The sequence below is a fragment of the Mesorhizobium sp. M0011 genome, from assembly GCF_040324155.1.
GTDB lineage: Bacteria > Pseudomonadota > Alphaproteobacteria > Rhizobiales > Rhizobiaceae > Mesorhizobium.
Window position 1 is genome coordinate 57,274 of record NZ_JAMYVQ010000010.1, and the last position, 56,978, is coordinate 114,251.

General features: G+C 62.7%; 51 protein-coding genes and 1 pseudogene (2 of these 52 only partly in view). 20 read left to right on the forward strand and 32 right to left on the reverse strand.

What is annotated here, in order from left to right:
• The 4 genes from NKK51_RS13835 to leuA form a co-directional block, all read right to left on the reverse strand.
• A protein-coding gene (locus tag NKK51_RS13835; protein WP_352553357.1) for a hypothetical protein crosses the window boundary here: on the reverse strand, positions 1-66 show its start. The gene continues 552 nt to the left of window position 1, outside the view; the window shows 66 of its 618 coding nt (coding positions 1-66); the start codon lies at positions 64-66; its stop codon lies beyond the left edge, outside the window.
• Between the two features lie 115 nt (positions 67-181).
• A complete protein-coding gene (locus tag NKK51_RS13840; protein ID WP_352553358.1) occupies positions 182-985 on the reverse strand; it encodes an alpha/beta fold hydrolase in 804 nt (267 codons plus the stop codon).
• A 198-nt stretch (positions 986-1,183) separates the two neighbouring features.
• Positions 1,184-2,959: a tetratricopeptide repeat protein gene (locus tag NKK51_RS13845; protein WP_352553360.1), complete on the reverse strand. Its 1,776-nt coding sequence runs from the start codon at positions 2,957-2,959 to the stop codon at positions 1,184-1,186.
• Positions 2,960-3,143: 184 nt separating this feature from the next.
• Positions 3,144-4,898 carry a 2-isopropylmalate synthase gene (gene leuA / locus NKK51_RS13850; protein WP_502902462.1) on the reverse strand — a complete coding sequence of 585 codons (1,755 nt, stop codon included), beginning with the start codon at positions 4,896-4,898 and terminating at the stop codon, positions 3,144-3,146.
• 633 nt (positions 4,899-5,531) lie between these two features.
• Between leuA and NKK51_RS13855 the strand changes: the two genes are divergently transcribed.
• Both NKK51_RS13855 and NKK51_RS13860 read left to right on the forward strand, forming a co-directional pair.
• A complete protein-coding gene (locus tag NKK51_RS13855; protein ID WP_352553361.1) occupies positions 5,532-6,698 on the forward strand; it encodes an ATP-grasp domain-containing protein in 1,167 nt (388 codons plus the stop codon).
• A 4-nt stretch (positions 6,699-6,702) separates the two neighbouring features.
• Positions 6,703-7,479 (forward strand): esterase family protein, encoded by a 777-nt coding sequence (locus NKK51_RS13860; protein WP_352553363.1) that lies wholly within the window; start codon positions 6,703-6,705, stop codon positions 7,477-7,479.
• 23 nt (positions 7,480-7,502) lie between these two features.
• On the opposite strand, the pseudogene NKK51_RS13865 reads toward NKK51_RS13860, so the two are convergent.
• Positions 7,503-8,896: pseudogene (locus tag NKK51_RS13865) on the reverse strand (MFS transporter).
• On the opposite strand from NKK51_RS13865, the gene NKK51_RS13870 reads away from it, so the two are divergent.
• The 3 genes from NKK51_RS13870 to NKK51_RS13880 all read left to right on the forward strand — a co-directional run bounded on the left by NKK51_RS13870 (position 8,781) and on the right by NKK51_RS13880 (position 11,253).
• The gene (locus NKK51_RS13870) at positions 8,781-9,020 is read left to right on the forward strand and encodes a hypothetical protein (RefSeq protein ID WP_352553506.1); all 240 of its coding nucleotides are present in this window, start codon (positions 8,781-8,783) and stop codon (positions 9,018-9,020) included. The pseudogene NKK51_RS13865 and the gene NKK51_RS13870 overlap by 116 nt on opposite strands.
• A 131-nt stretch (positions 9,021-9,151) precedes the next feature.
• Complete coding sequence (locus NKK51_RS13875) at positions 9,152-10,045, forward strand: LysR family transcriptional regulator (RefSeq protein ID WP_352553365.1); 894 nt, start codon at positions 9,152-9,154, stop codon at positions 10,043-10,045.
• 128 nt (positions 10,046-10,173) lie between these two features.
• Positions 10,174-11,253 (forward strand): SIP domain-containing protein, encoded by a 1,080-nt coding sequence (locus tag NKK51_RS13880; protein WP_352553367.1) that lies wholly within the window; start codon positions 10,174-10,176, stop codon positions 11,251-11,253.
• 36 nt (positions 11,254-11,289) lie between these two features.
• Here the strand turns inward: NKK51_RS13880 and NKK51_RS13885 are convergent, their stop codons facing one another.
• The 5 genes from NKK51_RS13885 to NKK51_RS13905 all read right to left on the reverse strand — a co-directional run bounded on the left by NKK51_RS13885 (position 11,290) and on the right by NKK51_RS13905 (position 14,496).
• Positions 11,290-12,393, reverse strand: coding sequence for an AbrB family transcriptional regulator (locus NKK51_RS13885; protein ID WP_352553369.1), 1,104 nt, complete (start codon positions 12,391-12,393; stop codon positions 11,290-11,292).
• 53 nt (positions 12,394-12,446) lie between these two features.
• The gene (locus tag NKK51_RS13890; RefSeq protein WP_352553371.1) at positions 12,447-12,728 is read right to left on the reverse strand and encodes a type II toxin-antitoxin system Phd/YefM family antitoxin; all 282 of its coding nucleotides are present in this window, start codon (positions 12,726-12,728) and stop codon (positions 12,447-12,449) included.
• A gap of 28 nt (positions 12,729-12,756) precedes the next feature.
• Entirely contained in the window at positions 12,757-13,065 is a 309-nt protein-coding gene (locus NKK51_RS13895; protein ID WP_127290228.1) for a putative quinol monooxygenase, read from the reverse strand.
• A gap of 63 nt (positions 13,066-13,128) precedes the next feature.
• Positions 13,129-13,908 (reverse strand): SDR family NAD(P)-dependent oxidoreductase, encoded by a 780-nt coding sequence (locus tag NKK51_RS13900; RefSeq protein ID WP_352553373.1) that lies wholly within the window; start codon positions 13,906-13,908, stop codon positions 13,129-13,131.
• A 150-nt stretch (positions 13,909-14,058) separates the two neighbouring features.
• The gene (locus NKK51_RS13905; protein ID WP_352553374.1) at positions 14,059-14,496 is read right to left on the reverse strand and encodes a DsrE family protein; all 438 of its coding nucleotides are present in this window, start codon (positions 14,494-14,496) and stop codon (positions 14,059-14,061) included.
• Between the two features lie 102 nt (positions 14,497-14,598).
• Here NKK51_RS13905 and NKK51_RS13910 point away from each other — a divergent pair, with 102 nt between their 5' ends.
• The 3 genes from NKK51_RS13910 (at position 14,599) to NKK51_RS13920 (ending at position 16,398) form a co-directional block, all read left to right on the forward strand.
• Positions 14,599-15,702 (forward strand): hypothetical protein, encoded by a 1,104-nt coding sequence (locus NKK51_RS13910; RefSeq protein ID WP_352553376.1) that lies wholly within the window; start codon positions 14,599-14,601, stop codon positions 15,700-15,702.
• A gap of 67 nt (positions 15,703-15,769) precedes the next feature.
• Positions 15,770-16,015: an antitoxin gene (locus NKK51_RS13915; RefSeq protein ID WP_352553378.1), complete on the forward strand. Its 246-nt coding sequence runs from the start codon at positions 15,770-15,772 to the stop codon at positions 16,013-16,015.
• Positions 16,012-16,398 carry a type II toxin-antitoxin system VapC family toxin gene (locus NKK51_RS13920; RefSeq protein WP_352553380.1) on the forward strand — a complete coding sequence of 129 codons (387 nt, stop codon included), beginning with the start codon at positions 16,012-16,014 and terminating at the stop codon, positions 16,396-16,398. The genes NKK51_RS13915 and NKK51_RS13920 overlap by 4 nt, the downstream gene beginning before the upstream one ends.
• A gap of 6 nt (positions 16,399-16,404) precedes the next feature.
• Here the strand turns inward: NKK51_RS13920 and NKK51_RS13925 are convergent, their stop codons facing one another.
• Together NKK51_RS13925 and NKK51_RS13930 are read right to left on the reverse strand one after the other, a co-directional pair.
• Positions 16,405-17,352: a cation diffusion facilitator family transporter gene (locus NKK51_RS13925; RefSeq protein ID WP_023809882.1), complete on the reverse strand. Its 948-nt coding sequence runs from the start codon at positions 17,350-17,352 to the stop codon at positions 16,405-16,407.
• A 5-nt stretch (positions 17,353-17,357) separates the two neighbouring features.
• The gene (locus NKK51_RS13930) at positions 17,358-19,547 is read right to left on the reverse strand and encodes an anthranilate synthase (protein WP_352553382.1); all 2,190 of its coding nucleotides are present in this window, start codon (positions 19,545-19,547) and stop codon (positions 17,358-17,360) included.
• Positions 19,548-19,865: 318 nt separating this feature from the next.
• Here NKK51_RS13930 and NKK51_RS13935 point away from each other — a divergent pair, with 318 nt between their 5' ends.
• Positions 19,866-20,636, forward strand: a complete 771-nt coding sequence (locus NKK51_RS13935; protein WP_023809880.1) for an isocitrate lyase/PEP mutase family protein — start codon at positions 19,866-19,868, stop codon at positions 20,634-20,636.
• 273 nt (positions 20,637-20,909) lie between these two features.
• Here NKK51_RS13935 and NKK51_RS13940 read toward each other — a convergent pair whose 3' ends face one another.
• The 3 genes from NKK51_RS13940 to NKK51_RS13950 all read right to left on the reverse strand — a co-directional run bounded on the left by NKK51_RS13940 (position 20,910) and on the right by NKK51_RS13950 (position 25,761).
• On the reverse strand, positions 20,910-21,965 hold the full coding sequence (locus NKK51_RS13940) for a succinylglutamate desuccinylase/aspartoacylase family protein (protein WP_352553384.1): 1,056 nt from the start codon (positions 21,963-21,965) through the stop codon (positions 20,910-20,912).
• 87 nt (positions 21,966-22,052) lie between these two features.
• A complete protein-coding gene (locus NKK51_RS13945) occupies positions 22,053-23,225 on the reverse strand; it encodes an MFS transporter (RefSeq protein WP_352553386.1) in 1,173 nt (390 codons plus the stop codon).
• 169 nt (positions 23,226-23,394) lie between these two features.
• Entirely contained in the window at positions 23,395-25,761 is a 2,367-nt protein-coding gene (locus tag NKK51_RS13950; protein ID WP_352553388.1) for a membrane-bound PQQ-dependent dehydrogenase, glucose/quinate/shikimate family, read from the reverse strand.
• 149 nt (positions 25,762-25,910) lie between these two features.
• Here NKK51_RS13950 and NKK51_RS13955 point away from each other — a divergent pair, with 149 nt between their 5' ends.
• Positions 25,911-26,354: a MarR family winged helix-turn-helix transcriptional regulator gene (locus NKK51_RS13955; protein WP_352553390.1), complete on the forward strand. Its 444-nt coding sequence runs from the start codon at positions 25,911-25,913 to the stop codon at positions 26,352-26,354.
• Positions 26,355-26,374: 20 nt separating this feature from the next.
• On the opposite strand, the gene NKK51_RS13960 is transcribed toward NKK51_RS13955, so the two are convergent.
• Both NKK51_RS13960 and NKK51_RS13965 read right to left on the reverse strand, forming a co-directional pair.
• On the reverse strand, positions 26,375-27,751 hold the full coding sequence (locus NKK51_RS13960) for an FAD-containing oxidoreductase (protein WP_352553392.1): 1,377 nt from the start codon (positions 27,749-27,751) through the stop codon (positions 26,375-26,377).
• A complete protein-coding gene (locus NKK51_RS13965) occupies positions 27,748-28,209 on the reverse strand; it encodes a DUF4126 domain-containing protein (protein WP_352553394.1) in 462 nt (153 codons plus the stop codon). Before NKK51_RS13965 ends, NKK51_RS13960 begins: the two co-directional genes overlap by 4 nt.
• Before the next feature lie 141 nt (positions 28,210-28,350).
• Here NKK51_RS13965 and NKK51_RS13970 point away from each other — a divergent pair, with 141 nt between their 5' ends.
• Positions 28,351-28,908 (forward strand): sugar O-acetyltransferase, encoded by a 558-nt coding sequence (locus NKK51_RS13970; protein WP_128303722.1) that lies wholly within the window; start codon positions 28,351-28,353, stop codon positions 28,906-28,908.
• Between the two features lie 5 nt (positions 28,909-28,913).
• Here the strand turns inward: NKK51_RS13970 and NKK51_RS13975 are convergent, their stop codons facing one another.
• Complete coding sequence (locus tag NKK51_RS13975) at positions 28,914-29,909, reverse strand: GlxA family transcriptional regulator (protein WP_352553396.1); 996 nt, start codon at positions 29,907-29,909, stop codon at positions 28,914-28,916.
• 127 nt (positions 29,910-30,036) lie between these two features.
• On the opposite strand from NKK51_RS13975, the gene NKK51_RS13980 reads away from it, so the two are divergent.
• Positions 30,037-30,681 (forward strand): cysteine hydrolase family protein, encoded by a 645-nt coding sequence (locus NKK51_RS13980; RefSeq protein WP_352553398.1) that lies wholly within the window; start codon positions 30,037-30,039, stop codon positions 30,679-30,681.
• Positions 30,682-30,745: 64 nt separating this feature from the next.
• Here the strand turns inward: NKK51_RS13980 and NKK51_RS13985 are convergent, their stop codons facing one another.
• The 9 genes from NKK51_RS13985 to NKK51_RS14025 form a co-directional block, all read right to left on the reverse strand.
• A complete protein-coding gene (locus tag NKK51_RS13985) occupies positions 30,746-32,425 on the reverse strand; it encodes a formate--tetrahydrofolate ligase (RefSeq protein ID WP_023809872.1) in 1,680 nt (559 codons plus the stop codon).
• Between the two features lie 312 nt (positions 32,426-32,737).
• Positions 32,738-33,862 (reverse strand): DUF2333 family protein, encoded by a 1,125-nt coding sequence (locus NKK51_RS13990; RefSeq protein ID WP_352553400.1) that lies wholly within the window; start codon positions 33,860-33,862, stop codon positions 32,738-32,740.
• Between the two features lie 15 nt (positions 33,863-33,877).
• Positions 33,878-35,182 (reverse strand): DUF6638 family protein, encoded by a 1,305-nt coding sequence (locus NKK51_RS13995; RefSeq protein WP_352553402.1) that lies wholly within the window; start codon positions 35,180-35,182, stop codon positions 33,878-33,880.
• A 101-nt stretch (positions 35,183-35,283) separates the two neighbouring features.
• The gene (locus tag NKK51_RS14000; RefSeq protein ID WP_352553404.1) at positions 35,284-37,002 is read right to left on the reverse strand and encodes a P-loop ATPase, Sll1717 family; all 1,719 of its coding nucleotides are present in this window, start codon (positions 37,000-37,002) and stop codon (positions 35,284-35,286) included.
• 100 nt (positions 37,003-37,102) lie between these two features.
• Positions 37,103-39,013 (reverse strand): AAA family ATPase, encoded by a 1,911-nt coding sequence (locus NKK51_RS14005; RefSeq protein WP_352553405.1) that lies wholly within the window; start codon positions 39,011-39,013, stop codon positions 37,103-37,105.
• Positions 39,014-39,037: 24 nt separating this feature from the next.
• Positions 39,038-40,183 carry a hypothetical protein gene (locus NKK51_RS14010; RefSeq protein WP_352553407.1) on the reverse strand — a complete coding sequence of 382 codons (1,146 nt, stop codon included), beginning with the start codon at positions 40,181-40,183 and terminating at the stop codon, positions 39,038-39,040.
• Between the two features lie 31 nt (positions 40,184-40,214).
• Positions 40,215-41,303 (reverse strand): hypothetical protein, encoded by a 1,089-nt coding sequence (locus NKK51_RS14015; protein WP_127266549.1) that lies wholly within the window; start codon positions 41,301-41,303, stop codon positions 40,215-40,217.
• 311 nt (positions 41,304-41,614) lie between these two features.
• On the reverse strand, positions 41,615-42,004 hold the full coding sequence (locus NKK51_RS14020) for a c-type cytochrome (protein WP_023809867.1): 390 nt from the start codon (positions 42,002-42,004) through the stop codon (positions 41,615-41,617).
• 152 nt (positions 42,005-42,156) lie between these two features.
• Positions 42,157-42,975: a LysR family transcriptional regulator gene (locus NKK51_RS14025; protein WP_352553409.1), complete on the reverse strand. Its 819-nt coding sequence runs from the start codon at positions 42,973-42,975 to the stop codon at positions 42,157-42,159.
• 101 nt (positions 42,976-43,076) lie between these two features.
• On the opposite strand from NKK51_RS14025, the gene NKK51_RS14030 reads away from it, so the two are divergent.
• A complete protein-coding gene (locus NKK51_RS14030) occupies positions 43,077-43,973 on the forward strand; it encodes a DMT family transporter (protein ID WP_352553411.1) in 897 nt (298 codons plus the stop codon).
• Between the two features lie 70 nt (positions 43,974-44,043).
• On the opposite strand, the gene NKK51_RS14035 is transcribed toward NKK51_RS14030, so the two are convergent.
• Entirely contained in the window at positions 44,044-44,655 is a 612-nt protein-coding gene (locus NKK51_RS14035; RefSeq protein WP_352553413.1) for a thymidine kinase, read from the reverse strand.
• Between the two features lie 238 nt (positions 44,656-44,893).
• Between NKK51_RS14035 and NKK51_RS14040 the strand changes: the two genes are divergently transcribed.
• The 3 genes from NKK51_RS14040 (at position 44,894) to choV (ending at position 47,985) form a co-directional block, all read left to right on the forward strand.
• Positions 44,894-45,829, forward strand: coding sequence for a choline ABC transporter substrate-binding protein (locus tag NKK51_RS14040; RefSeq protein WP_352553415.1), 936 nt, complete (start codon positions 44,894-44,896; stop codon positions 45,827-45,829).
• 123 nt (positions 45,830-45,952) lie between these two features.
• Positions 45,953-46,807, forward strand: coding sequence for a choline ABC transporter permease subunit (choW, locus tag NKK51_RS14045; protein ID WP_352553417.1), 855 nt, complete (start codon positions 45,953-45,955; stop codon positions 46,805-46,807).
• Positions 46,804-47,985 carry a choline ABC transporter ATP-binding protein gene (gene choV, locus NKK51_RS14050; RefSeq protein ID WP_352553419.1) on the forward strand — a complete coding sequence of 394 codons (1,182 nt, stop codon included), beginning with the start codon at positions 46,804-46,806 and terminating at the stop codon, positions 47,983-47,985. Before choW ends, choV begins: the two co-directional genes overlap by 4 nt.
• A gap of 51 nt (positions 47,986-48,036) precedes the next feature.
• Here the strand turns inward: choV and NKK51_RS14055 are convergent, their stop codons facing one another.
• Positions 48,037-49,443, reverse strand: a complete 1,407-nt coding sequence (locus NKK51_RS14055; RefSeq protein WP_352553421.1) for an ATP-binding protein — start codon at positions 49,441-49,443, stop codon at positions 48,037-48,039.
• Complete coding sequence (locus NKK51_RS14060) at positions 49,440-50,156, reverse strand: response regulator (RefSeq protein WP_013529960.1); 717 nt, start codon at positions 50,154-50,156, stop codon at positions 49,440-49,442. Before NKK51_RS14060 ends, NKK51_RS14055 begins: the two co-directional genes overlap by 4 nt.
• Positions 50,157-50,408: 252 nt before the next feature.
• On the opposite strand from NKK51_RS14060, the gene NKK51_RS14065 reads away from it, so the two are divergent.
• The 4 genes from NKK51_RS14065 to clpS all read left to right on the forward strand — a co-directional run bounded on the left by NKK51_RS14065 (position 50,409) and on the right by clpS (position 52,111).
• A complete protein-coding gene (locus NKK51_RS14065; RefSeq protein WP_023809859.1) occupies positions 50,409-50,711 on the forward strand; it encodes a hypothetical protein in 303 nt (100 codons plus the stop codon).
• 39 nt (positions 50,712-50,750) lie between these two features.
• Positions 50,751-50,984, forward strand: a complete 234-nt coding sequence (locus tag NKK51_RS14070) for a hypothetical protein (protein WP_013529962.1) — start codon at positions 50,751-50,753, stop codon at positions 50,982-50,984.
• A gap of 215 nt (positions 50,985-51,199) precedes the next feature.
• The gene (locus tag NKK51_RS14075; protein ID WP_352553423.1) at positions 51,200-51,565 is read left to right on the forward strand and encodes a hypothetical protein; all 366 of its coding nucleotides are present in this window, start codon (positions 51,200-51,202) and stop codon (positions 51,563-51,565) included.
• A gap of 240 nt (positions 51,566-51,805) precedes the next feature.
• Positions 51,806-52,111, forward strand: coding sequence for an ATP-dependent Clp protease adapter ClpS (gene clpS / locus NKK51_RS14080; protein WP_023809857.1), 306 nt, complete (start codon positions 51,806-51,808; stop codon positions 52,109-52,111).
• A gap of 2 nt (positions 52,112-52,113) precedes the next feature.
• On the opposite strand, the gene NKK51_RS14085 is transcribed toward clpS, so the two are convergent.
• Both NKK51_RS14085 and NKK51_RS14090 read right to left on the reverse strand, forming a co-directional pair.
• Positions 52,114-54,192 carry a hypothetical protein gene (locus NKK51_RS14085; RefSeq protein WP_352553424.1) on the reverse strand — a complete coding sequence of 693 codons (2,079 nt, stop codon included), beginning with the start codon at positions 54,190-54,192 and terminating at the stop codon, positions 52,114-52,116.
• 57 nt (positions 54,193-54,249) lie between these two features.
• Positions 54,250-56,978, reverse strand: partial view of a DUF4159 domain-containing protein gene (locus NKK51_RS14090; RefSeq protein WP_352553426.1) — the 3' portion only. The gene runs 94 nt beyond the window's last position; the window shows 2,729 of its 2,823 coding nt (coding positions 95-2,823); its start codon lies off the right edge, out of view; it ends in the stop codon at positions 54,250-54,252.

Below are 56,978 nucleotides of genomic sequence, written 5' to 3' on the forward strand. Positions count from 1 at the left end.
CACATCACGGATGGCATCGGACAGTTTCCTCGACTGGTCGATGGTCTTCTCGCCTGCTTCCTTCATCGGCGTCTGCCTCGTGGGTTTGGTTAACACCGGGTTAACACAGCCGCCGGCAAAATGCACTGGCGAGATCGACGGCCCCCGGGGTGCCCAGGAAGGTTGTCGTGCGCGAAAAAGGTCAGCTGGCTGCTGCGGCGAATTTCTGGCGATGTGGCCTGGCGCGACGATTGGTGTTGCGGCGAATGATCTCGGCAACAAGGCCGGGGGCTTCCTCAGCCAGCATATGGCCGGCCTCCAGCACGTGGTGCACGTGAAAATGCGCCGGCAGGTCATCCGCCTGGGTAAAGGGCAGCACCGCATCGTTGGTTCCCCATGCCACCATCACTGGCATGTTCAGTCCATCGAGGCGATCGTGCGGGATGACGCCTTGCCGACCGTCCACGGTCATGGCGGCTGCGATCTCGACCAGCTTTTCGAGTTGGCCGGATCGCCTGCGCATTTCCCAAAGGGTGTCCACCATATGTTCGAGTGGCGGGGCTGAAGGTCCCGACATGACGGCGAGGCAGGAGCGGATCTCGGACCGATCCGAGGCTTCGGCATAGCGGCGCAATAGCGGTCCATTGATTTCGGGGCCAAGGCCGCCCGGCGCCAGAAGCGTCAGCGAGGCTATCTTTTCGGGCTCGGCCAGCGCCATCAGCGCCGCCACGGCACCGCCCATCGAGTGGCCCACGAGATGAACGCGCTTCAGGCGACGCTCAGAGAGATCGGCCAGAACCGCCTTGGCCGCCACCCTGGCCGGACCGGCGGCGGGAAAATCGAGCGACATCCCATACCCAGGCAGATCATAGGCCAGCGTATGCGTGGAAGGCGTCAGGGCGGAAATCACCTCGCGCCATACATCATGGCAGCCGCCGAAACCGTGCAGCAGGACGATGGCCTTCGAGCCAACACCCTCTTCGGCGGCAAAAAGTGATGCGGTCATGAAAGCTGATTTTTTTGTTATTGCAGAATGCGCGACACCAATGATGGCTGAATTGCTCCTAGTCCAACGTGATGACCAGTAAAATTTTTGCGATTTGTACGGTTGTGTACAGAACTTGGCCACCAATCGGCAATCGGCGATCGGAGCGCAGGAAATCCATCGGGACGCGGCGCAGCCAGTGCGCGGACGTCGATGGTGTCAGCTTGGGCTGCCGAGCCCGGCAGCGCGGAGTGCCTGGACCAGCCGGTCGGTCAGGTCGGCCGGATATTTCCGCTCGACGAAAGTCGCCCGCGGATCGGCGGCAAATTTGGGGAACTCGGTGGTCAGCTGTTTCAGCAGCGTGCTCACCAGGTGGTCCTGTCCGGCTGCCTTGGCGCCGACCAGCCGTGCCGCCAGATAGTGTGATTTCGTTGCCGTCGTTCTCAGTGCCATGCTGGCCGCGACTGCCTTGTTCATGTCGCCGAGCATGAGCTCACCGACGAACAGCCCATAATCCCACCATGTCGGGTGCCCGCTGAAGGTCTCCGCCGCATGATCGAGGATCGGCGTTCCCTCGGCATATCGCCCGGCAAAGATCAGCCCGTAGCCGTAAGCGGCGGCCATGCCGAGGTCGTAGGGGTTGAGTTCATAGGCCTTGCGCATCCAGCGGATCGCTTCGTCCGTATTGCCGAGGCGCGAACTGACATAGCCGTAGGAGCGATGGGCATAAGGGCTGGTCGGACCCATCTGCACGCCGCGATGGGCAAACTCGACGGCTGTCTCAATCGTCGCATTGGGCGGATAGGCGTAATGATCGGACACCGCCTCGAGATGCAGGGAAGCAAGTTCCGAATAGACGAGCGAGGACTTGGTTCCACCATTGGCCAGCCTCTCGAGGCAACGGTAGGCTGCCTCATGGGTCCTGGCGTTCTGGTCGAGATAATATTTGCCGTTGAGCAGCAGACATTGCGTCAGGCCGTTTGGCGTGCCGGTCTGCTCGATATAGTTGTAGATGGTGCCGGAGGCGGGGAGTGCCGAGCTCAGCATGTCGGCGATACGGTCTTCGACCGCGGCAGGTGCGCTGTCGGCGGGGGTGAGATTGCGCGATAGAAGCACCCGTCCGGACGCCATGCTTTGCAGTTCGATCGTGATGTCGCCCGAGTCCGGTCCCGGCAGGACGTCGAATATGAAGCTCGCAGCGTCGTCGGCCGGATCGCCGACGGTGTCGCGGCCGATGAAGTCGATCGTATCGAAGCCACTCAGGCCGGCGCGCAGCGATGCGGCGACACGGCTGGCGTCGGGGCCGTCAGCCTTGAGTCCGATATAGACTTGCGGAAGGGCGTCAGCCCTTGCCGATGCCGTGACGCTTGCGCTTGCGCCAGCGATCTCCGGCGTTGCCGAGATGTCGCCGCCTGCCAGCAAGGCAGTGCTGCCCTGGCGAAGGATCAGTACGCCCAGCATGGCGATGACCAAGGCGATCGCCATCCAGAAAAAGCGGAGATGGCGCGCCACCGAGGGGGCAGGCGAAATCGGTACGGAAGCCAGAGACATCGCGTCCAGCATGCCCGTGCCGGCTTCGTTGGACCGATCGGCGGATACGACGCCGTCCAGCCTGAGTTCGGGAACAGCCTCGGCAATATCCGGCAGGCGGATCGCGTTCAATTCATAGGCAGGAACATAGCCGCCGCGCGGAATGGCGATGCGGACCGGCTCGGCAACGCCCTCATTGGCAAAATAGTGCTGCAGAAGCTCGCGCAGCCTGCCTGCCTGCACCCGCACCACGGCATCGGTGGACGGATCGAAATCGCCGTCCTTGCCGAAAACATCCATGGCGATGGAGAAGCCCTTGAGCCTGTCGGCTTCGCCGGCCTGTTCACGTTCGACAAGATAACGCAGCAGCTTGCGCGCGCGTTCGGATCGTCCGAACGTTTGGCTGGCAAGCAGTCGCTCCAGTGTCTCGCGCACTGCGGGGGCGGCAGGCGTGGCATGCTGCAAGTGTCGATCCTCTCGAAGTCGGCACAGGTTGAGGCGCGATCATATAGGTCCCGCACCACCACACAAGTATACACCCCGTTATGCGATCACGTACCCACCGGATAATTCCGCGGTGGTTAATGGCCCGAAAGATCGGAACCGTTCACCAGGTTGGGAAGGTTCCGATCTTTGTTCCCGTCGGGCGTCAGCCGGCTTTTTTACCGACGATACGGTTCGCGGCAGACATCACCGCTTCCAGCGAGGCAGCGACGATGTTGGTGTTGATGCCGGCGCCGAACAGCTTGCCGCCGGGATATTCCATCTCGACATAGGAAATGGCCGAGGCGTTCGAGCCACGCTGCAACGAGTGCTCGGAATAGTCGAGCACCGCCATCTCGACGCCGAGATGGCGCGACAGCGCATCGACGAAGCCGTCGATCGGACCGGTGCCCGTGCCTGTAATCGTCACTTCCTTGCCGTTGTCGAGGATGACCGCCTCGACCACGCGCCGGCCCCTGATTTCGGTGCTGGGGTAGGTGTGGTGATCGAGGAATTTCAGCCGCGCGGCAGGCTGGTCGACATAGGTCTCGAGAAAGCGCTCGTAGATACGCCTGGCCGGCACTTCCTTGCCCTCGGCGTCGGTGATCGCCTGGATTTCCTGGCTAAATTCGATCTGCAGATTGCGCGGCAGGTTGAGGCCGTAATCGGCCTGCAGCACATAGGCGATGCCGCCCTTGCCGGACTGCGAGTTGATGCGGATGATGGCTTCGTAGCTGCGCCCGACATCAGCCGGATCGATCGGCAGATACGGCACTTCCCACAGGCTCGTATTGGCCTTCTTCAGCGCCTTCATGCCCTTGTTGATGGCATCCTGATGCGAGCCGGAAAAGGCGGTGTAGACGAGTTCGCCGACATAGGGGTGGCGCTCGGGGATCTTCAACTGGTTCGAATATTCGTAGACGTCCTTCATCCGGTTGATGTCGGAGCAGTCGATCAACGGATCGACACCTTGCGTGTACATGTTCAGCGCCAGCGTGACGATGTCGACATTGCCGGTGCGCTCGCCATTGCCAAACAGCGTGCCTTCGACACGGTCGGCGCCGGCCATCAGGCCGAGTTCGGTGGTGGCGATGCCGGTGCCGCGGTCATTGTGCGGATGCAGCGAGACCAGCAGGTTCTCCCGGTTGTCGAGGTTGCGGCACATCCACTCGATACGGTCGGCATAGATGTTGGGGGTCGACATCTCGACAGTCGAGGGCAAGTTGACGATCAGCTTGTTGTCCGCCGTCGGCCTGACGATCTCGGTGACGGCGTTGCAGATCTCCAGCGCCACTTCGAGTTCGGTGCCGGTAAAGCTCTCCGGCGAATACTCGAAACGAAAGCCTCCGCCGGCCTTGGCCGCCATGTCGGTGATCATCTTGGCGGCGTCGGTGGCGATCCGCTTGATGCCGCCGACGTCCTTTTCGAAGACGACGCGACGCTGCAGCTCGCTGGTCGAATTGTAGAAATGGACGATCGGGTTGGTGGCACCCTTCAGCGCCTCGAAGGTGCGGGTGATCAGCTCCGGCCGGCACTGCACCAGCACCTGCAGCGAGACATCGGCGGGCACGTTGCCTTCCTCGATGCACCAGCGGGCAAAGTCGAAATCGGTCTGCGATGCCGACGGGAAACCGATCTCGATCTCCTTGAAGCCCATGTCGAGCAGCAGGCCGAACATGCGTGCCTTGCGCTCATGGCCCATCGGATCGATCAGCGCCTGGTTGCCGTCGCGCAGGTCGACCGAGCACCAGATCGGCGCCTTGTCGATGACCTTCGAGGGCCATGTGCGGTCGGTGAGGCCGACGGTCGGATAGGGCTGATATTTGCGGGCTGCGTCGGACATGCCCTTGTTCTGGATGCTTCGTTCCGCATCCTTGCCGGCTACCGCGGCATCGGAACGGATCTCTTCTCGTGCGTTCATCGTCTTTTCTCCCGGCGGCTCATGGATCCACCCTCAGGTGGATTGATGGCGAGCGGCGCCTTACCAGAATTTCGTTCGCTTGATGTGATTGCCAAGGAGCATGCGCTTGCGCGGCGGTTCGACCGCCGGGCGCTCCTTCAGCGAACCCGGCGATCGCCGATAAGGCCGAGAAGAAGCAGGGTCGAAGCCAGCGCGCGCACGGTCTCGCCGGAAAAACCGGTCGGACGGGAAGCGTTGGTGGCGCGCGTGTTCATGGCTGATCTCATATAGGAGCGGCTTGTGGGAGGCAAGTGGGGCCGCATTGCGGGTAATGCTGATGACAGTGAGTTCGGCAGTGTTGGCAGCTTTTGTGCCGGCAGCTTTCCACGATAGGAATTTTTTCTTGACTCGGTGACCTCAGCTATGGTACATATTCGTCCATGGTGCTGATCTGCGCCGGTGACCCGCCGCACAGGCGGGTTTTTCGTTTGATGCTCCGTCAGCCAACGCGCCGAAGGCTGCGAGGGAACCCGAGTTCGGTGCCTTGGCATTGCTGGCCGGATCTTGCTGGATATTGTCCCCACCGCACGTGCCCTTCCCCAGGCGCTGCAAATGCGCCAGACTGGGCATCGACGGGTTGCGATGGGGTTGTCCATGAATTTCGTGTTCTTCTCGCCGCATTTTCCCGCCAACGGCGCGGATTTCTGCGACCGTTTGAAGAAGGCCGGAGCCAGGGTGCTCGGCATCGGCGACGCACCCTATGACGCACTCGACGCCAAGCTGAAGGCGGCGCTTTCGGAATATTACCGTGTCGCCGACATGGAAGACTACGATCCGGTGTTCCGGGCGATGGGGCATTTCATCCACAAATGGGGCCGCATCGACCGTTTCGAATCGCTCAATGAACATTGGCTGGAGCTGGAAGCCAACATCCGCTCCGACTTCAACATCTACGGCACCAAGCTCGATTTCGTGAAGAATCTGAAGCGCAAGAGCCGCATGCGAGCCTTCTTCCGCAAGAGTGGCGTCGACACCATCGCGCAGCGCAAATGCTCCGACCGTGCCGGGGCCATGACTTTCATCCGGCGCGTCGGCTATCCGGTGGTGGTCAAGCCCGACAGCGGTTCCGGCGCATCGAACACCTTCAAGATCTCCAACGCCAAGGAGCTCGACCAGTTCTTCCGGGACAAGCCCGAGGACGTGACCTTCGTCATGGAGCAGTTCATCGAGGGACTGGTGGTGACTTATGACGGGCTGGTCAACCGCGACGGCGAGGTGGTGCTGGCGGCCAGCCATCGCTATGACCAGAGCATCATGGAGGTGGTCAACAAGGACCGCCACATGAGCTACACCTGCTTTCCCAAGGTTAGACCGGCGATCGAGGAGGCCGGCCGCAAGATACTGAAGGCGTTCGACGTGCGCGAACGCTTCTTCCACATTGAGCTGTTCGAGACCAAGGACGACCGGGTCATCGCGCTGGAGGTCAACATGCGTCCGCCCGGCGCCTGGATGACCGATGCGATCAACTATACGTTCGACGTCGACGTCTATGCGGCATGGGCCGATATGGTGGTCAGAGATGCCGCCGGCGGCCCTTACGAGGGCAAATACTTCACCGCCTATGCCAGTCGCAAGCGACGCCTCCACTATTTGCACAGCCATGAGGACGTGCTAGCCGCGCACCGCGACAAGATCGTCCACCATCAGGCCATCGAAGAGGTTTTCAGCCGCGCCATGGGAAATTACGCCTATCAGATGCGCTCGAAAGACGAAGCAGCGCTGCATCAGGCAGTCGCCTATATCCACGCGGAAGAGGCGTGAGGCGATGGACATTTCCTATCACAAGAATTTCTCGAGCCAGCTCGGCCGCGACATGGAATACAAGCGCTACGGCCATGCCGGCCGGCCGGTGGTGGTGTTTCCGACCTCGCAGGGCCGGTTCTACCAGTTCGAGGATTCCGGCGGGGTGGGCGCGCTGGCCGAATTCATCGACACCGGCCGCATCCAGCTGTACACGGTCGACGGCGTCGATTTGGAATCCTTCTTCGACAAGCATGCCGACGCGGCCCATCGCATCGCCCGCCACGAAGCCTATTTCCGCTATGTGCGCGAGGAGGCGCTGCCGGAGTTCCTGTCCGCAGCCGAGCAGGCCAATGGCGGCCGCAAGCTGAAGCCGCTGTTCTCGGGCTGTTCGATGGGCGGCTATCACTCGTCGAACTTCGTCTTCCGCTTTCCCGAACTTGCCAGCGGCGTCATCGCGCTGTCGGGCGTCTATTCGGCGCGCGACTTCTTCGGCAAAGCGCTCGAGGGCGACATTTTCTACAACTCGCCGCTGGACTATCTGCCCGGCATCGTCGATCCCAAACTGCTGACCCGGCTGAAGGCGCTCAGGCTGATCTTCTGCTGCGGGCAGGGCGCATGGGAAGAGCGGATGCTGGTCGAGACGCGCAGGTTGGAACAAATCCTGCGCGACAAGTCCATTCCCGCCTGGGTCGATTATTGGGGTGGCGATGTCAGCCACGACTGGCCGTGGTGGCACAAGCAACTGGTCTATTTCTTCGGCCGCTGGCTGGATGAGGACCTGATGCACAGGCTCGATTGATAGCGGGGGCCGTCCGCTGACTGCTACCCTTCCTGCGGCACTGCCTGGACGTCGACACTTTCACCTGAAGCCGATCCGCGACGCAGGCCAAGGAAGACGACGATGGCGGTCATGACGGTGATTGCCGCCAGCACGATCAGCAGCCTGTCGAACGCCGTCTCGTAGGCCTGGACCAGAACGATGGCTCCGGCCTGGGGCAGATGTTGTGCTGCTTCGCCGAGATTGCCGGTCACCAGCAGCTGGGCTGCCGCCGCTGCCTCCGTCGAAGATGCCATTCCTTGTGAGGCGAGCTGCGCGGCGGTAAAGCCGGAAAGGGTCGCCATGACGATCGCCAGCGCCACACCCTCGCAGGCGACGCGGGTGGTGTTGAAGATGCCGACCGCCATGCCGGCGCGCTCTCTCGGCACGACACTGACGGCAAGCCCGTCCATCAATCCCCAGGGCAGGGCGATGCCGACGCCGATCAGCATCAGCGGCGCCACCAGCGCACTATCGACCGGTGGTGTCAGGCTCAGCCAGACAAGCCCGGCGGCAGCAACAAGCAGGCCTACGCCGCAGATCGTGGCCGGCGCGATCCAGCGCGCCAGCTGTCCGGCTAGCATCGGCAGGATCAGCAGCGGGCCTGATAGGCAGATCATCAATTGCCCGGCCTTGATCTCGCTCATGTCCTCGATGCCGATGAAGCGGATCGGCAACAGGACGAGCAGGACGACGAAGGCGTAAGCGGGTGCCGCAGCCAGAAACTGGACGCCGACGAAGCGGGGATAGGCAAACAGCGTGAGGTCAAGCATCGGCCGTTGTGCGCGCCGCTCGACAAAGACGAAGGCGACAAAACAGATGACAGAAGCGGCCAGAAGGGTGACGACAAGGGGATCGGCCCAGCCGCTCTGCGGGGCCTGGAGCACGCCATAGGTCCCGCCCAGTCGAGGCCAGTCGCATCCGGGTTTCGCGATTCCCTGATGGTGCGCAGGCCGAGCATGGCGGCGGCAATCGCGAGTGCTGCAACCAGAAGAAAGATCGACCGCCAGCCGAATGCAGAGATGAGCAGGCCCGACGCGATCGGGCCGAAGGCGAGGCCGATGCCGAAACTGGTGCCGAGGAAGCTGAAGGCGCGCAGCCGCAATGGCCCTTCGAATTCCTGGGCGAGTGCCGAGGCGCCGCCAGCGAAGGCGGCCGCACTGCCGATCCCCTGCACGGCCCGTAAAATGTCGAACCAGATGATGTCCGGCGCCAGCATCGCGCCCAGCGACGCCAGGACATAGAGGGAGAGGCCGACGAGGAAGAGGCGCTTGCGGCCGTGATTGTCGGCCAGAGCGCCCGACGCCATCAGGGTGGCGCCGAAGGTCAGCATAAAGGCGTTGGTCACCCAGTTGAGCTCGATCGGACTGCCGCCGAGATCCGCCGCGATGTGCGACAGAGCGACGGCCGGACCGGTGAAGGTCAAGGGCATCGTCATCGCGGCAAGGCACACGGACAAGAGCACGAGCCATCTCTCGGCAGAGCCGGTTGTGGTCCTAGAAGTCATGGATTTCCCTATCTGAAACAGCACTCGCCGGTCGGCCGCGCGTTTGCGGAGCCGGTCGTAACGACAAGATAGGTCGTCGGCATTTCAGGAAGAATGGTGTTATATCTCCTCGTATATCGGACTGAAACGCTCGAATGGAATGACACGATGGATCGTCTCAACGGGCTCCTGGCCTTCGCCCGCACCGCCGAATTCGGCAGTTTCGTCGCTGCAGGGCGGGCGCTCGGCATCTCGGCTTCCGCCGTCGGCAAGAGCGTCGCGCGGCTCGAACAGGAGCTCGGCGTGCGGCTGCTGCAGCGCAGCACGCGGCGCATTGGCCTGACGGAAGAGGGCAAGCTGTTCAACGAGCGGGTGCGCCGCATCCTCGACGACATCGGCGATGCCGAGGCGATGCTGTCGCGGACACGGGAAACACCGCGTGGGCGGCTGCGCATATCCACTCCGATCGTCACCTATCATTTGCTGCTGCCGGTGCTGTCCGAGTTCATGGCCCGCTATCCGGAGATAGAGCTCGACATCGATTTCAACGACCGGATCGTCGACGTCATCGACGAGGGCATCGATGTCGCGATCCGAAGCGGCGAGCTGCCCGATTCACGCTTGGTGTCCAGGCCCGTTGCGCCCTTTCGCATGCTGTTGTGCGCGGCGCCCTCCTACCTCGACCGCCATGGCACACCCGGCGAGCCGGCTGATCTCATCAGGCATTTCGGCATAAACTTCCGCTTCCTCAACAGCGGCAGGCTGCTGGAGTGGCCGTTCATTACCGGAAGCGCCCAACCGCAGATCCGCTCGATGCTGACCTGCAACAACATGGAAGCGTTGAAGGGCGCCACACTCGCCGGCCTCGGCATCGCCTGCATGCCGAATTTCCTGATCCGCGAGGCGCTGCACGAAGACAGGCTGCGCACCGTCCTCGACGATCATGTTGATGGCCGCGGGCAGTTCCGGATGCTGTGGCCCTCCAATCGCCATCTGTCGCCGAAGGTGCGCGTGTTCGTCGATTTCCTTCCCGAGCGACTAGCTGCGACAAGCGGTTCATAGCCAACTCATCGAATAAATATGATTATTTCTCATGTTTCTGTGGAAACATCGGAGCGGCTGTGGCATGCCGCTGACGGTGAGGGTGCCGCGCGGGGCCTTGCCCCGAACTGTTTCGAAGGACTTGAGCGATGGACCAACTGAGCGCGCAAACCCGGATCAGCGACGCGGCGATCAGATCGGTGATGGACCGGCTGCGCGCAGAGCACAGCGAATTCGAGATTGACACTGGCGTTGCCGACCAGTGGGAGCTCCGCCTCTACTACGGCTCGTTGAGCGCTACGCTTGATGATGAAAGCGTGCTGATCCGGGTCGCGGCGACAGACGAAACCTGCCTGTCCTACATGAAGATGACGGTCGCCGGCCATGTCGCCGAACATCTCGGCACGACCAAGGGCATTCATTGGCAAGGCGACGGCGTTGACGCCGGCACGCCGGTCTTCTTCCGCGAGATCGCGGTGATGTCGTCAACGCGGATATCGGCGCACATGCAGCGCCTGCGCTTCGCCGGCAAGGATCTCGGCCGATTTAGCCATGGCGGCCTGCACATGCGGCTGCTGCTGCCGCCGCCTGGCCGCCGGCTGGTTTGGCCGACGATGGGCGCTGACGGCTTGATCGTCTGGCCTTCTGGCGACGATGCGCTTGCCGTGCGGGTCTACACGATCCGGGCGGTGGACGCCGCAAGCGGTTGGCTCGACGTCGATTTCGTGTTGCATCCAGGCCAGGAGACGCCCGCCGCCGCCTTCGCGCAAAGCGCACAGGCAGGAGACGTGATCGGCATGATCGGACCCGGTGGCGGCGACGCCCCGGTGGCGCAGACCTTGCTTCTGCTCGGCGACGACACCGCACTGCCAGCCATCGGCCGGATTTTGGAGCATTTGCCGGCGTCAACCCGCGCCGAGGCACTGATCGAGGTCGATGGCCCGGATGACCGGATCGCGCTGGCGCAAGGGGACAATGTCGATATCACCTGGCTCTACCGGCACGGCCGAGAGGCCGGCACCGCCGGCCTGTTGCCAGCCGCCTTGCGGGAGCGCAGCCACATGGCGCTTGCCGACGGTCTTTATGTCTGGGCCGGATGCGAATTCGGCGATTTCCGGGAGATCCGCAAGATCGTGCGCAAGCAGTGGAACCTGTCGCGCGACCGGCACCTGGTCACCGCCTACTGGCGCCGGGACGCGCACAGCGTGGGCGAGGGCGGCGAGGAATAATCCGCGGCTTATGACCGTCTCCGGCGTCGGTTTTGCCTATTGCCTGACGCTTCTCGCCACCAGTCGCGCGACGCTCGGGCCGACCAGCAGCACGATCAGGAAGCGCGCCGACTGCAGCGCCATGACGAAGGAGATGTCGACGTTCTGCGCTGCGGCGGCGATGATGGCGATGCTGTCCATGCCGCCAGGGCTGGTCGCCAGATAGGCGGTCAGCGGATCGATGCCCAGGAGATGGCTGATCATGAAGGCAAGGCCGCCGCAAAAGGCGATCAGCGCCACGATCGAGGCGATGATCTGCGGCAGCGCGCGCGTTGCATGGCGCAGGATCGCCCTGGTGAAATTCAACCCGATCGACCAGCCGACCATAGCGTAACTGAATGCCAGCAGCCAGGGCGGCAATTGCATCTCAACGCCCAGGCCGAGATGGATGACGCCGCCGAAGATGAAGGTGCCGAGGAAGTAGGGAGAAGGCAGCCGGCACAGCTTTCCCGCCAAGCCGCCGATAAACGCGATGCCGATGGTGGCGGCGAAGGCTTGGGCGTCGATCGGCGGGAACCAGGTGATGGCGGGGATTTCGACGCCCGATGTGTCGACCCACATCTTGGCAACGAGTGCTGCCGTCATCGAGACGAAGATGACGCGCAGATATTGCATGAAGGCGACGAGACGCTGGTCGGCGCCGAACGCACCGGCCATCAGCACCATGGCGGTGGCCGCGCCCGGCGACGAACCCCAGACGGCGGTGGTGCCGGGCAGGATGCGCCAGCGGCTGATCAGCCAACCGAGCAGGCTGGAGGCCGTGACGGTGGCCACCACGACACCGAGAAACAGCGGCCATTCCCGGTAGAAGACTGGAAAGATGTCGGCCGAGATCGAGCTGGCGACGAGGCAGCCGACGATCGCCTGGGCGGCGCCGAACAGAAGGCGCGGCACACGCACCGTGGCGCCATTGGTGCCGGCGACGATGGCCGCCAGCATCGGCCCGATCAGCAACGCCGCCGGCAGGGTGGCGAGTTCCAGCGCGCCGGCAAACAGGAGAGAAACAACCAGCAGGGCAAGCCACTGCCAGAGCTTGCGCATCCGCGCCATGCGCTCGAGTGTGGGCAGGTCCGGGGAGGGCTGCTCGGCCGAGGAATCCATGTTTCGCTCTTAGACCCGCAGGGCGAAAAATGCGAACCGCGGTTCATAGAAAACTATTGTTTCACCCGTCCAGGTGTCGAGTAACAGGTTTCATAAGCCGGCGTCGAACCGTTGCTCGATCTCATTGCGACCATGCGGTCGAAATCGTCGGGGACGGAAAACTGGCCGGCCATAAAACCGACCCGTCGCGCCTGCAGAGCCGGTTGTTCGATCGGCACGATTCTGGCCAACGGCTTGCCGGCTTTGGCAATAACAAACGACTCGCCTTGGGCTGCACGTCTCACAAGGCGCGACAGATGGGCTTTCGCATCGCGAATGTTTACTGTCTGCGTCAAAGGTTGCTCCTCAAAGTTGGCATCGAACTCACCCCGTCTTGCCGTCGGCCAGGCCGAAGCCGCCGACAGGGTGGGTTTCGACCTGGAATTCGAAGCCGGCGATGAACGGCCGCGCCTTGGCGATCGCCGCCTGGACTTCGGGAAGCTGCAGCGAGGCCTTGTGGCTTTCGGCGTCGGTCCACACTTCGGTGACCCAGATCGCATCGGCATCCGCGGGGTCGCGGGCGATGATGTAGTTCAGGCAACCCGGCAGGGCGCCGGTGCTGGCGCGCAGGAGGTCGATGACCGCGTCACGCTGGCCGCGCGCCGCCCGCATCTTGCCGATCAGTCCGTACATTCCGTTGTCTCCCTTTGAGGTTTTCGACAAGAGCGTGCAGACCGCCAGTATGCCGATAGCCGCTCAAGGCATCAACTGGCCGCCATTCACCTCGATCACCTGGCCGGTGATGTAGCCGCTGAGAAGATCGGAAGAGAGGAACAGATAGGCGCCGACGCAATCCTGCGCCGTGCCGGCGCGTCCCTGCGGAATGGTGGCGACCATGCCCTTCATCTGCTCGTCGGTCGAATAGCGCTCGTGGAACGGGGTGAGAATTGTGCCGGGCGCCACCGCGTTGACGCGGATGCCGAAGCCGATCAGCTCCTTGGCCATGCCGCGCGTCACATTGGAGACGAAGGCCTTGGCCGAGCCGTAGAGCCCGGCGCCGCCGCCGGCACCATTGCGGGCGGCGATCGACGAGGTGTTGACGATGAAGCCGCCCTGTTTCTTCAGCCATGGGATCGCCTTGCGCGAGGCGGTCAGCACCGAACGCGCGTTGAGATCCATGACCGCGTCGTAATGCGCCTCGGTCTGCTCGGCATAGGGCACGCGGCCAAGCATGCCGCCGGCATTGTTGACCAGCCCGTCGAGGCGGCCGAAATATTGCGCGCTATCCTCGACGACGCGCTCGACATCGGCGGCAACGGAGAAATCGCCCTGAACGAGAAACACCTCGCCGCCCTTGTCGGCAATCGTCAGGCCGAGCTTCTCGGCGGCGTCTTGACTCGAATTGTAGTGCAGCGCCACCTTGCATTTCTGCGCTGCATAGGCCAGCGCGAGCGCCGCTCCGATGCCGGTCGACGCACCGGTGACCAGCACTGCCTTGCCGGCAAGATCGGGTATGCTGAGTGTGGTGGCTGGCACGGTTCTTCCTCCGGGACGTCTGCCTGTCCTTCGTAGGCCCTTGCCACCCCGGTGTTCAAGCCTTTGAGCAATTCAAGGAAACGTGTGAAACGGTTTCCCGGGAAAAGGAGTAGCGCTTTCCCTTGGGGAATTTGCGCCAAGCAAACCGCTCTACGGGTGCAGATAGGCGTAACCTTGGCCTTGCAGTTCTGCGAGTTTGACGACGCCGCCCTTGTCGGCGGCATGAAACCCGGCGAGCAGGTCGGGGAGCGAAATATCCATGCCTTGCATGGTGTTGGCGCAAGCATGGGATTCCAGCCCCTGCCGCACCAGGCCGGCGAAGCGCCCGGAAATAGCGGCCGATATTCCCTTCGACTTGAAGCTGGCCAAGGCCGGACCATGCACGACCAGCACGATGTCGACATTGCCGCCGGTGCCCTCATAGTGGTTCTTGATGTTGCCGAGCACGAAATTGACCTTGTCGGTGTCGCTCAAGTGGTAGGCGACTTTTTGCCTTGTGGGCTCGGTGGCGGCTGCCTGTGCTGCCCGCAAACCGAGAAGCGTTCCGGTTCCGGCAAGAACCGCGCGGAATATGTCGCGCCGACGCATGGCATCCTCCTTCGCTTGGCGGGCCGCCGCGAATTGCGTGGCTGCGGCCGCAATACTAGCATAAATTGACGTTGCGTCCTGTCGATGCGGAGGAGAGATCACATGGCGTTCAGGGCAGGGGAATGGAAGACAGTCGCCGGCGCCGGGTTTGGCGCGGCGCTGCTTGGCTTGCTTGCCGGACCGGCCTCCGCCGACTATGCGCTGAAGCTCACCGAACTCAGTCCGAACGGCGCTGATGCCTGTTTCGGCCGCGTCTATGATGCGGGGCATCTCAAGGCGCACCCGAAGCAGAAGGTGGCCCGGATCTTCTTCTACTACGGCCATGATCCAGTCAGCCGGCCGAACGAGGAACCGACCGCGAATTCCGACACGTCCTACAATGCTTTCATCGCCACCACCGTGCGCGGCGCCAAGTCGCCGGAATGGGCCGGTGGCTGGTGCAATCATGCGTCCGAGAACGGCAAGACAGGCCCGGTCCATTGCGGCATGGAATGCGACCGGACGCTTGCGTCGCTGAAGGTCGACGACAAGGGCCGGCTGTTCCTCTCGGATCTGCAGCCCGACATCTATCTCGATGCCGGATCGGAAGAGGAGCTTAGCGCAGCGGAATATCACAGGCAGGCGCTCGGCAAGGATGACGACAATTTTCGCCTCGACCCGATCCCAGCGGCGACCTGCAAGGCGGAGTTCGCGCGCATCGATCCGGTCGACCCGGCGCTAGGCCCGCCGCTGCGCGAGCGTCTGAAGCCGGACCAGGCATTCTGCTATGGGCGCGACTATGATGCAGCGCATCTCGGCTCGCACTCCGATCAGCTCACCAAGTCGATCCGGGTTTTCCGCGGCCCGGTCGAACTGGCGTCGTTTGCTTCAGGGGGCGACGCAGCCAACTGGCCTGATGGCGCCGACATTGCCGTTACCGTCACCACACGGCAGAAATCGGCCAAAGTCACGCAGACCTATTCCTGCCAGGCCGAAGCCGACCAGTGGCGCTGCGCGGCCAGTTCGAAGATGAGTGATTTCTCCTGCGACATCGCGCAGAAGGAGATTTTCCTCAAGCGTGGTGCCGATGGCACGATGATGCTGGCCAATCCCAACAGTGCACTCGCGATCGTCGACCTGTGTTCGAAGGCCGCCGACGGCAAGACGAAATCCGACGACAAGGTCTATCGGCTGCAGCCAATGCCGCAATCGGCCTGCGCGCCTTGAACTCACCCTTGTCTATGACGCCATGAAGAGATATATCTTTGCTATATCTCATTTTGAGGATAGCATAATGGACAAGGCAAAAGTGTTCTGGTCGGGCCGGTCACAAGCTGTGCGTCTGCCCAAGGAATTTCGTTTCGAAACAGACGAGGTTTCGATCCGCCGTCACGGACAAACCGTCATCCTCGAGCCGCTAGCGCAGGATTGGGCATGGCTGGATCAGGTGATCGGGCCGATTGATAACGATTTCGCCGAGGCAGCACTGGAACATCAAGACGGGCAGGATCGACCTGCCTTGGATGATGTTTTCAAGTGATCTACCTGCTCGACACCAACGCCGTCATCGCGGTCATCAAGGGCGACGCGGGTCTGTTGGCGCTGCTGAAGCGGCACAGGCCGCTGGACTTTGCCCTCTCTGCGATCGTCGCGCACGAACTGTACTACGGTGCTGAAAAGAGCCAGCGTCGGGCTGAAAATCTGGCGCGCATCGAAGCTCTGCAGTTCCCGGTGCTGGAATTCGACCGAGAAGATGCGAGACACGCTGGAGAGATTCGGGCAACGCTTGCGACGTTGGGAACTCCGATCGGTCCCTACGATGCGTTGATTGGTGGGCAGGCGCGCGCTCGGAACCTTTCGCTGATGACCCGTAATGTCCGGGAATTCGAACGGATCAAAGATCTCTCAATCGAGACCTGGTAAATCGCCTCACGCAAACGGCACGGCCGTCGTGCCCTTGGGGAGCTTGGCCTCGTCGTCGGGCTCGACATGGATGGTGACGCGCACCGAGGGGATTTCGGCCTTCAGCGCGTCCTCTATCCGGTCGCAGATGACATGGCTGGCGCCGACCGACATGTCGGCATCGACGACCAGATGAAACTCGATGAAGGTGGCGCGGCCGGCGATGCGCGTCTTGAGGTCGTGCACCTCCAGCGCGCCCTTGCAATTGGCCGAGATGACGTCGCGGATGCGCATGTGTTCCTGGGTGTCGACGGCGCGGTCCATCAGGCCGTTCATCGACGAACCGATGACGTGCCAGCCCTGCCACAGGATGTTCAGCGCCACGAGGACGGCAAGTGCCGGGTCGAGAATCTGCCAGCCGGTCAGGATCGCTCCGACCAGGCCGCCGAAGACGCCGATCGAGGTGACCACGTCGGTCATGATGTGGTTGCCGTCGGCAACCAGCGCCGGTGACTTCTCCGCCCTGCCGGCGCGGATCAACGTCCAGGCCCAGAAGGCGTTGATGACTGTAGCGACGCCGTTGACGGCAAGACCTTCCCAGGGCTGTTCGAGCGGTGCCGGGGTCTGCCAGTGGCGCCAGACCTCGTTGAGGATCAAAAGGGCGGCGAGCACGATCAGCACGCCTTCCAGCACCGCCGAGAAATACTCGGCCTTGTGATGGCCGAAAGGGTGGTCCTGGTCGGCCGGCTTGTGGCTGACCTGGATCGCCCAGAAGGCTGCAACCGAGGCAATGACGTTGACGATCGATTCCAAGGCGTCCGAGTAGAGCGCCACGGAGCCGGTGACGTACCAGGCGGCAGCCTTCAGCGCGAGCACGACAAAAGCGACGATAATCGACCAGAAGGCGAGATTGGCGATTTTGCGCTTCGCGGCCGCCTTGGCCGCGATCGCCATCGTGTTCTCGGCTTCGGCCATGATCGTCAGGCGGCCTTTTCCTTGGCCTTGCGGGGCAGGTGGGCGACGATGTTCTCGATGATGCGCATGCCGGCATTGTGGCCGAGCGTCATGATCGATTCCGGGTGGAACTGTACCGCGGCGATCGGCTCCTTGCGGTGTTCGAAGGCCATGATGACACCGTCCTCGGTTTCGGCCGTGACGATGAAATCGTCGGGCAGGCGAACCGGATCGGCGAAGATCGAATGGTAGCGGCCGACGGTGACTTCCTTGGGCAGGCCGGAGAAGATGATGCCCGGCTTGGAAACGCGGATGCGCGACGGCTTGCCGTGCATCGGCACATGCAGCTGCCTGAGTTCGCCGCCATAGGCCTCGGCCAGCGCCTGCAGGCCAAGGCAGACGCCGAAGATCGGCAGGTCGCGGGCGCGCGCCTTCTTGATGGTGGCGGCGCAGTCGAAATCTTTCGGCGTGCCGGGGCCGGGCGACAGCACGACGAGGTCGGGCTTCAGCCGGTCGAAGACTTCCTCCGGCACCGGCGAGCGGACGGTCGAGACATTGGCGCCGGTCTGGCGGAAGTAATTGGCCAGCGTGTGAACGAACGAGTCCTCGTGGTCGACGAGCAGGATGTTGACGCCGTCGCCGACGCGCGCGGTGGTTCGCTCGGTGCTGGCGGAATTGGCTGTCTTGGCGTCGCGAATGGCGGAGAGCATGGCGGATGCCTTCAGTTCGGTTTCGGCTTCTTCTTCCTCGGGAATGCTGTCGAACAGCAATGTGGCGCCGGCGCGCACTTCGGCAATGCCGTCCTTGATACGGATGGTGCGCAGGGTGAGGCCGGTGTTCATGTCGCCGTTGAAATTGACCATGCCGATCGCGCCGCCATACCAGGCGCGCGGGCTTTTCTCGTTCTGCTCGATGAAGCGCATGGCCCACAATTTCGGCGCGCCGGTCACGGTGACCGCCCAGGCATGCGACAGGAAGGCATCGAAGGCATCCATGCCTTCGCGCAGCCGGCCTTCGATGTGGTCGACGGTGTGGATCAGGCGCGAATACATCTCGATCTGCCGGCGGCCGATGACGCGCACCGAACCCGGCTCGCAGACCCGCGATTTGTCGTTGCGGTCGACGTCCGAGCACATGGTCAGCTCGGATTCGTCCTTCTTCGAGTTGAGCAGTTTCAGGATCTGCTCGGAGTCCGAAATGGCATCGTCGCCGCGCTTGATGGTGCCCGAGATCGGGCAGGTCTCGACGCGGCGGCCGTTGACGCGAACGAACATTTCGGGCGAGGCGCCGATCAGGTATTCGCCTTCACCCAGATTAATGAAGAAGGAATAGGGCGAGGGGTTGATTGCCTTCAGCTTGCGCGAAATCTCGGATGGCTGCGTCTCGCAGCGCTCGTAGAACATCTGGCCGGGCACGACCTCGAACAGGTCGCCGCGCTTGAACGAATCCATCGCCTTGCGCACCAGATCGGCGTATTCGCCGGGTTCATGGTCGCCGCGCGGCGGGATGCGGTCGGGGCTCTTGAACGGCTCGGCGATTTCGTCGCGCGGCAGCCCTTCGGTTGAAAACCCGTCGCCGGCATAGTCGTAGCGGTCGGTCCAGGCCTTGGCCGAATAGTGGTCGACGACCAGGATCTCGTCGGGCAGGAAAAGCACCAGATCGCGCTGGCTTGGCTTGCGCTCGAGCTTGTAGTCGACCGGGTCGAATTGGAAGGCGAGGTCGTAGCCGAAGGCGCCGTAGAGGCCGAGGTTGGCGTCTTCCTCGGTCTTGAACAGAGCGGTGATGGCGCGCAGGACCGTAAATACCGAAGGCACGCGGCTGCGCTCCTCTTCAGTGAAGACACGGCCGGGCTTGGCGACGTCGAGGCGGATCAGTTTCTCCGACGTCTCGGCGATGGTGACGTCGGCGAGGTCGCCCAGCGTCTTGCCGATGACCGGCAACAGCGTCTCGCCACGGCCGTTCAGCGCCTCGATGCGCATGGCACGGCCGCGCGCCGAGACGACCAGCGGCGGATCGATGATGGCGGTGTCCCAGCGCGTGTAGCGGCCGGGATATTCATAATTGGAGGAAAACACCGCACCGCGGCGCGAATTCAGGCCGTCGACATAGGCGTCAATCGCACCTGCATAGGGCCGGTCGTGGCGCGCGCGCGTGATGGTTATGCCACCCGCGGTCACGAAACTTTCCGCGCCGTTTTCCAGAACCTTCATCGTCATTGCCGTCTCCATCAGCTTCTTGGGCAACGGACCCGGGAATGGCTTGGAAAAAACAAATGGCCGCCCGGACTTTCCGTTGCGGCCACCCTCTCTTTTCACGCGCACGTGTTCGAACAGGCCGCTGTCAGCAGGCCCACCACCAAATGGTCTTGATCGAACGCATGTTCATGGCAAAATCCATAGCTGCGAAAGGGAGGATACGCAACAGGTTTGAAAAGCCTGTCCGGTGGCTGTCGCTTCTGCGCCTCATGGTACATCGCCAGAACCGGCTATGGCGCTTAGAATGTTCATCAACAGCAGGAAGACGAGAAAACAATCATGACCGAGCAGATCGAGCGTGCGCGGACGTTCCATTCCCTCCACGTCAAGGGAAACCCGATCGTTCTCTACAACGTCTGGGATCCGGGTTCGGCCAAGATCGTCGAGAAAGCGGGCGCCAAGGCGATCGCCACCGGAAGCTGGCCGGTGGCGGCCGCCTTCGGCTATGCCGATGGCGAGAAAATCCCGCTGGAGCTGGCGCTCGACAACATCAAGCGCATCGTCACTGCGGTCGACCTGCCGGTGACCATGGACCTCGAGGGTGGTTACGGCGTCGACCCGGAAATTGTTGCTCGCACGGTAACGTCGGCACTGCGGGCCGGCGCTGTTGGGTTCAATTTCGAAGACCAGGTTGTCGGTGGCAGCGGCCTGCACGACATCGCTGTTCAGGTAAAACGCATCGAAGCCGCGGCGGCGGCCGTCAAGGCTTCCGGGATACCGGCGTTCATCAACGCTCGAACCGACATCTTCCTCAAGGCGAAACCGGATGCGCATGATGACGCCCTGCTCGACCAGGCCATAGAGCGCGCACAGGCCTTCGAAAAAGCTGGCGCGCACGGCTTCTTTGCGCCGGGCCTTGGCGATGAGGGCCTGATCGAGACACTCTGCAAGGCAATCGCGTTGCCGGTCAACATCATCGCGCTGGCGCATGTGCCGCCGCGCCAGCGGCTGGCGGAACTGGGTGTCGCCCGCATCAGTCACGGCCCGGTGCCTTACCGGCAGATGGCCGAATGGCTGGAGGCGAAGGCGCGGCTGGCTATTTCGGGCTAGGCGGTGATGCTGCATGCAACGGGTTTGGGATTGGCCGAAGCCTCGCAACTTCGTCATCCACGGGCGGAGCAGGAGCGAAGCGACGTCGCGGAGACCCGAGGATCCATGCCGCGACCTCAGTTGAAGGGCGCAGCGGAACAGAATTCTGAACGTAGCGACGCTTTGAAGTCGCGGCATGGATTCTAGGGTCTGCGCCGCGTCGCTTCGCTCCTTGCTTCGCCCTAGAATGACGAAGCTATGGAGTGCTTCGGCAAACTACGAGGCAAAGCTTTCTCAATCTTCCAGCGTCCCCGACCGGGCGTCGGCGCTCTTCCTGTCGCCGACCAGCTTCAACAGATCCTCGCCGGCGCGGATGATGCGGCGCGAGCGGCGGGTCAGGATGATGCCATCCTGCGGCGCAAACACTTCGGTGCGGCCATCGGTTTCACCCGGTGCATGGACGATGGTGGCTAGGCGCGCGCCCTTGGCGACGCGGTCGCCGGGTTTCACGTCGTAGAGCACGGCACCGGCCCGTGGCGCCGGCATCATGTCGATGTTTTCCAATGGCGCCACGAAGCCGGTGAAAGGACCCGGCGCGGGCAGGGCGCTATCGGCGATCACGCCGCGTGCCGTCAGCAGCCGGTAGAGCCCGTCGGCGTCAGAGGCGGCCAAGGCGCCGTCGACATCGAGGATGCCGCGATATTCGACCGTGGTGGCGACGCGGCGGTCGAGCTTGGCTACATCAGCTGGGACATTCTGGTAGGGCATGATCGAGGCGCCCTCGAAGGTGCCGTCGGTGTCCTCGCTCCACAGCACGACTGCGTCGACGCCCATGGCCGCGGCGCAATCGGCCATATCAGGCCACAGGCTGGTGTGGACGTAGAGATAGGCGAGGCCCTCGTCATCGCAGTGCAGGTCGAGCACGATGTCATGGCCGAACGACAGCTGCACCAGCCGCGTCTTCAGCCGCTGGTCGACGCTGCCAAGGGTGGTGTCGGGCAAGAGGGCTGTGTCGGGCGCGGCGAGCAGCGGAAAGCCGCGGTTGAAATTGGTGCGCGTGCCGAGATGGAAGCGGCCCTGATGCTCGCCGAAATGATATTGCGCCCGGCCGACAGGGTTGGCCCAGGGCACGACGGTGAGGTTGCCCTTGATGCGGCCTTCGGCCTCCGCCCTGGCGAGCATCGGCATCAGCGCGTCGATGGCGACGACGCCCGGCAACTCACCGGCATGGAGCGCCGCCTGCAGATAGGCCGAAGGAGCAGCCTTGTCGGAACCAGTGAAGCGGAACAGCGGGAATTCGTAGCAAACCCCTTCGCTTTCGCCGGCGATGCGCTCGATCGATTTCTGCATGACTTCCTCCATCAAGGACCAGAAGACATGCGATTTGAAGGCGCCTATGTCGATTGGTCCAGCCTGCCGCGCTATGGGCGCAAGAGACTATTCAGCCGGGAGCGGGATGACCGGCGCGCGCCGGTCCAGCGCCTGCGACAGCACGGCGACGGTGACCGCCAACAAAGCGAGTGCTGCGCCGACCAGCGGCAAATTGGCATAGGAAACACCGGCGGAAAGGGCTACGCCGCCGATCCAGGCGCCGCTGGCATTGCCGACATTGAAGGCGCCCTGGTTCAGCGTGGCGGCGAGGTTCGGTCCCTCGGAGGCCGCCTCGACGACCCGGATCTGCAGCGGCGGCACGACGACGAAGATGAGCAGGCCCCACAGGAAGACGATGCCGACGGCAACGCTGGCGATTGCGCCGAACTGCCTGAAGCCAACGAAAAGCAGGGCCATCAGCAGCAGCGTGCCGATCACTGTCGGCATCAGTTTCCAGTCGGCCAGTCTGCCGCCGATAATGTTGCCGATGGTCATGCCCGCGCCGAACAGCAGCAGAACCCACGTGACTGCCGAGGTCGACAAGCCCGACACCTCGGTGAGGTAGGGTTTGATGTAGGTGAAGACGGTGAACAGGCTTGCGGAAGTCAGCGCCGCGATCAGCATGGCCAGCCAGACCTGCAGCTTGCCCAGCACGCGCAGTTCGCCGCGCAAGCCGCCACCGCTTGGCTGGGCGACATCGGACGGCACCAGCCAGGCGATCGCTGCCACCGAGATCAGGCCGATACCGACCACGGCAACGAAGGTGGAGCGCCAGCCGAAGGCTTCGCCAAGTGCGGTTCCGGCGGGAACGCCAAGGATGTTGGACAGCGTCAGCCCGGCGAACATCAGCGCGATGGCGCTGGCGCGTTTGTTGCGCGGCACCAGGCTGGCGGCAACGACCGAGCCGATGCCGAAGAAGGCGCCATGGCCGAACGCGGTGAAAACGCGCGCGGCCATCAGCGTCCAGTAGTTGGGCGAGATGGCGCAAAACAGATTGCCGACGACGAACAGCACGGCCAGCCCGACCAGCACCGGCTTGCGCGGCAAATGCGCAGTGGCCATGGCGATGATCGGGGCGCCGAAGACGACGCCCAGCGCATATCCTGTGACCAGCAGGCCCGCAGATGGGATCGACACGCCGAGGTCGGCGGCGACCTCGGGCAGCAAGCCCATGATAACGAATTCGGTGGTGCCGATGCAGAAGGACGCAATGGCAAGCGCAAGGATCGGCAAGGGCATGGGGCGTCCAGACTGAATCGGTTCAAATTGAGACTGCGCGAGGAGCTATCCCGCGCGCAACACACATTGCTGCAACGCAGCAATGCAGAAACCGTAGATCAATGGAAAACGGGGCACTCAAGCGCCCGTTCTGCTGATCATCCGTCGAGGAAGAACAAATCTTCCAGGATCATGGCGCCTTCGGCAAGGCATAAGCGACGATGTAGTCGCCGCGATCGGGTGACTGGCGCGCCCCTCCGGCCGAGACGACGACGAACTGACGACCGCTTTCGGGCGAAGTGTAGGTGATCGGCGTCGCCTGCGCGCCGACCGGCAGGCGGCCCTTCCACAGCTCCTCGCCGGTGGCGACGTCGATGGCGCGCAGATAGTAGTCCTGCGTGCCGGCATAGAAGACGAGACCGCCCGCCGTTGTCACCGGACCGCCGAGCGACGGCATGCCGACCGGGATCTGCAGGCCGGTCTTCATGCCAAGTGGGCCTGTATCCTGCAGCGTGCCGGCCGGAACCTGCCAGACGAGCTGGCGCGACTTCAGGTCGATGGCGCTGATCGTGCCATAGGGCGGCTGATGGCAGGGCACGCCCAAAGGCGACATGAAGCCGTTCTTGAGCGCACCATAGGGCGTGCCGAGCTGGGTGCCGAGACCATCATGCGCCGCCGAGGGTCCGTAATTGTCGGCCTCGGCGCGCGGCAGCAGGACTACGAATTGCGGCATGCGGATGTCGTTGACGACCAGGTAGCCATTGGCCTCGTCGATCGAGGCGCTGCCCCAGTTCATGCCGCCATAATAGCCGGGAAATTGCAGCGAGCGCGTCAAGCCGGGAGGTGTGAATTCGCCCTCGTAGCGCAGCTTCTTGAAGCCGATACGGCAAAAGAGCTGGTCGAGCGGGGTGGCACCCCACATGCTTGCCTCGGTGAACGGCTTGTCGCCGATCGAAGACATGCCGGCCGAATAGGGCTGGGTCGGCGACAGGAAGTCCTCCTTGGCACCGCCGTCCTGCGGCACCGGCTTTTCCTGCACCTCGGCGATCGGCTTGCCGTCGCGGCGGTCGAGCATGAAGATCTGGCCGCGCTTGGTCACCTGGATCAGCGCCGGCACCTTGCCGCCCTTGCCGTCCGGCACATCATAGAGCGCCGGCTGCGAGGGAAGGTCGTAGTCCCAGAGGTCGTGATGCACGGTCTGGAACTTCCAGCGCTCGCGGCCCGTGGCGATGTCGAGCGCCACGACCGAAGCGGTGTAGTCTTCCGCCGCCTTGCTGCGTTCGGCGCCGAAGAAGTCGGGCGTGGCGTTGCCGGTCGGCAGATAGACGAGACCGAGCGCGTCGTCATAGCTCGGCGTCGACCAGACGTTGGGCGTGCCGCGCGTATAGCTCTCGGGCGGCAGCTTGGTGATATCAGGATTGCCGAGATCCCATGCCCACATCAACTCGCCTGTCTTGGCGCTGAACGCACGAACGGCGCCGGAAGGCTCGCCAGTCTCGACATTGTCCCAGACCCAGCCGCCGATCATGATGAGATCGCGCATGACGGTCGGAGCCGAGGTCTGGAAATAGAAGCCGGGCTTGACCTCGCCCATGCCTTGCTTGAGGTCGACGGTGCCGCCCTGACCGAAATCCGGGCAGGGCTGGCCGGTCTTGGCGTCGATCTCGATCAGCCGCGCGTCGATGGTGGTCATGACGATGCGTCCGGCGCAGGCAGCCGCGTTGACACCAGCCGCTGGCGCGGTGGCGTCGGCCGTGGGCTCGTAGTAGCTGACGCCACGGCAGCGCTGCCACAGCGGCGCCGAGGCTTTCGGGTCGAACTTCCAGCGCGGCTCGCCGGTCTCGGCGTTGAGCGCGTTGATGACATTTGTCGACGAGCAGGTGTAGACCGTGTCGCCGACCTGCAGCGGCGTGTTCTGGTCCTCGGCGCCCTTGACCGGGACATCACCGGTGCGGAAGGTCCAGGCGACCTTCAAATCCTTGACATTGTCCCTGGTGATCTGGTCGATCGGCGCATAGCGCGTGCCGGCCGGCGTGCGGCCATAGTGGCGCCAGTCGGTGCTGGAGGCTGCCGCGGCCGGCGTCGGCGCTTCGGTTGCGGCGACCGTGTTGCGGATCACGCCATGCGGCTGGAAGGCATAGGCGGCGGTGGCGATCAGGCCGATCACGAGAACACCGGCAAGGGCGAAGGGGCCCCGCTTGCCACTGCGCGATGACGGGAACAGCGGCGCCAGCAGAAGAGCGATCACGGTGAGCACAGCCGGGGCCACCAGTCTCGGCACCAGCGGCCAGAAATTGAGGCCGGCCTCCCAGAGCGCCCATGGAACCGTGGCGACGAAAATGAGAATGTACAGCCAGAAACCCGCGCGCCGACGCAAGGCAAAGAGGAAGCCGGAAACGATGATGCCGGCACCGGCGAGCGCGTAATACCAGGAGCCGCCGAGGCCGATAAGCTGGACGCCGCCATAGAGCAGCGGCAGGCCTATGACCATCAGCACCAGGCCGAAAAGAACGAGCAGCCAGACGCCGCCGGATGTGTTGGTATCTTGGTCTGACATGTCGATCCTCACGCGGGTCTCGCGGTCGCGGCGGCCAAGAAAAGGCCGAGGGCGATCAATGGAGGCCGGCTTCCGGTTTCGGCGACGGGGGCTTCGCCAGGGAAAATAATTTATCGCAACCTAATAGATAGCATGTTATCTTTTCCGCTATGCCCAAGCAAGACCCGGATCGAGCCAGGTTTGGCCAACTCGTTATATCAGTCGCCAGGCTGTGGCGGCGCGCGGCCGACAAGGCGCTCGACGATTGCGGCCTGTCGCATGCCACCGCCATGCCGTTGGTGATGCTGTCGCGGCTCGGCGACAATCTCCGCCAGGGCGTGCTTGCCGATCATCTCGGCTTCGAGGGGCCGTCGCTGGTCCGCATCGTCGATCTGCTGGTCGAGGAAGGGCTGATGACGCGCGCCGAGGACACCATCGACAGGCGGGCGAAGATCCTGTCGCTGACCAATGACGGCAGAAAGCGCGTGACCGAGATCGAGCGCCTTCTGTCGGTGCTGCGGACCGATCTGCTCAAGGACGTTGGCGAGAGCGAATTGAAAGGGGCCGTACTTTTGCTGAGCCGGCTGGAGACGAAATTGACCGGGCTCGGTTGATCGGGGCCGGAAGGCGGGTCTCAAGCCAGCGGCTTCAGTTCCTGAGCAATGGTGGGCAACAGTTCCGAGACATTCGGGTGAATATGCACGGCACGCGCGAGCGTGTCGACGGGCGCCTTGGCGTACATCAGGTCGAGCACGCAATGGATAACCTCGTCGCCGCCGGGTCCGAGCACCGAGCAGCCGAGGATCTCCCTCGTGTCTGCGTCGACCAGGATCTTCATGAAACCCTGCGTCTCGCCCTTTTCGATAGCGCGGCCGACGCGGGTCATCGGCCGCTGGCCGACCAGCGCGCGACGGCCGGATTTCTTCACCGCGGCCTCGGTCATGCCGCAGCGGCCGAGCGGTGGGTCGATGTAGAGCGCATAGGCTTCGATGCGATCACTGACCTTGCGCGGATCATTGTCCAGCAGGTTGGCGGCGACGATCTCGTAGTCGTTGTAGGAGGTGTGGGTGAAGGCGCCCCTGCCGTTGCAGTCGCCCATCGCCCAGATGCCGGGCACGCTGCTGCGCAACTGGTCGTCTACAGAGACGAAGCCGCGCTTGTCGACCTCCACGCCAGCCCTCTCCAGGCCGAGGTCATCGGTGTTGGGCGTCCGCCCCAGAGCCAGCAGCACGTGAGAGCCGACCACCGGCGGTTTGCCGGCGGAGAAGGTCACGGCAATGTCCTGGCCTTGTCTGGCGAAAGCGATGTCGTCGGCGCCGAGATGGACCGCGATGCCTTCGTTTTCGAGGATCGACAGGATGGCGGCAGAGACGTCCTCGTCCTCGCGGCCGGTCAGGCGTGGGCTCTTTTCGATGACTGTGACCTCCGAGCCGAAGCGGCGGAACATCTGTGCGAATTCGAGCGAGATGTAACTGCCACCGACGACGATGAGATGGCGCGGCAGCACGTCGAGATTCATCATCGAGGAATTGGTCAGATAGTCGATGTCGTGGATGCCGGGCAGGTCTGGGACCGAGGCGCGGCCGCCGGTGTTGAGGAAGATATTTTCGGCGGTCAGCAGATCGTCGCCGACGCGCACCGTGTTGGCGGATTCGAAACGCGCATGGCCGCGATAGAGGGTGCATTTGTCCATGTCGGCAATCCAGGTCTCGAGATTGGTGCGAGCGTCGATCGTCACCTTGTCCTTGCGCGCCTTGATCCTGGCATAGTCGACGCCGACGGGGCCACTGAGCGTCACGCCGTAGTCGGCGGCGCGGCGCGCCAGATGCGCGGCATAGGCGCTGGCGACCATGGTCTTGGTCGGCATGCAGCCGGTGTTGACGCAAGTGCCGCCGACCAGCTTGCGCTCGATCAGCGCCACGCTCCTGCCGGCGGCCGTCAGCCGGCCGGCCAGCGGAGGGCCAGCCTGTCCGGCACCGATGATGATGGCGTCGAAGGTTTTCGTCGTCATGCCACCGCCGCTACGATCAGCAGACCGCCGATGATTGCCACCGCGTCCTCGATGAAGGCGGCGGGCTGATCCTTGCCGAAGGCGGCTGCCAGCCGGCCGCGTACTTCGGCGCCGCCCAGCGTGCCGATAACAGCGCCGATGGCGCCGGCGATCAGGCCGCCGATGGTGGCGCCACCGGTGGCGCCGATCACCGCGCCGGTGAAGGCGCCCATGACGATGCGGGCGCCGAACTGCTGCGGTACCTTGCGGCTCGGCGTCGACGGCAGTTGGTCGGTGACCAGTTCGACGATGCACAGGATGGTGAAGATGCCGACAGCCGCCCAGTGGCTCATGAAACTCGCCCAGGTGCCGGCCACCGGCAGCCAGCCGAGATACGCACCCCAGGCCACGGCGGCCGGCGCGGTCATGGCGCGAAGACCGGCAATGACGCCGATCAGAAGTGCGAGAATGTAGAGCATGGTCGATCCCCCTCGATCACCGGGCCAGGACGGCCTTGAGACGCAGGCTACCATAGGTCCAATATTTGACCAGTACTTGCATCGGCGCTTTTCTGTTGGCTGCACTTGTGCTTTGCAAGGACGTGAATTGGAGACCGCGTCATGGCTAAGAGCGAGCGCGTGAAGATGGCGGCCGGCGAATGGTACACCTGCCTCGATAACGAGCTGGAGTCCTTGCGTGTGGTAGCGCGTGACGCGGTGTTCGAGCATAACTCGCTGCCGCCGCGGCAGCGCGGCAATCTCGGGCCGGGCTTGAGAGCTTTGCTCGGCAACGCCGGCGAGGGCGCCCGCATCGAGGCACCGTTTCACTGCGCCTATGGTTTCAACATCTTTCTCGGCGACGGCGTCTTCCTTAATGCCGGCTGCACCATCCTCGACACAGCGAGTGTGCGCATCGGCAAGGGAACGCTGCTCGGCCCCAATGTTCAGATCTACTGCGCCGAGCACCATAGGGAGCCCGCTGGGCGGCAAGCTGGACTGGAGATCGCCAAGCCGGTCGAGATCGGCGCCAATGCGTGGATCGGCGGCTCAGCCGTCATCCTTGGCGGCGTCAGCATAGGTGAAGGTGCCATCGTCGGCGCCGGCGCGGTGGTGACACGCGACGTGGCTGCGAACACCACGGTGGTCGGCAATCCGGCACATCAGGTCAAGCGGGACTGAACAGATCAGGACGACAGGACGTACGCCATGCGCTCGTCCTGACCGGCTCGCCTGGAGAATTCGCGCCGATATTGCGCCGGCGATGTCCTGAGCCTTGCGGCGAAATGCTGGCGCAGCGAGGTGGCGCTGCCGAAGCCGGCTTCGAACGCCACCATGTCCGTCGATTTCTCCGTTGCCTCCAGCAACCGTTGAGCCAGTTCTATCCGCTGGCTGGTCAGCCAATCGCCGAAACTGGTGCCGATCGATTTTTGGAAGCGGCGGGTAAAGGTGCGCCGGGTCAGGCCGGCGGCCTCGGCGACGCTGTCGAGGCTATGCGTCTCTCCGAGCGCCGCGCGAACCGCGTCGAGGGCTTGGGTGAACCGGTCGGCGTCCGCGCTTCTTGCCACCGGATGCTCGATGAATTGCGCCTGCCCGCCCTGCCGATGCGGAGAAAGGACGATCTGGCGTGCGAGCCGCAGTGCGGCTTCCGCGCCGTAGCGGGCGCGCACGATGTGAAGACAGCAGTCCAGACCGGCGGCGACGCCGGCCGAGGTCACTATGTCGCCATTGTCGACATAGAGCACCGAGGCATCGACGGCGACGTCGGGATGGAGTTTCTGCAATTGTTCGGAATAGGCCCAGTGCGTCGCGGCACGACGGCCCGAAAGCAGTCCGGCAGCGGCAATGGCGAAGGTTCCGAGGCACAGGCCGACGATCAGGGCGCCGCGTCGGTGCGCCCGGCGCAGCGCCTCCATCAGCAGCGGCGGTGCCGGCTCGCCGAGATGATGCCAGCTTGGGACGATGACGATGTCGGCGCCGTCGAGCCCTTCGAGCCCATGCGGCGCGGCAATTGTCAGTCCGGCCTCGGTGTGGATCGGGCCGGGCTTGACCGCGCAGATGCGGAAGTCGAAGCGCGGCAGGCCAAACGCCGTCCTGTCCTCTGCGAAGACCAGGCAGGGCACGGAAAGATGGAACGGGCTGATGCCGTCGAAGGCGAGGACGGCAATGATCGGGTCGGTCATGGGTGCTTCCGGCAGTTGAAAGCGGATTGTCCCAATTCTTTCGAATGATGTCAATCGGGCCACTTTCGGCAACCCAGCCACCCGCTTATTTTCGGCCCATCGCATTCAAGCCGGAAAGGAAAACACCATGTCTGACCCAGCCAACACCACGCCACGCCGGGCGCTGATCGTCGTCGATGTGCAGAACGACTATGATGGCGGCAGTCTTGCCATCCAGCATCCGCCGTTCCGCGACAGCGTCGTCCATGTGGCGCGGGCGATGGATGCAGCGACTGCTGCTGGCATCAAGGTGGTGGTCGTCAAGCAGATGGCGCCCGAGACATCGCCGATCTTCGCTAGGGGAAGCCATGGCGGCGAACTGCATCCCGAAATCGCCAAGCGTGAGCGCGACCATTATGTCGAAAAGAACCTGCCCTCCGCCTTCACCGGCACCGACCTCGAGGACTGGCTGCGCGCCAACGCCATCGATACGATCACGGTGGTCGGCTACATGACGCATAATTGCGACCTGTCGACCATCATCCACGCCGTGCATATGGGCTTTGCCGTCGAGTTCCTGTCGGATGCGACCGGCTCGGTGCCTTACGCCAACAGCGCCGGCTACGCCTCGGCCGAGGAGATCCACCGCGTGGTCACGATCATCCTGCAGTCGCGCTTCGCCGCCGTGCTCAAGACCGCCGAATGGGTCGAGTGCCTGAAGACCGGCGCGCTGCCGGAACGCGACACCATCTTCGGCTCCAACCAGCGGGCGCTGTCGCGCAGCGCTGCTTAGGTTATCCGAAAACAGAAGGGCGCCGCATCGCTGCGGCGCCCTTTGCGGTTTGAACTGAAGGATTTTAGAACAGGCCTTCGATCTGGCCCATCTCGTTGAGGAAGATCTTTTCCGAGGACGGCGCCTTGGGCAGGCCGGGCATGGTCATGACCTCGCCGCAGATGATGACGACGAAGCCGGCACCGGCCGACAGCCTGACCTCGCGCACCGGCACCGTGTGGCCGGTCGGCGCGCCGCGCAGGTTCGGGTCGGTCGAGAACGAGTACTGCGTCTTGGCCATGCACACCGGCAAGTGGCCGTATCCGGCGTCTTCCCAGGCCTTGAGCTGGTCGCGCACCGACTTGTCGGCGATCGCTTCCGAGCCGCGATAGATGCGCTGGACGATGGTGTTGATCTTCTCGAACAGCGGCATGGCATCGGGATAGAGCGGCGCGAACTGCGAAGCACCGGATTCGGCCAGTGCCACCACCTTGTTGGCGAGATCCTCGATGCCGGCCGAGCCGTGCGCCCAGTGCTTGCACAGGATCGCCTCTTCGCCCATCGAGGCGACATAGTCCTTCATCGCCTGGATCTCGGCGTCGGTGTCGGAGTAGAAGTGGTTGATGGCAACCACCGCCGGCACGCCGAACTGGCGGATGTTCTCGATGTGGCGGCCGAGATTGGCGCAGCCCTTCTTCACCGCTTCGACGTTTTCCTTGCCGAGGTCTTCCTTCTTGACGCCGCCATTCATTTTCATGGCGCGCACGGTGGCGACAATGACGGCCGCCGCCGGCTTGAGGCCCGCCTTGCGGCACTTGATGTCGAAGAACTTTTCAGCACCGAGGTCAGCGCCGAAGCCGGCTTCGGTGACGACGTAGTCGGCGAGCTTGAGCGCCGTCGTGGTGGCGACGACCGAGTTGCAGCCATGCGCGATGTTGGCGAACGGGCCGCCATGCACGAAGGCCGGGTTGTTCTCCAGCGTCTGCACCAGGTTCGGCTGCATGGCGTCCTTCAACAGCACGGCCATGGCGCCGTCGGCCTTGAGGTCGCGGGCATAGACCGGCGACTTGTCGCGGCGATAGGCGACGATGATGTCGCCGAGGCGCTTTTCGAGGTCCTTCAGGTCGGTCGACAGGCACAGGATGGCCATGACTTCCGAGGCGACGGTGATATCGAAACCGCCCTCGCGCGGGAATCCGTTGGCGACGCCGCCGAGCGAGCAGATGATTTCGCGCAGCGCGCGGTCGTTCATGTCCATGACGCGGCGCCAGACGACGCGGCGGGTGTCGATGCCGAGCTCATTGCCCCAGTAGATGTGGTTGTCGATCAGCGCCGAAAGCAGGTTGTGCGCCGTGGTGATGGCATGGAAGTCGCCGGTGAAGTGGAGGTTCATGTCCTCCATCGGCACGACTTGCGCATAGCCGCCGCCGGCGGCACCGCCCTTGACGCCGAAGTTCGGGCCCAGCGAGGCCTCGCGGATGCAGATGATCGCCTTCTTGCCGATGCGGTTCAGGCCGTCGCCGAGACCGACCGTGGTCGTGGTCTTGCCTTCGCCGGCCGGCGTCGGGTTGATGGCGGTGACGAGGATCAGCTTACCGTCCTTGTTGCCCTTCACCGATTTGATGAATTCAGCTGAGATCTTGGCCTTGTCGTGGCCATAGGGCAGCAAATGTTCGGTCGGGATACCGATCTTCTGGCCGATCTCCTGGATCTGCTTTTTCCTGGCGCCGCGCGCGATCTCGATGTCGGACTTCACTTCGGCCATGACGGCTTTCCTCTGGATTGGACGATGGAGGGGACGGGTTGATCTTACTCGCAGGCAGGTTGGACCCGGGCGCGGGCATGTTCTAACCCTGTCGCTGCCGCGGCGTCAACTTTCATGCAACTATGTTTCCTATAGAGAAAATTCCTCTGCGGACCGGCCGACCTGTCATCGGTTCTTCCTGGCTCCGTTGCCGCGCCGTATAGAAGCCAGAGGACACGCCGCGCCGCCGTCTCAAAACAGCCGCACAATGCACGGAATGCGACAGAGGCGACGGCGCAAATTCGCCATCGCCTGGTCCCTAATGGAACAGCGCTACTGCGTCAGAACGTTGCTGATTTCGACCATGTTGGAGCGCACCCTGAGCACATAGAAGCCCATCGTCGTCAGATGCGTCGGCAACAGCCAGCCATCCTCGCGGCCATTGGCGATGATGAAAGGCTGGATCTTCAGCGCCGAAACGAACTGCGAGTCCATTGTGTCCCATAGGTTCTGCAGATGCTTTTCCTTGATGACGTCCTCGAAGTCGGCCTGGGCGCCCTTCATCAGGCCGTAATAGCCATAGAGCTGGCCATAGGCGAACCAGTAGCGGTCGTCGGCGCGGAAGTCGAACCAGCCATTGTTGTGGTTCTCGGCGCGTTCCTTGAGGATCGCCGAGGTCGAGCCGATGTCGGACGAGATGCGGTCGATATACTGTTTCAGATTGTCGGCGCGGGCGTCGAATGTCGCCTGGCAGGTAGCAAGGCGAGCGTTGAAGGAACGCAGCATGCGCACAGCGTCGCGATAGTAGCTCGGTGTCGGCGTCTTGGGGCCGAACGGGTTCAGGCCGAAATACCAGGTCTCCTCGTCGAACTGCAGGTTGCCGCGGGCATTCTGCAGATCGCTGTCGATCTGCGAGGTGGTGCGGACGCGGCCGAGATTGTCAGCGAGTTCGGTCGCGGTGCGCCGCACCGCCTGGTTGATGCCGCGCTGGAAGGAGGCCTTGTTGTCCATCCACGGCGTGTTGTCCCAGTCGATGCCGAACAGGCCAAGCTTGTAGAGGATCATCGACGAGATCCAGGCATTCTGGTTGACGTTGAAGTCGGTCAGGTCGGCGGTGATCTGGGCAATGCCGGAGTTGCCGCAGGTCTTGGCGGTGTCGGTGCCGGCGCCGGCGGAGACCTGTTCGCCGGCGGAGACATTGCGCTTCTCGAACGTGTAGGTGTCGGGATAGTTCGGGTTGAAATTGTTCCACCATTGGGTGGCGTAGAAGAAATTGGCGTAGAGGCCGATCAGCACCAGCAGGGCGAGGCCGACCGCCGCCTTGAGGATCCAGCCGCGCTGCGTGTACCAGCGCCCGGCCCACAGGAACGGCCACAGGATGACGCCGATCAACAGGCCGATGCCGCGGCCAATCCACTGGAAAATGCGGGTGAAGAAATTCACGATCGGATCGAGCATGGCTGTGTCACCCCCTCAGTCAGTCAGGCCGTAGAGGCGTGTGCGAAACGCCACCTTGTCCTTCAAATATGTGGTTTTGAGAACGTCCACAACATGCGATCGCCAGGCGTCGCTGAAGCCGTCATAGTCCTTGAAGAAGCCCTGCTTGTTGAAGACGTAGCGCGAGACGAAGTCCGACGGCACGAAATCCGAGATCAGCCGGTTGGTCAGCCAGGCGTCGGGATGGTCAGGCTTGGCGCGGATCACCAGGAAGCGCTGCTGCGGGAAGACATCCTCGATCTTGAGGTGGCCAAGTTGGGCGATCTCGCGCTTGGCGGCGTTGAGGAAGGGGAAATTGCCGTCCTTGGTGATCAGGTCGGCATGGCTCTGGATCCAGGTCTGCAGCCAGACCTTGTCGACATCGGTCAAATTGCGGTTCGGCTCGGCATCGCGGATCAGCGCGCGCACCACCATCTCGGCGCGGTGCTCAAGATAGCCCGAGGCTTCGACCCAGGAGGCACGCGGCAGCTCGATGCGGCCGGTGGTGGCGAGGAACTTGAACACCTTGTCGGCGTCGTTGATCGAGAGATAGCTGACCTGCCACGGCCGCGAGCGGCGGAAGCCGGGTGCGGCCGGATCGCTGATCACCGTCGTCATATCCGGGTCGACGAAGACGTAAAGGCCACCGAAATGGCTGGTCCAGTAGGCGTTGTGGCGGAAGATCACCTGGTCCGGCACCAGCGCGTTCTCGCGGATGTCGCCGCAGATCTTGGCGAGCTCGACCATGCGGGTCAGCATGGCGTTGTCGCGCCAGGCGTCGGGCTCCTGCTTCAGCCGGTCGACGAGTTTGCCGAGTTCGGCGGCCTTGCCCAGCACATCCTCGGCCGACAGCACCTTGAATTCGACCTGGCTGATCGACAGCAAATCCTCGATGTCGTTGACCTTCGGAATGGAATCCTCGATCTCGCCGTAGATCACGTCCTTGATGGTCAGCGCGTCGATGGCGCGCTGGTTCTTGGACATAAACTCGAACATCAGCTGCGAGGTGTTGGAGAAGGCGGTGTGCACCACCGGCAGGTCGATCTGCGACGGCGTCAGGATGATAAAACGGCGGTTGACCTCGTTAGGATCGAGATAATCATAGTCGCCGCATTCCTCGGCCACTTCGGGCGAGAAGCCGGTGCGGTCGATCTGGAAGCTTTTAAGCTTCGTCGGCTTCAACCCGAACGCGGCCAGCGCCTTGTTGTAGCGCTGGATGAGATGCGGCTCGTCGACCGTCAGCAGCCGACCATAGATCAGCTCATTGTCGCGCAGCAGGTCGGGTTTCTTGGCGGCGGTCATTGTTCCTTCTCCCTGTTCATGGGAGGTCACAAGGACGCCGCCCGAATGGCGAACGAGAGGGGGCGAAAGCGTCCAATTCGGTCATTCACTAGCTCGATGATCTAAACTATCTGTAGTGACTTCATGAGCCCGCGGTGGACCACAATCATCTCTTTAAAATTCAACTCAGAGTTTGGACTCTGGTATTTGAATATGTGTATGCCAACTCTAACGACATTTCCAATCACTGAAAAATAAAAAAGTGTCCTCAGAATAAAATCAGGGTCTGATATTTTAACCGATCCAGTCTTAACCCTCTCAAGATACTCGCTGCGAAACTCAGATATACTAAGTATCCACTTTCTTGTCTGCGAAAATATAGATAGAACATTATCTATATCCGGAATAAGGCCATGCATCTCGTCTATGAGTTCTTTTCGTAGGTAACCCGAGTACGCTTTGTCGGCCGCTTTGACAGTTGAGGGTGCTATCTCTCCGCTACCCATTCTAAGTTGGATATCCGCACACTCTTTCAAATAGTTAATGTAATCGCGCGGCCGTCCCTGTGTGCTCATAGTTATATAACGAAAGGAATCAATCTCCTTCTTTCCCTTCGAATACGTCATAGGTGACTTTGAGAAGAGAGAGTACCAAATTTTGTCGAAGTCGTCTTCATCCACCGCCAAAACCTTCGAAAGACGATAGGCCAGCAACCTACGAATTTCCGTATCGTTCCACTCCAAGATATTTTCCAGATCCCGCCACTTGTTCTTATCGGCGTCCTTTACCAGGTCGTATATGTCATCTCGTAAAAATATAACTGGGAAAAGCGCTTTGCCTTTTGCCGTTACTGACGACCTCACGTCCTGAACAGCCTTAAATAGGCTGGTCAGCAAGTCCATATAGTTGCTCTTTGAGAAGCTTGCAAAAATGTCCTTATAGTCTTCATCGAGCTCATCGAACAAAACCAATATCTTTTGATTTGGCATATGCTTAATAACAAATGCCTCGAGATTCTCCACTTTTTCTTGAAGGGTTGCTTTCCTTTTATTCTTTAACCAGTTAGTGACGCTTATGCCGGTGCCGAGCACGTTTATTCCAAAGTCTCCTGCAATCCAGCTGCCTACGATTGTTCCAAGATTGTCGCTATCTGGCGATGGAAAAGCCTTATCTATTGTTCTTTTTATCAATGGATCGGTATATTGACTCCTCGCAATCGATTTGCACGCTGCCGAATATATTATCAGTTTCCAAATGGTTATATATTGATTCGGCTTTGTATAATTGGCGTTTTCCTGCGAGTAAAGTTCGTTGAATGGGAAATTCTTAAAAGATAACTTCGACACCAAGTTGGACCGTATGCCGTCGTGATCGGATAAATACTGAACTAGGGCGGTTTTTCCTGTTCCCTTTCGGCCGATTACATAGGCGGTTTCACCGTCAATTATACTTTTGAGTTCTGGAACCGTAAAAAAGTAACGCTTCAGGTCATCAAGCCGCGCTTCCAACTTCCAGCGAGAAATTTCATTGAGCGCCCTTTTTCTTGCTTCGTCTGAAAGCTCGATGACGGGACCGGTATAGGGTTCTATCTTCTTTCTAGGTGCGTCACGCGTGTCGTGCTTCGTTTCCGCAGGGGGCGCGTCCTTAGCATTCGTGGCTTGCGGTTTCCCATTGATTTCTTGAATTTCAAAGGACAGACGCGCCCCCTTCTGAAGGCCTTCCCACGGACCGTGGTACTGAGACGAATGCAAAAAATATCGTTGCAGAGAGCCCTCGGCTTTGATGAAGCCGAAGTTCTTGCCGTCAGGCAATGTGTCAATCCATCCGAATATCATAGCCATTCAATCCTGAATTCTCGGGCTTCTCACTATAACCTTTCGCCCGCGTCACTGGCGAGAAAGATGCAGTTAGTCCGTAGGCCGTGAACGGGGAGAAGGAACGTCACGCATTCCACAACCCCTTCTTCTTCATCTCCTCCATCTCGCGCACGGCCCGTTCGCGCAGGCGCGCGTCGCGCAGCAGCTTTTGCACGGCGGAGTCGTCGGACTTGTCGGAATAGCGGAACTCCGAGTCGGCGTAGCGGTTGATCTCCTGCATGACCATGTCCATCGAGAAGGGGCCGCGCAGTTCCTCGATCATCGCTTTCTTCTCGTCGTAGCCCTTGTGCATGAAGACTTCCGGCTTCTCGAACCAGTCGTCGGGAAGTTCGATGTCCATGGCGCGCATCTTGATGGCGTCGGTGACGTTCTTGATGGCGCGGCCGGTGAAGCGCGGCTCGGCATCCTTGATCAGGTGCAGATAGGTGCCGATATCGGCCATCGATTTCGGCGCGCCGTTCTCTTTCATGTAGCGTTCGTAGACCTTCATCAGCCCGTCTTCTTGCGGCTTCTCGTGCTCCTCATAGGCCTCGGTCACGGCACGCTGGATTTCCTGCGCGGCGTAGAGATCGTGGTCGCCGAGCGGGATCTTGTGGTTCTTGCCGGCGAGCAGCACGAAGATGTCGATGTAGTCGTCGCGGCTCTGCGGCCCGTCGACCAGCCAGCGGGCGCCGGCGCGCTGGCGCAGCGCGTCGTCGACATTTTCGGGATAGTTGGAGAACATGCCGAACGAACAGTTGCCGCGCACCACGGTGGCGGCGCCGGCGAAGGCGTCCATCAAAACGCCGGTTATTTCCTGCTGGCCTGCCGAGGCGCGGTCGTCGGAGCGGCGCGCCGCCACCTGGTCGATGTCGTCGATGGTGCCGAAGCCGATGACGCGCGGGTTCAGCACATTGTTGATGAACTGGCGGCAGTTCTGGCCCGACTTGCCCTGGTAGGATGAGATCTGGTCGACGCCGAAATTCTCATAGGCGAAGGGATAGCCGGCGACTTGGCAGTAGCCGTTGACGAGGCCGGCGATCATCTGGATCAGCGTCGTCTTGCCGGTGCCGGGGGCGCCGTCGCCGATGAAGGTGAACAGGAAGCCGCCGAGCTCGACGAACGGGTTCATCTCGCGCTCGAAATCATAGGCCATCAGCATCTTGGCGAGCTTGACCGACTGGTACTTGGCGATGTGGTTGCCGACGACCTCTTCCGGCTTCTTGAAGGTCATCACCAGCGGCTTGGAGCGCTTGCCCGTCGCGACGTCGAAACCATCGAGGGTGAAGTCATCGGCATCGATACGGATATGCGCGTTCTCGAACGGGCCGATGCCGTCGAAGCGGCCCTTGCGGGCCAGCAGCCCGTCGATGGCGACGCGGGCAAAGGCACGCGCTCTGGTCATCAAATCGGCGTCGTCGGATGATCCCGAGATCGCTTTGTCGAGGCCGGCCAGGATCGACTTCACCGCATCCTGCGGCGTGTCGAACAGGAAGTCCGGTTCGGGACTGTCGTTGGGCGCCTCGCCGTCGCTGTCGATCAGCTGGAACAGGTAGGAGGCGAGGCTGAAGGCCGAAATGTAAGCCGAGGCCGACAGAAGCTTCTTGAAGGTAGACGCCTCGTCGCCTTCGAGCGGCGCGCGGGTGTTCTTGGCCTGCAGACTTTCAAGGTCCGAGCCCTCGGCAAAGACGTCCGATATTGCCAGCGCGATCGCCGTGCCGCGCCGGGCGCGAAACAGGAGCGTGTGCTGCGGGATGGTCAGCAGCTGATCATCGGGATGAACGGCGCCGACGGTCTTCGACAGCTCGACCTCGCGCGTGCGGCGCACCGAACCGACCGAGACGGTCGAGACGAAGCGGCGGTTGGTGCCGGCAAGTGCTGTGCCGGACTCGCGTGACGGGTCCTCCAGCACGACGACACGGGTGATGAAGCTCTGCGCGGTGGCGCGGTGCTTCTCGATGGCGGCTTCCGGGATGGTGGTCAGGCCGGTGTCCATGAAGGGTGCTCCGTGGTGTGACGGTCAGACATCTGAGATGACCTGTCCGTTGGACAGGATGTGGACCTTGTAGCCGGCAAAGATCTTCTGCGCCTCGCCGGCGGCGTAGAGCGCCTGGTAGGCCTCGTGCGGGATCAGCGCATGGTTTTCGTAGCTCGACACGCCTTGGCGCGCGGCTTCCAGATCGTCGGTATTGATGAAGTATTCCTGGGTCGTCTTCTCGCTGGAGAACAGGCCCTTGCGGCCGGGTTTCTCGCTCTTGGAATAGACCTCCTGGATCGTCCAGGTCAAAAGCCAGGCATTTTCGGGCTTGCGCACCTTGGCCAAAACCTCGGTCACCGTCGAATTGTTGTCGGTGATGCCAGCCGAATAGAACGGGCCGAGCACAACGCGGCGCAGCTGCTTGGGGTGCAGCGGCTCGAAATCCTTGTCGAGATTGACCGCGATGGTCGCCGGCGAGAGCGTGTAGGCGGAGTTCTTCTCGGTGAAATCGTCGAAACGGTGGGCAAGCTCGGGATTGAGCAGGCCATCGACCGGCAGCGGAATGTCAATCGTCTCGTTCAGCTTGCCGTTTCTATCGACAAGCTGGCGAATCATCGTTTCGGACGAATCCTCCACCGTCACCATGTAGACTAGCGGCAGGTTGGCGCTGCCGTCGAACGTCGCCCAGTGGACGAGATAATAAGGCCGCCCCGTCTTCGGATTTACCGAGACCTTGGCCGTTTGCGCCAGCGTGAACGGGCCGAACGTGTTCTCGCTTTTCACGTCCTCGAGATAAAGCCGCTCGGCTATCGACTTCTGCAGCGCTGCGGGGAATTCCTTGTGGCGCAGGATGAAGTCGGCCATTTCCTCGCGCAACTCGCCGGCGAGCGGAATGTTGGCAAGCCGCGCGTCGGCCTGGCGTCGGTCGTTTTCCAGTTCGAGCAGGTTCTGGAACACCGGAAATCCGCTTTCGGCGCGCGAAATGCGGAATGTGTCCATGAAGCCGAGCCGGTTGCGCCAGCAGGAAAACGACTTGTCGAGCCTGGCGATGTGTTCGGCGACGATCTTGGCGACGATGCCATGCCGGTAGAGCGGCGAGCGATCGTCGCGCATGAACACTTCAAGGCCGCTGAGCGCGGCCGTGATGGCGGAAAAATACCGTGCCGCCGCTTCGTTTTCGGGGGTCATGCCTGGTCGCTCGCGGGCAGTGCTGTCACCCTTAAGACTGCACGTAGTTAGCCGAATTGTGCTTCTTCAGCACCTCGTCGAAGCGGCGGGCGAAGGCATCGTCGGCCAGCTTCTTGCGGCGCTGGATGTCGGCGGTGGCGACCATGTTCTTCTCGTGCATCTCAAGCAGGTCGCCGATGTGCTTTTGCGAAGCAGCCCCGATGCCGGCCATGGTTTCCTCGGCGGTGTTGTCGACCTGGCTGCCCAGCGTGTTGATCTTGTGGGCGACGTCCTGCTGGGCGGCGGTCTTCAGCGAATCTTCCAGCGCTTTGTAGAGCACGATGCGCTGCTCGGTATCGATGGTCAGCTTGTTGATCAGCGTCGATTGCGCGGCGATCTGGTTGTTGAGCGAATCGACGAAGGTCTGGAACATCGAGGTGTAACGCTCGAGCGTCTGGCTCTCGGCCAGCAGCTCCTGCTCCTTGGCCTGCTTTTCGTTGTATTCCGTCGCCAGCTTGGAGCGTTCGCCTTCGAGCTGCGTGCGGTCTTTCTGGCTGGTCGAAGCGGCGATCTTGTTTTCGATGTCGAGCAGCATCGGGTTGAGCTCCTCGATGCGCTTCTGCACGGCTTCGAGATTGGTCATGGTGGTCTTGCGGCGCTCGATAACCTGAGACAGGCTGGTTTCCGAGGTCTTGTAGCGTTGGTCGAGAACCTCTTTCTGCGCCTTCAATATGCCGACGATGGTGTCGGATTTGACCAGCAGTTCCTGCAGATTGCCGGCCAGCGACATGTTGCGAACGCGGTCGGTGCGCATGCGCTGCTTGCTCTGGCTGGAGAAGATGCCAATGAATTTTTCCCAGCCGGTGTAGTTCTTCATGCTCTCGAACTCGGCGCCGAAGACGTTGGTGGCGTCCTCCAGCCCGATGATCAGGTCGGCAATGTTGCCTTCCATCACCTTCTGCTGCTTCAGCACATCCTCGATGCGGGCGTTCTCGAGGTCGAAATTTGCGTCGCCGATCTTCTTGTCTGATGTGGCAAGCGTATCAAGCATGGTGCCGGATTGCTCGATCTTGGAGCGCATGTCCTGCACGACCTGCTTGGTCTTGGCAATTTCGGCGTCGAAATTCTGCAATGTCGCCATTGGGGCCTCCCGCTTCGGCATGACGTCGCTGGTCGCGAACAGCGGCGAATATATGTGGAGCATCAGGGGATTGAAAGACGTGAAGATAAGGGCGGCGTGAAAACAAAAAAATTCGTCAGGGTCTTGAAAACCAGTGAAGGCGTGGGCTTAGCGTGATTAGCTTGCCGACCAGCCATAGTTCAGCTGTCATTGAACTTTCATGCGGCAAGGCGAAGGCGCACGGATGCCTTTGTATTGGGCAAACCACCGAAGCAATCGCGGCCGCGATATGCGAGGAGAAAGCCGGCTTTACAGAGCTGACGAACAGCGGATCAGGGCTTGGGATCGGCCTTCAGATAGGCAATGACATTGGCGATGTCGTCGTCTTTGGCCAGGCCGGCAAACGCCATCTTGTTGCCGGGCACTTTCAGCTTGGGTGCCCTGAGATACTCGGTGAGATTGGCTTCATCCCAGACCAGGCCGGCGGCGCCGGCACTCTTCATCGCCTCGGAATAGCGGCCAAGAAAACTCTCGGCGCTGCCGGCGGTGCGGCCAACGACGCCCAACAGATGCGGACCGACCTTGTCGCGGTCGGTGGCTGCTTCATGGCAGGCCATGCACCGGTTGAAGGCCTTCTTGCCCAGGGCCGGGTCGCCGCCGGCATGGGCCACAAGCGAGCTGGCAAGGAGAAGGATGCTGGCGGACGAAGCGGCTCGAAACATGCTGCCCCCGGAGAGTTCTGGCTGGCGGCCTTATAGTGCCGAGGCTTTAACAAACGCTGCATCGCGGAAACAAACGCTGCATCGCGGCGGGATTGCGGAAGACAGGCCCGCGAGTCAGGCCTGTTGTGCCAGATCGCGGCGCAGGAAATCATTCAGCCGCTCGACCGCCTGGGTCGTCGACAGCGGGTTGCGAAGGATGCCGATTTCGAGGTCCGGCAGCACCGGAAGCCCTTCATTGCCGCCGACGATGCGCAGCGACGGTGGTCGTTGCGCAGGGCGAGGCCAGCCACCGCGAGCCCGGCCTGGACGACGGCGATCAGGCCAAGCAGAGAGGCGCTTGAATAGGTACAGCGATAGGAGCGGTCGGCATCGCCAAGCGCCTGCAGGACATTCATCCTGGCGGCGCAGCCCGGTTCGAACAAGGCGACCGGAAGCGGATCGGTCTCCCAGGCGACATGGTTTGATGAGGCGACCCAGACGAAGCGTTCCAGCCGGATCACCTCAAGCGGCTGCTCCGGCAAGCGGGTGATGATCGCCAGATCCAGCCGCCCCTCCGCCAGCGTCTTCACCAGCGCGGTCGACTGTTCGCAGATCAACTCCACCGTCACCAGGGGATGCTCCGCCGCGAAGCGTGAGAGCACGGGCGGCAGGAGGAAGGCGGCATAATCGTCGGGCACCCCCAAGCGGACGCTGCCTGTTTCCTTGGGCCGGGTGACACTTGCCCAGGCTTCATCCGACAGTTTCAGCAACCGGCGCGCATAGATCAGGAAATCCTCGCCGATCGCATTGGGAGTGACGGTTCTGGGACCACGCACCAGAAGCTGGTTGCCGACCATCTCCTCCAGCCGCTGCATCTGCATGCTGACCGCCGACTGGCTGCGGCCGACCCTGGGTGCTGCATTGGAAAGGCTGCCGCTCTCGACGACGGCGACAAAGGTTTTCAGCAGATTGAGATCGAGTGGCGCGGCCATGGTGCTATCAGTATATCGAATAGGTCATCACAAATCTATTCGCTTGTTTGAAGGTGGCGCCAGTGACCAGATGGTTGCTGGGATCGCTGGGAAACCACCACATGACGGACGCCTCGACAGCCCGCTTTCCGGCCGCGAGCCTTGCTCTGGCAATGATGATCGCCGGTACGGTCGGCGCCTTCGCCACGGAATCGGGGCTGCATCCCGTTGCCGTCGTCTTCTGGCGATGTGTGTTCGGCGCGATATTCCTTTTCTTATGGTGCCTGTTGCGCGGCTATCTGCCGGATCGGACGCTGTCGCCGTCTCGGCTTGCCCTTGCAGCACTTGCCGGCGTGTGCATGGTGCTGAGCTGGACGGCCTTCTTCGCCGGCTTCGCCATGACATCGATCGCCACGACGACGATTATCTACCATATCCAGCCGTTCTTCGTGGTCCTGATCGGTGTCGTCTTCCTCAAGGAGCGCATCTCGCTCGACCAACTGCTGTGGATGCTCGGTGCGTTTCTCGGCGTCGTGCTGGCCAGCGGCCTCGTCTTCGCGCACGGCCACGACGATGCCAACTGGGCGCCGGGCATTGCGCTGACGCTGGGCGGCGCAATGCTCTACGCCGTTACAACGATCCTCGCCAAGGGCCTTGGTCAGCAGCGCGCCGAAATTACGGTACTCTGCCAAACACTGGTTGGGGTCGTCATGCTCGCCCCGTTCGCCGGCATCGGCCAACATATTGCGCCTGCGTCATGGGGCTGGCTGCTCGGCATCGGCGTGCTGCACACTGGCATCGCCTACGTGTTGATGAATTCGGCCTTTCCGCGCCTGACGACACCGGTGATCGGCGTCATCACCTTCATCTATCCCGTCGTCGCCATCATCGTCGACTGGGCGATCTATGGGCATCCGCTCGGACCGGCGCAGGCTGCCGGCATGGCGCTGATTGCAGTGGCGACGCTGGGTGTGCGGCTGGGTTGGCGGTTTCCGAAGTGGCGTGTCTCGACCGTATGAGCCCGGTGCAATTCCAAGAAAAGCACATAGCGCTCCCCCTGGGAATTGCTCCAAAAACCAAGAGACAGAGTCAGCCCTTGATAAAGCCGATGAAGTCGTCGGGCGCGGCGCGGCCCATTTCTTCTTCCCAATGACGGCGGCAGAGCGAGACATAGACGTCCTTGCCGATCGCCACCTGCTCGCCCTGGCGCGCCACTTTGCCATCGGGGCCGAGGCGCACGACCATCGTCGCCTTGCGGCCGCAGCGGCAGATTGTACGCACTTCGCGCAAATCGTCGGCGATGGCCAGCAGCGCGCGCGAGCCGGAAAACAGCTTGCCCTGGAAATCGGTGCGCAGGCCGTAGCACATGACCGGGATATTCAGCCGGTCGGCGATGCGGGCGAGCTGCCAGACCTGCTCCTCCTCGAGGAACTGCGCCTCGTCGACGAAGACGCAATGCACTGACGTATGCGCGTGATGATCGGCGACGCGGGCGAACAGATCGTCGCCATCGCGGAACATCTCGGCTTCCGTCTCCAGGCCGATGCGCGACGAGATCACGCCGGTATCGCCCTTGCGGTAGTGGCCGGCGACGAACAGCATCGTGCCCATGCCGCGCTCGCGATAATTGTACGACGCCTGCAGCAGCATCGTCGTCTTGCCGGCATTCATCGTCGCGTAGTGGAAGTAAAGCTTGGCCATGCCGCTCTTTTAAGCCGACTTGGTGTCATGCGGGGAGGGGCCACCGGCGGCATTCCCCTGAAAAAGCCGCCTGTCCAGATAAAAGCTTCAGCCGTGTCGCTGATTGGCCAGCCCGCGCCGTTGATCGTGATTGTCTTAATGCTTGAAACCACACCAGAATGGTGTTTGGCTGACGAAACAAGGCGGGCATAGAAACCGTAGCTACGCTTCGCCAAAGAATCACAATGGGAGACTGTCTATGTCGCGTATGAACTCTTTCGTCGCCGGCCTCGGCCTGGCGGCTTTTTTGTCCACCAGCGCTGCCTTTGCCGGCGATCCGGCGAGCTGCAAGGCGGTGCGCCTTTCCGATGTCGGCTGGACCGACATCCAGGCGACGACCGGCATCGCCTCCGTGCTGCTGACCGCGCTCGGTTATGAGCCGCAGACGATCCAGCTGTCGGTGCCGGTGACCATGGCGTCGCTGAAGAACAAGGATCTCGACGTGTTCCTCGGCAACTGGATGCCGTCGATGACCAACGACATCAAGGACTATACCGCCGATGGCTCGGTTGAGACGATCAGCACCAACCTGACCGGCGCCGGCTACGGCATCGTCGTGCCGACCTATGTTGCTGACGCCGGCGTGAAATCGCTGACCGATATCGGCAAGTTCAAGGACAAGTTCAACGGCAAGATCTATGGCATCGAGGCCGGCAATGACGGCAACCGCATCATCCTCGACATGATCAAGAACCCGAAAGACAATCTCGAAGGCTTCGAGCTGGTCGAATCCTCGGAGGCCGGGATGCTGACGCAGGCCGAGCAGTCGATAAAGAGCAATGAGTGGATCGCCTTCCTCGGCTGGACGCCGCATCCGGTGATGGGCGCCATGAAGATCACCTATCTCGATGGCATGGGCGACAGCGGCTTCGGCGCCGCCACTGTCCATACCAATGTGCGCAAGGGCTACACCACCGAGTGCCCGAATGCCGGCAAGTTCATCGCCAACCTGAAGTTCAATCTCGACATGGAAGGCGAGATAATGGACGCGATCCTCAAGGGCGCCGACGCCAATACGGCTGCGACCGACTGGCTCAAGAAGCATCCGGACGCGGTTGCTCCGTGGATTGCCGGCGTGACCACGTTCGATGGCGGCGACGCCGCTGCAGCCGTGAAGACTGCGCTCGGAAGCTGAGCAGGTCTTGCGTTCGGCGTGACCGATCAAGAAGGGCAGTCACTGTAGAAGGGGCTGCCCTTTTTCATATCCTGTGACAAGATGACCGTCCGGCAAGGACGGCGACTGTCAAAGAGGGGCAAGATGGATCCGATTTCAAAATTCTTTGTCAGTTACAAGATCCCCATAGGCGAATGGGGCAAAGCGTTCTTCACCTTCCTTACCGACAATTTCAACACCTTCTTCCGCGGTCTCTCCGGCGGTTTGAATTTCCTGCTCGACGGAGTGGTCGACACGCTGCTGCTGGTACCGCCGGTCCTTCTCATCGCGCTGATTGCACTGCTTGCCTATTATCTGCAGCGATCGAGAGGCTTGGCCATGGCTGTCTTTCTCGGATTGCTGTTCATCCTCAACCAGAACCTCTGGAAGCAGACGGTAGAGACGCTGGTGCTGGTGGTTGCCGCCGCCGCCGTCTCGATGGCCATCGGTGTGCCACTCGGTATCTGGGCGGCGCACAAGCCGAAGGTCTATCGCGTCATGCTGCCGGTGCTCGATTTGATGCAGACGCTGCCGACCTTCGTCTACCTGATCCCGGTGCTGACGCTGTTCGGCCTCGGCAATGCGCCCGGCCTCATCGTCACCATCATCTTCGTCATCCCGACCGCGGTTCGTCTCACGCATCTCGGCGTTGTCTCGGTGCCGAAGTCGATCGTCGAAGCCGGCGAGGCGTTCGGCGCCACCAAGAGCCAGTTGCTGTGGAAGGTGGAGCTGCCCTCGGCGCTGCCCACCATCATGGCCGGTCTGACGCAGTCCATCATGCTGTCGCTGTCGATGGTGGTGTTTGCCGCACTGATCGGCGCCGGCGGCCTCGGCACCGAAATCAACCGGGCGCTGGGTTCGCGCAAGATCGACCTCGGGCTTGAGGCGGGCCTCGCCATCGTCGTCTTGGCCATCGTGCTCGACCGGATGACCCGCATCGCCGTTGGAGGCAAGAAATGACGGTCGCCGTCGATTTCCGGAACGTCGATATCGTCTTCGGCGCCGACCAGGCCGGATCGCTGAAGATGATCGACGCCGGAGCCAGCCGCGCCGAGATCCTCGACAAGACCGGCAATGTACTGGGTTGCGCCGGCGCCAGCCTGACCGTGAACGAGGGCGAAATCTCCGTGCTGATGGGTCTCTCCGGTTCGGGCAAGTCGACATTGCTGCGGGCGGTCAACCGGCTCAACGTGGTGTCGCGCGGCAAGGTGCTGGTCAAGGATGGCGACAAAACCGTCGACGTCGTCACCTGCGACGAGGCGACCCTGCGGCGCCTGCGCCAGAAACAGGTGGCGATGGTGTTCCAGCAGTTCGGCCTTTTGCCCTGGCGTACGGTGGAGGAGAATGTCGGTCTCGGCCTCGAACTCGCCGGCGTACCGGAAGCCGAGCGCAAGGAGCGCGTGCAACGCCAGCTCAAGCTGGTCAATCTCGACCAGTGGTCGAAGAAATACGCGCATGAGCTGTCGGGCGGCATGCAGCAGCGCGTCGGCCTGGCGCGGGCCTTCGCCACCGAGGCGCCGATCCTGCTGATGGACGAGCCGTTCTCGGCGCTCGACCCGCTGATCCGCACCAAGCTGCAGGACGAATTGCTGCAGCTGCAGGCCGAGTTGAAGAAGACCATCATCTTTGTCAGCCACGACCTCGAGGAGGCGCTGAAGATTGGCTCCCACATCACCATCATGGAGGGTGGGCGCATCGTGCAAACCGGCGCGCCGGAGGACATCGTGCTGCGGCCTGCCAACGACTATGTCCGCGACTTCATCGCCAATGTGAACCCGCTGTCGGTGCTGACCGCCTGGAACGTGATGCGCGACCGTCGCGATCTGGAGCACGGCAAGGATGGCTGGGTGTGGCTCGACCGCCGCAAGACGACGCGCTTCAAGATCGATGATCACGGGCTGGTGGCGGCGGCCGAACGCGACGGCAAGCCGGCGGTGTGGGTGTCCTGCGCCGACGTCGAAGCCCAGCCCGAGGAAGTAGCGCAGGTGTTCTGGGCCAACCCGGGCACCTCGCTGAAAACCGTCATGCTGGCCATGCACCGCTCGCAGACCGCTCCTGTGGCGCTGTTCGACGACCAGTCGCGCTTCGTCGGCGCCATCGGCATCCGCGATGTGCTGAGCGCGGTGCTGCGGCGGTAACGCCAAATTCGTGGACGCCGCCGCGGGCAGCGGAGGCTGCTTGAATGCTTTTTATGCCGCCAGCGGCAGGCGCAGTTGCGTCAGCAGGCCACCGCCCGGGTTGTTGGACAGGCGGATCTCGCCACCCGCGGCGCGCGCGATGTTGCGGGCAATGGTCAGGCCGAGGCCCAGACCGCCGGTCTGGCGGTTGCGCGATTGTTCGAGGCGCACGAACGAGCCGAACACGGCGTCGATCTGTGCCTGCGGTATCCCAGGCCCTTCATCGCGGATGGTGAGCAGGATCATGTCTTCCGACCGGCGCAGCGAAAGATGCGCCTTCTTGCCGTAGGTGACCGCGTTCTGCACCAGATTGGTGACGCAGCGCTTGAGCGCGACCGGCCGCGCCATGCAGATCAGCCCGCGCGAACGGGTCTCGTCGTCGAACGACACGTCGTCATAGCCGTCGGCGATCGATTCCACGAGCGACCAGAAGTCGATGCGTTCGTTCTTCTCTTCCGTCACCTCGAAGGTGGCGAAGTCGATCACCGAGCTGGCAATGCTCTCGACATCGGCGAGATCGTGCGCCAGCGCCTCGCGGACCGCCGATTTGCGCAACAGCTCCAGGCGCAGGCGCATCCTGGTCATCGGCGTGCGCAGATCATGCGCCAATGCCGCCGCCAGATGTTCGCGGTCCTCGACATATTCGCGCAACCTCGCCTGCATGGCGTTGATCGCCTTGGCGGCGGCACGGACCTCGCGGCTGCCGCTCTCGGCGATCGGTGGGCTCTTCAGATCCTTGCCGATCCGGTTCACGGCGGTTTCCATCATCCGGTAGGGCGCCGTCAGCCGGCGCAGCGACCAGATCGACATGATCACCACCAGCCCTGCGATCAGCGAATAAAGCGGCAGGCTGTCGAAGCTCAGGATCGGGCCGACGGGCGTGATCGGTTCGGTGAAGTTCAGCCATTGGCCGTCGGCGAAGCGCAGCGAGGCCGTCAGCTTGTCGCTCTGGGCGAAGTCGGCGGCCAGCACCAGAAGGTCACGCTCGACCTGTCCGATGTCGGGTCCCGGCGCCGTGCCGTCCGCGTCATCGGCCTCGCGCGTCGCCGGATCGCGGCGTACGCGTGCATCGGTGATGCCGAATTTCGACAGCCGGCCGACGAGGATGTCTTCGAGTTCGGCCAGTTCGTCGTCGCCGGCGATCGACGAAGTGACCGCCGGCGTGTCCGAGACGGTGAGCGCGTAGGTGGAGTTGAACAGGCCGGTCGCCGTCGCCTTGCGCTCGTCCGGACTGGCGTCATGCATGAGCTGAACCAGCGAGAAGGCACGGTCGTTGAGCCGGTAGAGGTCGACGACGCCGTTGGCGGCGGCGCGGTCGCGCGACACGATGTAAAGGGTCGCGACCTGGCTGATCAGCAGGCCGGCAATGACGATCAGCAGCACCCAGACAGGCAAGGTCTGCGGCAGGAAACGTCTCATTCGGAGGTCGTCTCGGGCAGGAACTGGTAGCCGCCGCTGCGTACGGTCAGGATCAGCTTGGGCGTCTTCGGGTCGTCCTCCATCTTGCGCCGCAGCCGGCTGACCAGGATGTCGATGCTGCGGTCGAAGGAATAGTCGCTGTCGCCGCCGGACAGCTCGATGAGCTGGTCGCGAGTCAGCACGCGCTGCGCGCTCTTGACGAAGGTCTGCAGCAGATTGAATTCGGCCATAGTCAGTTCGACCCTGACATCGTCGGGTGCGATCAGCCGGCGCCGAGCACAATCCATCGTCCAGCCGGCGAAGCGGTAGATCTGCTTGGTGGTGGCGCGCTTCGGCTCGGCGGCGCCATTGCGCCTGAGCACGGCGCGGATACGCGCCAAAAGCTCGCGCGGGTCGAAGGGTTTGGGCACATAGTCGTCGGCGCCCATTTCCAGGCCGACGACGCGGTCGGTCGTCTCGGTGACGGCGGTCAGCATGATGATCGGCGTCGAATACTGGGCGCGCAGGTCGCGGCACAGCTCCAGCCCGCTTTTGCCGGGCAGCATCACGTCGAGGACGATGAGGTCCACCTGGACGCGGCGCAGGATGGTCTCCATCTCGATGCCGTCGGCGGCAACCGAGGTGTGCAGGCCCCGCTTCTGAAAGAATTCCTGCAGCAGGTCGCGGATACCCTTGTCGTCGTCGACGATCAGTATGTGTGCGTCGGATTTCACAGCAGCCCTGTCATTGTTGCCAAGCCCTTCTGTCTTTGATTGCCAAGCCCTTCTGTCGCAACCCACACGATAGAATTCAGGCCATATGTTGGCCAGTGGCTATGACGGGTTCACACCGGCTTTCTCAGACACAATCCAGAAACAAAATTCTACAGTTCAGAAAAACTCCTGAAAAATTTCAAGGGCATAACTGGTCTCGTGGCGGTCAGGTCATCGGCTGCGACGCTAGTCTCCGGGTTTACGGGTAAACCGATGCCAAGATTGTCGATCAGTTTGTTGGGTGCGTTGCTGGGCTTCTGCCTGGTCACTGCCGCTGTCGGACAATCGGACGCAAAGGTGACGCTCACAACCCGGAGCGAACGGTGCGCCAATCTTAGCCACCAATTTGATGAAGCCCTCGAAACCCATGCCACGGCAACGCAGGTCACCGCGGCAAAGGCACTTCAGAGAAAGGGCAACCGGTACTGCGCCGCCAAGAAACAGGCGCAGGGCATCCGGATGCTCGCCAGTGCTTTGAAGCTGCTTGGAGTGACGCCGAACGACCCGGTTCAGTAACACTCCGAAACTTGACCCGCATAAAAAGGAAACGAAGCCATGAAAAAGTCCATCCTCTCCGCAACCGGTCTCGCCGTCGCTCTCGCCTTCGCGATGCCGGCTCTCGGCAACGCCGCCGCCACCACGACCGCTGCTCCGGCTGCTTCGACGACCACCGCTCCGGCGACTGCCGCTCCGGCCAAGGCTGCTCCGAAGAAGGTCGTCAAGAAGACCGTCAAGAAGCACAAGAAGGCTGCCGAGAAGGCCGTCAAGAAGGACGCCCCGAAGACCTAATAAGGTCCGGCGCAAAATGCCGGCCTGTTGACCAAGGCCGCTCCAGCTGGTTTCGGCTGGAGCGGCCTTCTTCCTGTCCGAACCGCTGAAGCCCTGACGTTGGCGATGAAGCGGGTCGATGGGTCCAACTGATCTTGACGAAGTCTGGCACCGGCAGCTTCCGCCTCGACTGACACTTAACCCGTTTGCAACGCCGACCGTGTAGGACAATCCGCATGAAGAAGCGGCTTTCGTCCATTTTGCGCTCGATGGTGATCGGCGGCCTGGTTGCCACCGGCGTCGCCAGGGTGCTGATCCTGTTCACCGCCAGCCCGGTGCCCGATCCGGCCACCGGACGCACCGAGCCTTCGCTGTTCGCGCCGGCGATTTCCACCAGCTGGGACTACATCACGCCGGCACAGACCTGGCTGCTGGTCGTGCTGACCGGCGCGACGCTGATCTGCGTCGCCGCGTGGCCGATCGCGACCTGGCTGGAACGCCGGGCGGATGCCGATGGAAACCGCTTTCGGTCCGATATGCCGTCGGCCACGGCCGCTCGGCAGATTCCCAGCCGCCGCATGTTCGGCCGTCAGGACCGTTGAACGGCAACCGACACTTTCCCACATAGTTGCGAATGGCCGCGCCCGCGGACATCGGCTTTGCGCGTCGCTCGAAATAGACGGCCGCTTTCGCTGGTGCCAGAATGGCGGCAAGGTTGCTACGCCAGAAGCAATTCACCGTTTCGTGGAAACGGTGAACTGTTCTGATCTTTTGTCTTGACGCAATTCCGGGCGGAAAACCATTTTACACTTTTCCTGGAATTGCTCTAACGGTCGGTTCCGATGCCTGAAATCACCACAAAACCGCGCGTCCAGGTCAAGCCGCAGGTCGAACGGCCAAAGCTCTACAAGGTCATCCTCATCAATGACGATTTCACGCCGCGCGAATTCGTGGTGACGGTGCTGAAGGGCGAGTTCAAGCTCAGCGAAGACCAGGCGCACCGGGTGATGATCACCGCGCATCGGCGTGGCGTCTGCGTCGTCGCCGTGTTCACCAGGGATGTCGCCGAGACCAAGGCGACGCGTGCCACCGATGCCGGCAAGGCCAAGGGCTATCCGCTGATGTTCACGACGGAGCCGGAAGAGTAGCCCTACCGTCCTTCGCGGTACCACATCGAACCCATTGCCAGAAGCAGCAGGCCGAGGCCGAGGAAGCCGCCGAACAGCGGCACGCGCGAGACGGCCTTGAGCACGCTGTCGTCCGTGGTGCGCAGTCCGATCCAGTCGTTGCCGGACGCGGCACCAGCCGAGCGCACCGGCACGATGGAGGGCAGCGTCACGTCGCTGCCAAGGGCTGTGGACGACGCCAGCCGGCGCACGCTGCCGCCGGTGGCTTCAGCCGGCGCCTTCAGCCGGCTTTCGGTGGAAATGACGTCGGCGAATTCCGGTGCGTTGACCGGCCCGACATGGGCGAGCGCGGTGAGGTCGCCATTGGCGACCTGATAGAGGCCGATCTCGCTGGTCTCGACGCTGCCGAGGAAGACGCCGGGCTCGGATTTCTCGAGCTTGACGGTCAAGGTCTTGCCGGACGGGGTGATGATCTGGGCGGGGCCGGGATCGTCGGCCATCGTCTGGCGGCGGATTTCCAGCACCATGCCGCGGCCGTCGGCGGTCAGCCGCTCTTCCTCGAGTTCAGGCTCCTTCATCAGCCAGTGGGCGATGCGCCGGTAGAGCTGGACATGCGGGCCGCCGCCCTCGAAGCCGCGCGCCCACAGCCAGCCCTGATCGGACAGCAGCATGCCGACGCGGCCTTCGCCCTTGCGGTCGAGCAACAGCAGCGGCCGGTTGTCGGCGCCCTTCATCACCACTGCGCCTTCGGGATTCTGCACGCCGATGGTGCGGAACCAGCGGCTCCAGTGCGGCGGCTCGGTAGCAGAGCCATCCAGCCCACGCGTCACCGGATGGCGCTGGCCGAGTTCGGTGAGGCGCGGATAGAAGGCCTTGTCGACCACCTCGCCGGTCGGCATCGCCGGCAGGGCGGACATCAGCGGCGTGCGCGCGATCGAGCTTTCGCCGGCATATTCGGGGCCGGCCGCGATCAGCAGCGCGCCGCCCTTTTCGACATATTCGGAGATGTAGTCGTAATAGAGGATCGGCAGCACGTCGCGGTGCTGGTAGCGGTCGAAAATGATGAGGTCGAAATCCTTGATCTTCTCGACGAACAGTTCGCGGGTCGGGAAGGCGATCAGCGACAATTCGTTGATCGGCGTGCCGTCCTGCTTTTCCGGCGGCCGCAGGATGGTGAAATGGACGAGATCGACCGAGGCGTCGGATTTCAGCAGGTTGCGCCAGGTGCGTTCGCCGGCATGCGGCTCGCCGGAGACGAGCAGCACGCGCAGATTCTCGCGAATACCGTCTATGAGCGCGATGGCGCGGTTGTTGGTGTCGGTCAGTTCGTCCGCCTCGCGGTCGATGGCGAGTTCGACGATGTTGCGCCCGGCACCCGGAATGGTCACCTGCAGCGGCATCGCCTGGCCAACGGTGGCGTGCTCGACCGCGACCTGTTCGCCATTGACCGAGACGCGCACATCGACAGGGCCGGTCTCGTTTTCGGTCGAGATGACGCGATAGGTCATGTCGAGCGGCTTGCCGACAAGGCCGAAGCGCGGCGCGTTCTCGAAGCGGATGCGGCGGTCCTTTTCGTGGTCGTTGCCGGTGATCAGGGCATGCAGCGGGGCGTTGAAATCGGGCGCGGCCGGGGGGGCGTCATGGACCTCGCCATCGGTGATCATGATGGCGCCGCCGATGCGTGACGGCGGCACGTCGCGGAAGGCGCCTTCAAGCGCACCGAACAGCCGTGTCTCGGTGCGCTCCTCGGCGGCCTCGGATTTGCCGGCCTCGACGACGCGCACGTCGAACTGCTTGAAGCGGCCAAGTCGCTGCTGCAGCCCGGCCAGCGCCTCGTCGGTCTGTTTGGTGCGGTCGCCGATATCCTGGCTCTGGCTGCGGTCGACAATGAGAGCAACGACGCTTTTCAGCGGCTCACGCTCCTCGTTGAGGAACACCGGGTTGAACAAAGCGGCGGCGAGCGCCAGAAGGGCGATGAAGCGGAAGACCGAACCGCGCTGGCGAAACCACAGGCCGACCAGCGCAAGCAGCGCCAGCGGCACCAGCGCCAAGGCCAGCAGTGGCCAGGAGATCAGCGGTTCGAAGGAGATCGACCAATTCATTCCTTACCCTCCCATCTGGGAGGGTCGATCCGCGGAGGTGCAATAAAAGACATCATCTTACTGCCCCAGCCGTTCGAGCAGTATGGGCACGTGCACCTGGTCGGATTTGTAGTTGCCGGTCAGCATGTACATCATGATGTTGACGCCGGCGCGCAGCGCGTAAATGCGCTGCATCGGGTCTGCCGGCACGGTCGGAAGCAGCGGATCGCCGTTCTCGTCGACCGCCCAGGCGCCGGCGAAATCATTGGCGGTGATCATGATCGGCGAGACGCCATCGCCGGTACGCACCGGCCGGTTCTCGGCGTTGCTGGCGTCGAGCGAGGCCTCGACCCAGAGCGGGCTGCCGGCGAAGCGGCCGGGGAATTCGGGCAGGATGAAGAAGGATTTGGTCAGCACGTGGTCGGACGGTACCGGTTCCAGCGGCGGCACGTTGAGGTTGCCGAGGATGTCGCGCAGCCGCTCCGTCGCTGGGCTGGTCGAATCGGCGCCGATGCCGTTGGCGAACTGGTCGCGGGTGTCGAACAGCACCGTGCCGCCCTGCTGCATATAGGCGTCGATGCGGGCGATGGCGGCCTGGCTGGGCATCGGGGCGGCCGGATCGATCGGCCAGTAGATCAGCGGATAGAACGACAGCTCGTCCCTCGATATGTCGACGCCGGCCGGCTCGCCCGGTTCTAGTGCCGTCTTTTCGACCAGGAAGCGGGTCAGGCCCTCGAGCCCGGCGCGGCTGATCGAATCGTCACCCGGCACGCCGGTCAGCACATAGGCGATGCGGGTCTTCGAAATCGCCTCGATGGCCACCTCGTCACCCGGCTTGGCGTCGTCGGCGCGGGCAAGGTCGGCATGACCGAACAGGCTACCCAGCGCAATAAGGACCGCGGCGGTGATTGCCACGGCACCGGCGCGACGCGGCCGGCGTGAAAACAGGCTGCCCATCCAGAACACCGCCAGCGTATCAAGCAGCATCAGCATCAGGGCGGTCGCGACCAGCGCGCCTTTCAAATTGCGCGATTCGTCAAAGGCATACTGGATCGAGGTGATGGGAACAGTGATTTGCGGGCGCGCCAGCGGAGCCAGCGTGCTGTCGGCTTCAAGCAGATTATGGGCAAATACACCTGTCTCGGAACCATAGAGACCGGGCGGGTTTTCAAAAGTCACCGGCAGCGCGCCGGCGCCCGGTACAAGCGGCCGCGCGTCCGGCGTCGGCGGCACCAGCGAGCCGTCGGCTGCAATCATGCGATAGGGCGCCAGCGACGCCGCGGCGGCTTCGGCATTGGCGATGGCCGCGCCCTGGTTGCGCGACAGCTGCACGATGCGGCGCAGCATCTCGACGAAGCTGCCAGAGATCGGCAGGTTCGACCAGGTTGCCTCAGGGGTGACGTGGAACAGCACCAGCGTGCCCTTGCCTTTCTTCAGTCCGGTGACCAACGGCGTGCCGTCGGCAAGGGCCGCCCAGGTGCGCTCGACGATATCGGGTGTCGGCTCGGCCAGCACCTGCCTGCTGACGGTGACCTCGGTCGGGGGCGCCAGATCGGCGAACGGGCCGGCCTTGGGGAATTCGGTGACAGGCTGCGGCGACGTCCATGACAGCGCGCCGCCGAGCGAACGCTCGCCGGTGCGAAGACGGACCGGCAGCAAATCGTCGTCATCGCCCGCGGTAGCCAGCCGCGAACCGGCGAAACGCACCAGCGTGCCGCCATTGTCGACCCAATCGACAAGCCTCTGCCGGACTTGTCCGGGAATGGTGCCGATATCGGCCATGACGATCATCGCGGGCTTCTGGTCGAGGATCTGCGGGATGGCGTCGGCAAGATCGGCGCTGGAGGGTTCGACCAGATCGGCGAATGGCTGCAGCGCCCGCCTGATGTAGTAGAGCGGCGACAAAAGCGGCTGTGCCTGGTCGGCCTCGGCCTGCGACAATAGACCGACGCGCCGCCGCTTGGAGCTTTCGTCGAGCACGCGGACCGCACCGGCCTGCCGCTCGCCGTCGAGCGCGATGGATGCGAAGTCGTTGCGCAGCTCGAACGGCACCGCCATGGTGCCGGTGGCGGTGGTTTCGCCAGGCGAAAAGGTCAGCGTAGCATCGGCGATGCGGCGGCCCTTGTCATCGAAGGCGCCGGCGGTGACCTGAGCCGGGGCAGGGTCGCCCGGCGCGCGGATGGCGGTCAGTGCAAAGCCGTCGACCTGGTTGTCGGCGGTGGTCAGGCCGGTCAGCGACAGCCTGTCTGCGGTTGCCCAGACGACACGGGTGGCATTTTTCGACAAAAGTGTGTTGAAGGCGGCTTCATCGCCTTTTGCCGCCAGGCCGTCGGCAAGCACGGCGACACTGGCCCCGGGCAAGGTCTCCAGCACGCCGGCGACGCGGGCATAGACGGCGGGCCGGTCGGTCGGGATCGGCCGCGGCTTGGCGGCACGCAGCCGGTCAAGGGCGGTGGCGGCATCGAACGGCCCGATCTCGGCATTGGCCTTTTCGGCGGTGAAGGCGATGACGACCGGCACGCCGTTGGAGCCGGCGTCGTTGATCAGCCGCTCGGCGGTGGCGACGCGTTTGCCCCAGTCGGCGGCACTTGCCCAGTCATTGTCGATGACCAGGGCAAGCGCTGCACCCTCGGCCGGCAGCTTTTCGCGCGGATTGAAGACCGGGTCGGCCAATGCGGCGACGATGAGGGCCGCCATCAAGAGCCTGAGCAGCGTCAGCCACCACGGACTCTGCTGCGGCGTCTCCTCGCGCTTCAGCACGCGGGCCAGGATCTTCAGCGGCGGGAAGATTTCGGTCTGCGGCTTGG

Coding starts and splice junctions, on each gene's coding strand:
- NKK51_RS13960 (WP_352553392.1), bottom strand. CDS start 27,751: ATGACGACGAAAACCTTCGACGCCATCATCATCGGTGCCGGACAGGCT.
- NKK51_RS14020 (WP_023809867.1), bottom strand. CDS start 42,004: ATGTTTCGAGCCGCTTCGTCCGCCAGCATCCTTCTCCTTGCCAGCTCG.
- NKK51_RS14075 (WP_352553423.1), top strand. CDS start 51,200: ATGAAGAAGCGGCTTTCGTCCATTTTGCGCTCGATGGTGATCGGCGGC.
- choV (WP_352553419.1), top strand. CDS start 46,804: ATGACGGTCGCCGTCGATTTCCGGAACGTCGATATCGTCTTCGGCGCC.
- NKK51_RS14070 (WP_013529962.1), top strand. CDS start 50,751: ATGAAAAAGTCCATCCTCTCCGCAACCGGTCTCGCCGTCGCTCTCGCC.
- choW (WP_352553417.1), top strand. CDS start 45,953: ATGGATCCGATTTCAAAATTCTTTGTCAGTTACAAGATCCCCATAGGC.
- NKK51_RS14065 (WP_023809859.1), top strand. CDS start 50,409: ATGCCAAGATTGTCGATCAGTTTGTTGGGTGCGTTGCTGGGCTTCTGC.
- NKK51_RS14040 (WP_352553415.1), top strand. CDS start 44,894: ATGTCGCGTATGAACTCTTTCGTCGCCGGCCTCGGCCTGGCGGCTTTT.
- NKK51_RS13855 (WP_352553361.1), top strand. CDS start 5,532: ATGAATTTCGTGTTCTTCTCGCCGCATTTTCCCGCCAACGGCGCGGAT.
- NKK51_RS13925 (WP_023809882.1), bottom strand. CDS start 17,352: ATGGCCGAAGCCGAGAACACGATGGCGATCGCGGCCAAGGCGGCCGCG.
- NKK51_RS13940 (WP_352553384.1), bottom strand. CDS start 21,965: ATGCAGAAATCGATCGAGCGCATCGCCGGCGAAAGCGAAGGGGTTTGC.
- NKK51_RS13990 (WP_352553400.1), bottom strand. CDS start 33,862: ATGCTCGATCCGATCGTGAATTTCTTCACCCGCATTTTCCAGTGGATT.
- NKK51_RS13910 (WP_352553376.1), top strand. CDS start 14,599: ATGGCGTTCAGGGCAGGGGAATGGAAGACAGTCGCCGGCGCCGGGTTT.
- NKK51_RS13895 (WP_127290228.1), bottom strand. CDS start 13,065: ATGTACGGACTGATCGGCAAGATGCGGGCGGCGCGCGGCCAGCGTGAC.
- clpS (WP_023809857.1), top strand. CDS start 51,806: ATGCCTGAAATCACCACAAAACCGCGCGTCCAGGTCAAGCCGCAGGTC.
- NKK51_RS13885 (WP_352553369.1), bottom strand. CDS start 12,393: ATGGATTCCTCGGCCGAGCAGCCCTCCCCGGACCTGCCCACACTCGAG.
- NKK51_RS13985 (WP_023809872.1), bottom strand. CDS start 32,425: ATGGCCGAAGTGAAGTCCGACATCGAGATCGCGCGCGGCGCCAGGAAA.
- NKK51_RS13840 (WP_352553358.1), bottom strand. CDS start 985: ATGACCGCATCACTTTTTGCCGCCGAAGAGGGTGTTGGCTCGAAGGCC.
- NKK51_RS14030 (WP_352553411.1), top strand. CDS start 43,077: ATGACGGACGCCTCGACAGCCCGCTTTCCGGCCGCGAGCCTTGCTCTG.
- NKK51_RS13995 (WP_352553402.1), bottom strand. CDS start 35,182: ATGACCGCCGCCAAGAAACCCGACCTGCTGCGCGACAATGAGCTGATC.
- NKK51_RS13950 (WP_352553388.1), bottom strand. CDS start 25,761: ATGTCAGACCAAGATACCAACACATCCGGCGGCGTCTGGCTGCTCGTT.
- NKK51_RS13860 (WP_352553363.1), top strand. CDS start 6,703: ATGGACATTTCCTATCACAAGAATTTCTCGAGCCAGCTCGGCCGCGAC.
- NKK51_RS13935 (WP_023809880.1), top strand. CDS start 19,866: ATGACCGAGCAGATCGAGCGTGCGCGGACGTTCCATTCCCTCCACGTC.
- NKK51_RS13970 (WP_128303722.1), top strand. CDS start 28,351: ATGGCTAAGAGCGAGCGCGTGAAGATGGCGGCCGGCGAATGGTACACC.
- NKK51_RS14055 (WP_352553421.1), bottom strand. CDS start 49,443: ATGAGACGTTTCCTGCCGCAGACCTTGCCTGTCTGGGTGCTGCTGATC.
- NKK51_RS13980 (WP_352553398.1), top strand. CDS start 30,037: ATGTCTGACCCAGCCAACACCACGCCACGCCGGGCGCTGATCGTCGTC.
- NKK51_RS13875 (WP_352553365.1), top strand. CDS start 9,152: ATGGATCGTCTCAACGGGCTCCTGGCCTTCGCCCGCACCGCCGAATTC.
- NKK51_RS13905 (WP_352553374.1), bottom strand. CDS start 14,496: ATGCGTCGGCGCGACATATTCCGCGCGGTTCTTGCCGGAACCGGAACG.
- NKK51_RS14000 (WP_352553404.1), bottom strand. CDS start 37,002: ATGGCTATGATATTCGGATGGATTGACACATTGCCTGACGGCAAGAAC.
- NKK51_RS13880 (WP_352553367.1), top strand. CDS start 10,174: ATGGACCAACTGAGCGCGCAAACCCGGATCAGCGACGCGGCGATCAGA.
- NKK51_RS14035 (WP_352553413.1), bottom strand. CDS start 44,655: ATGGCCAAGCTTTACTTCCACTACGCGACGATGAATGCCGGCAAGACG.
- NKK51_RS14005 (WP_352553405.1), bottom strand. CDS start 39,013: ATGGACACCGGCCTGACCACCATCCCGGAAGCCGCCATCGAGAAGCAC.
- NKK51_RS13945 (WP_352553386.1), bottom strand. CDS start 23,225: ATGCCCTTGCCGATCCTTGCGCTTGCCATTGCGTCCTTCTGCATCGGC.
- leuA (WP_502902462.1), bottom strand. CDS start 4,898: ATGAACGCACGAGAAGAGATCCGTTCCGATGCCGCGGTAGCCGGCAAG.
- NKK51_RS14010 (WP_352553407.1), bottom strand. CDS start 40,183: ATGACCCCCGAAAACGAAGCGGCGGCACGGTATTTTTCCGCCATCACG.
- NKK51_RS13975 (WP_352553396.1), bottom strand. CDS start 29,909: ATGACCGACCCGATCATTGCCGTCCTCGCCTTCGACGGCATCAGCCCG.
- NKK51_RS13965 (WP_352553394.1), bottom strand. CDS start 28,209: ATGCTCTACATTCTCGCACTTCTGATCGGCGTCATTGCCGGTCTTCGC.
- NKK51_RS13915 (WP_352553378.1), top strand. CDS start 15,770: ATGGACAAGGCAAAAGTGTTCTGGTCGGGCCGGTCACAAGCTGTGCGT.
- NKK51_RS13955 (WP_352553390.1), top strand. CDS start 25,911: ATGCCCAAGCAAGACCCGGATCGAGCCAGGTTTGGCCAACTCGTTATA.
- NKK51_RS13930 (WP_352553382.1), bottom strand. CDS start 19,547: ATGACGATGAAGGTTCTGGAAAACGGCGCGGAAAGTTTCGTGACCGCG.
- NKK51_RS14015 (WP_127266549.1), bottom strand. CDS start 41,303: ATGGCGACATTGCAGAATTTCGACGCCGAAATTGCCAAGACCAAGCAG.
- NKK51_RS14085 (WP_352553424.1), bottom strand. CDS start 54,192: ATGAATTGGTCGATCTCCTTCGAACCGCTGATCTCCTGGCCACTGCTG.
- NKK51_RS14025 (WP_352553409.1), bottom strand. CDS start 42,975: ATGGCCGCGCCACTCGATCTCAATCTGCTGAAAACCTTTGTCGCCGTC.